General features: G+C 66.8%; 37 protein-coding genes, 1 pseudogene and 1 riboswitch. Of the genes and pseudogenes, 5 read left to right on the forward strand and 33 right to left on the reverse strand.

All coding sequences use genetic code 11. The annotated features are described in order from the left end of the window. On the forward strand, positions 1-194 hold a 194-nt coding region (locus RH857_RS10190), incomplete at its 5' end, for a transposase (protein ID WP_310537870.1). Between the two features lie 709 nt (positions 195-903). Here the strand turns inward: RH857_RS10190 and RH857_RS10195 are convergent. The 7 genes from RH857_RS10195 to RH857_RS10225 all read right to left on the reverse strand — a co-directional run bounded on the left by RH857_RS10195 (position 904) and on the right by RH857_RS10225 (position 8,527). Continuing rightward, positions 904-2,286, reverse strand: a complete 1,383-nt coding sequence (locus RH857_RS10195) for an NtaA/DmoA family FMN-dependent monooxygenase (protein WP_310537871.1) — start codon at positions 2,284-2,286, stop codon at positions 904-906. A 31-nt stretch (positions 2,287-2,317) separates the two neighbouring features. Beyond that, complete coding sequence (add, locus tag RH857_RS10200; RefSeq protein ID WP_310537872.1) at positions 2,318-3,397, reverse strand: adenosine deaminase; 1,080 nt, start codon at positions 3,395-3,397, stop codon at positions 2,318-2,320. Positions 3,398-3,405: 8 nt separating this feature from the next. Next, entirely contained in the window at positions 3,406-4,242 is an 837-nt protein-coding gene (locus RH857_RS10205; RefSeq protein ID WP_310537873.1) for an ABC transporter permease, read from the reverse strand. Beyond that, positions 4,243-5,028, reverse strand: coding sequence for an ABC transporter permease (locus RH857_RS10210; protein ID WP_310537874.1), 786 nt, complete (start codon positions 5,026-5,028; stop codon positions 4,243-4,245). Continuing rightward, a complete protein-coding gene (locus RH857_RS10215; protein WP_310537875.1) occupies positions 5,028-5,915 on the reverse strand; it encodes an ABC transporter ATP-binding protein in 888 nt (295 codons plus the stop codon). The genes RH857_RS10210 and RH857_RS10215 overlap by 1 nt, the downstream gene beginning before the upstream one ends. Positions 5,916-5,925: 10 nt before the next feature. After that, complete coding sequence (locus tag RH857_RS10220; RefSeq protein WP_310537876.1) at positions 5,926-7,011, reverse strand: ABC transporter substrate-binding protein; 1,086 nt, start codon at positions 7,009-7,011, stop codon at positions 5,926-5,928. 94 nt (positions 7,012-7,105) lie between these two features. Then, the gene (locus tag RH857_RS10225) at positions 7,106-8,527 is read right to left on the reverse strand and encodes an amidohydrolase family protein (RefSeq protein ID WP_310537877.1); all 1,422 of its coding nucleotides are present in this window, start codon (positions 8,525-8,527) and stop codon (positions 7,106-7,108) included. Positions 8,528-8,717: 190 nt separating this feature from the next. Here RH857_RS10225 and RH857_RS10230 point away from each other — a divergent pair, with 190 nt between their 5' ends. Then, the gene (locus RH857_RS10230) at positions 8,718-9,866 is read left to right on the forward strand and encodes an XdhC family protein (protein WP_310537878.1); all 1,149 of its coding nucleotides are present in this window, start codon (positions 8,718-8,720) and stop codon (positions 9,864-9,866) included. Further along, positions 9,866-13,789 carry a molybdopterin cofactor-binding domain-containing protein gene (locus tag RH857_RS10235; protein ID WP_310537879.1) on the forward strand — a complete coding sequence of 1,308 codons (3,924 nt, stop codon included), beginning with the start codon at positions 9,866-9,868 and terminating at the stop codon, positions 13,787-13,789. Before RH857_RS10230 ends, RH857_RS10235 begins: the two co-directional genes overlap by 1 nt. Here RH857_RS10235 and RH857_RS10240 read toward each other — a convergent pair. Together RH857_RS10240 and RH857_RS10245 are read right to left on the reverse strand one after the other, a co-directional pair. Continuing rightward, positions 13,774-14,862: an isopenicillin N synthase family dioxygenase gene (locus tag RH857_RS10240; protein ID WP_310537880.1), complete on the reverse strand. Its 1,089-nt coding sequence runs from the start codon at positions 14,860-14,862 to the stop codon at positions 13,774-13,776. The genes RH857_RS10235 and RH857_RS10240 overlap by 16 nt on opposite strands. A 92-nt stretch (positions 14,863-14,954) precedes the next feature. Beyond that, a complete protein-coding gene (locus tag RH857_RS10245; protein ID WP_310537881.1) occupies positions 14,955-15,581 on the reverse strand; it encodes a helix-turn-helix domain-containing protein in 627 nt (208 codons plus the stop codon). A 166-nt stretch (positions 15,582-15,747) separates the two neighbouring features. On the opposite strand from RH857_RS10245, the gene RH857_RS10250 reads away from it, so the two are divergent. Beyond that, the gene (locus RH857_RS10250; protein WP_310537882.1) at positions 15,748-16,329 is read left to right on the forward strand and encodes a TetR/AcrR family transcriptional regulator; all 582 of its coding nucleotides are present in this window, start codon (positions 15,748-15,750) and stop codon (positions 16,327-16,329) included. 91 nt (positions 16,330-16,420) lie between these two features. Here RH857_RS10250 and RH857_RS10255 read toward each other — a convergent pair whose 3' ends face one another. The 21 genes and pseudogenes from RH857_RS10255 to RH857_RS10355 all read right to left on the reverse strand — a co-directional run bounded on the left by RH857_RS10255 (position 16,421) and on the right by RH857_RS10355 (position 38,425). After that, positions 16,421-17,797 (reverse strand): NtaA/DmoA family FMN-dependent monooxygenase, encoded by a 1,377-nt coding sequence (locus RH857_RS10255; RefSeq protein WP_310537883.1) that lies wholly within the window; start codon positions 17,795-17,797, stop codon positions 16,421-16,423. A gap of 31 nt (positions 17,798-17,828) precedes the next feature. Further along, positions 17,829-18,848 (reverse strand): adenosine deaminase, encoded by a 1,020-nt coding sequence (gene add, locus RH857_RS10260; RefSeq protein ID WP_310537884.1) that lies wholly within the window; start codon positions 18,846-18,848, stop codon positions 17,829-17,831. After that, on the reverse strand, positions 18,838-19,947 hold the full coding sequence (locus tag RH857_RS10265) for an ABC transporter substrate-binding protein (RefSeq protein ID WP_310537885.1): 1,110 nt from the start codon (positions 19,945-19,947) through the stop codon (positions 18,838-18,840). Before RH857_RS10265 ends, add (RH857_RS10260) begins: the two co-directional genes overlap by 11 nt. A 69-nt stretch (positions 19,948-20,016) precedes the next feature. Next, the gene (locus RH857_RS10270; RefSeq protein WP_310537886.1) at positions 20,017-20,829 is read right to left on the reverse strand and encodes an ABC transporter permease; all 813 of its coding nucleotides are present in this window, start codon (positions 20,827-20,829) and stop codon (positions 20,017-20,019) included. Then, entirely contained in the window at positions 20,826-21,578 is a 753-nt protein-coding gene (locus RH857_RS10275) for an ABC transporter permease (RefSeq protein ID WP_310537887.1), read from the reverse strand. Before RH857_RS10275 ends, RH857_RS10270 begins: the two co-directional genes overlap by 4 nt. A gap of 17 nt (positions 21,579-21,595) precedes the next feature. After that, positions 21,596-22,417 (reverse strand): ABC transporter ATP-binding protein, encoded by an 822-nt coding sequence (locus RH857_RS10280; RefSeq protein ID WP_310537888.1) that lies wholly within the window; start codon positions 22,415-22,417, stop codon positions 21,596-21,598. Positions 22,418-22,447: 30 nt separating this feature from the next. Beyond that, positions 22,448-23,206 (reverse strand): nucleotidyltransferase family protein, encoded by a 759-nt coding sequence (locus tag RH857_RS10285; RefSeq protein ID WP_310537889.1) that lies wholly within the window; start codon positions 23,204-23,206, stop codon positions 22,448-22,450. 13 nt (positions 23,207-23,219) lie between these two features. Then, positions 23,220-23,540 carry a helix-turn-helix domain-containing protein gene (locus RH857_RS10290; RefSeq protein WP_310537890.1) on the reverse strand — a complete coding sequence of 107 codons (321 nt, stop codon included), beginning with the start codon at positions 23,538-23,540 and terminating at the stop codon, positions 23,220-23,222. Beyond that, complete coding sequence (allB, locus tag RH857_RS10295; RefSeq protein ID WP_310537891.1) at positions 23,537-25,108, reverse strand: allantoinase AllB; 1,572 nt, start codon at positions 25,106-25,108, stop codon at positions 23,537-23,539. The genes RH857_RS10290 and allB overlap by 4 nt, the downstream gene beginning before the upstream one ends. 82 nt (positions 25,109-25,190) lie before the next feature. Beyond that, the gene (gene pucL, locus RH857_RS10300; RefSeq protein ID WP_310537892.1) at positions 25,191-26,120 is read right to left on the reverse strand and encodes a factor-independent urate hydroxylase; all 930 of its coding nucleotides are present in this window, start codon (positions 26,118-26,120) and stop codon (positions 25,191-25,193) included. Positions 26,121-26,267: 147 nt separating this feature from the next. Then, complete coding sequence (gene uraH / locus RH857_RS10305; protein ID WP_310537893.1) at positions 26,268-26,591, reverse strand: hydroxyisourate hydrolase; 324 nt, start codon at positions 26,589-26,591, stop codon at positions 26,268-26,270. 65 nt (positions 26,592-26,656) lie between these two features. Beyond that, the gene (locus tag RH857_RS10310; protein WP_310537894.1) at positions 26,657-27,583 is read right to left on the reverse strand and encodes a MurR/RpiR family transcriptional regulator; all 927 of its coding nucleotides are present in this window, start codon (positions 27,581-27,583) and stop codon (positions 26,657-26,659) included. After that, a complete protein-coding gene (locus tag RH857_RS10315; protein WP_310537895.1) occupies positions 27,576-28,856 on the reverse strand; it encodes an allantoate amidohydrolase in 1,281 nt (426 codons plus the stop codon). Before RH857_RS10315 ends, RH857_RS10310 begins: the two co-directional genes overlap by 8 nt. Next, entirely contained in the window at positions 28,853-30,091 is a 1,239-nt protein-coding gene (pucG, locus tag RH857_RS10320) for a (S)-ureidoglycine--glyoxylate transaminase (RefSeq protein WP_510186607.1), read from the reverse strand. Before pucG ends, RH857_RS10315 begins: the two co-directional genes overlap by 4 nt. A gap of 281 nt (positions 30,092-30,372) precedes the next feature. Further along, positions 30,373-30,867: a 2-oxo-4-hydroxy-4-carboxy-5-ureidoimidazoline decarboxylase gene (gene uraD / locus RH857_RS10325; RefSeq protein WP_310537896.1), complete on the reverse strand. Its 495-nt coding sequence runs from the start codon at positions 30,865-30,867 to the stop codon at positions 30,373-30,375. Beyond that, the gene (locus tag RH857_RS10330; protein ID WP_310537897.1) at positions 30,864-32,165 is read right to left on the reverse strand and encodes an amidase family protein; all 1,302 of its coding nucleotides are present in this window, start codon (positions 32,163-32,165) and stop codon (positions 30,864-30,866) included. The genes uraD and RH857_RS10330 overlap by 4 nt, the downstream gene beginning before the upstream one ends. Then, positions 32,162-33,253 carry an acetamidase/formamidase family protein gene (locus RH857_RS10335; RefSeq protein WP_310537898.1) on the reverse strand — a complete coding sequence of 364 codons (1,092 nt, stop codon included), beginning with the start codon at positions 33,251-33,253 and terminating at the stop codon, positions 32,162-32,164. The genes RH857_RS10330 and RH857_RS10335 overlap by 4 nt, the downstream gene beginning before the upstream one ends. A gap of 19 nt (positions 33,254-33,272) precedes the next feature. Next, on the reverse strand, positions 33,273-34,382 hold the full coding sequence (gene metX, locus RH857_RS10340) for a homoserine O-acetyltransferase MetX (RefSeq protein WP_374761157.1): 1,110 nt from the start codon (positions 34,380-34,382) through the stop codon (positions 33,273-33,275). 52 nt (positions 34,383-34,434) lie between these two features. Beyond that, positions 34,435-35,583 (reverse strand): PLP-dependent transferase, encoded by a 1,149-nt coding sequence (locus RH857_RS10345; protein ID WP_310537899.1) that lies wholly within the window; start codon positions 35,581-35,583, stop codon positions 34,435-34,437. A gap of 19 nt (positions 35,584-35,602) precedes the next feature. Continuing rightward, a riboswitch (SAM riboswitch) is annotated at positions 35,603-35,717 on the reverse strand. Positions 35,718-35,835: 118 nt separating this feature from the next. Beyond that, positions 35,836-36,786 carry a tRNA glutamyl-Q(34) synthetase GluQRS gene (gene gluQRS, locus RH857_RS10350; protein ID WP_310537900.1) on the reverse strand — a complete coding sequence of 317 codons (951 nt, stop codon included), beginning with the start codon at positions 36,784-36,786 and terminating at the stop codon, positions 35,836-35,838. A gap of 255 nt (positions 36,787-37,041) precedes the next feature. Then, positions 37,042-38,425 (reverse strand): annotated as a pseudogene (locus tag RH857_RS10355) (MFS transporter). A 173-nt stretch (positions 38,426-38,598) separates the two neighbouring features. Here RH857_RS10355 and RH857_RS10360 point away from each other — a divergent pair. Continuing rightward, positions 38,599-39,984: an FAD-binding oxidoreductase gene (locus tag RH857_RS10360; RefSeq protein ID WP_374761156.1), complete on the forward strand. Its 1,386-nt coding sequence runs from the start codon at positions 38,599-38,601 to the stop codon at positions 39,982-39,984. Positions 39,985-41,265: 1,281 nt separating this feature from the next. Here RH857_RS10360 and RH857_RS10365 read toward each other — a convergent pair. From RH857_RS10365 to RH857_RS10375, 3 genes are all read right to left on the reverse strand, one after another. After that, positions 41,266-41,517 carry a hypothetical protein gene (locus tag RH857_RS10365; protein WP_310537901.1) on the reverse strand — a complete coding sequence of 84 codons (252 nt, stop codon included), beginning with the start codon at positions 41,515-41,517 and terminating at the stop codon, positions 41,266-41,268. Continuing rightward, positions 41,517-41,786 (reverse strand): hypothetical protein, encoded by a 270-nt coding sequence (locus RH857_RS10370; protein WP_310537902.1) that lies wholly within the window; start codon positions 41,784-41,786, stop codon positions 41,517-41,519. The genes RH857_RS10365 and RH857_RS10370 overlap by 1 nt, the downstream gene beginning before the upstream one ends. A gap of 83 nt (positions 41,787-41,869) precedes the next feature. Then, positions 41,870-42,166, reverse strand: a complete 297-nt coding sequence (locus tag RH857_RS10375) for a RusA family crossover junction endodeoxyribonuclease (protein ID WP_344039947.1) — start codon at positions 42,164-42,166, stop codon at positions 41,870-41,872. Positions 42,167-42,369 lie beyond the last annotated feature (203 nt).

Genomic DNA, 42,369 nt, shown 5'->3' on the forward strand with positions numbered 1-42,369 from the left:
ACCGACGAGCTGCTGACATCCTGGCCTACTTCGACAGGCCGGGCACATCCAACGGACCCACCGAAGCTATCAACGGCAGGCTCGAACACCTCCGCGGCACCGCACTGGGATTCAGGAACCTGACCAACTACATCACCCGAGCCCTACTGGACACCGGAGGATTCAGGCCCCTCCTACACCCTCATCTGCGATGAGCCGGCAAACTGCGACGAACCGTCTCCAGAACGCGGGACACGTCATCCCCAGCACCCGTACGAAAGATCCCGGCAGCTTGCCAGCCCGTCTGCGCGTCAGTCAGTAGTAAAGATGAGAGAAACCTGTCATCCACATGCCCTCCATGATGGGGAATCCAACGTACTGTTAAACACCCCAGAGCGGCGGAGCGTTCGTGGTCCGCAGAGCCGAGGCGTTGCCGAGCAATATCCAGCAACAGCAAGGAATCCCGCCGTCGGCGTCTGGCTGACCTCAAGTAACGGTCGATCGTGGCAGAGGACATTGCAAGCAGCTCATGCTTGACGCCATCGTCATAAACCCCGTCGCGATTTCCCAGGTGCCCATGGGTCTCCAGAGCTTGGAGGTGGTCCTCCATGGAGGCTGCGAGGTGCTTCCCACAGCTTCCACCCGAGCTCTCCCACACTTGGTGCAGCACTCGCAGCGCTTCCGCAGAGTATTTGAGGGAAGACCGTGCCGACCGCGAGACAGCCGTCCTCGCGGCCAAATACTGGAGCAGCTTGACGCGCGCATAGTCCCTGTTCCAGCCCGTCCGGCGTACAACTTCGGTGAGGATCTGGGTCTTCCGCTTCCGACTGGCAACGCGGTAGTCCTGCGCGAGACCGGACATACTACGTTCAACTGCGCTACTAAGCTCTGACGTTTTGGGGCTGTATCCCTCCATCTAACTGCCTACCTGCTTGCACGCAACGCCGCACCCGGGTGAGACTCCGGAAGGCGCGGGGTGGGGGTGCCGGTGAGCATTTCGCGCAGGCTGCCGGAGCGCGGCTGCTGGGGAAGGATTCCTTTGTCCCGCATGCGCGGCATGACCTCGTTGATGAAGTCGCGGTAGCTCTCTGTGCCCCCGAAGGAGTGCTCCACGAGGTAGCCGTCGATGCCGGTAGCTTCGGCGATGTGCTCAAGCTCATCCGCCACCTCGTCCGCGGTGCCCGTGACTTTGAAGCCGCCCATCGTCTCGCGCAGCCCATCGATGACTTCACCGACGGTGCGGCCGTCCTGGTACTGGGCCAGCAGGCTCTGCCCGATCTCGGTGCGCACATCCGCCAGCGTGGTGTCGGGATCAAAGTCCATCAGGTTGACCCCGCTCCAGCCCATGAACAGCGCCGCCATGGCCTCCCGGCTCGGAGCATCCAGCAGCTCCTTGCGCAGCTGCACGGCCTCCTCATGAGTAGGGCCCACCACCGCGGACATGCCGTTGATGATCTTGATGGAATCCCCTGGTCGCCCCTGAGCCTCAGCACGGGCACGCAGGTCCTTCACCAGTGCAGCGGCTTTCTCGACGTCACGCTCCTGGGTGAAGATGCACTCCGCGTACTTGGCCGCAAAGTCCCGCCCCCTGGGGGACGCGCCCGCCTGGAAGAGGGTGGGCGTGCGCTGGACTGAGGGCGCGATCGGAAAGTACCCGTTGAGGCTGTAGAACTCTCCCTCGTGGCTGATCCAGTTGACCTTCTCGGGGTCGTTGAAGACGCCACGCTCCTTATCCATGGGCTGCGGATCGTCGTCGCTCCAGCCGCCCTCCCACTGTTTCAGACACAGCTGCACAAATTCATCGGCTCGGGCGTAGCGCTTGTCGTGCGGGGTGACCTCGCGGTGTCCCAGCAGCCGCACCAGCGCGGTCTGCATGTCTGAGGTCACGATGTTCCACCCGATGCGTCCACCGCTGAGGTGATCCACGGTGCCAAAGTTCCGTGCATTCAGATACGGCTGGCCTGCCGTGGTGGAGGAGGTCACCACAAAACCCAGCCGCTCGGTCACCGCAGCCAGGCCGCTGATGGCGAACAGGGCATCGTGGACCGGGAACTGCACTGCCTCGCGAATCACCACCTCTGGCACCTTGTCCCCCTGATCCATGGGATAGGCCAGATGTTCAGCGAAGAACAGGAAGTCGAATCCGCCCTCATCCAGCTGCTTGGCAAGGTCCTGCCAGAACTGCAGGCTCGCGAACTTCTCCGGCTTGGCCCGCGGATGACGCCAGGAGTTGGCCAGGAAGGTCGGGGCCATCACCTCAAAGGCTCCGAGGACGAGTTCTTTCTTGGGGGTGCTGCTGGTGGGCACGCTGGTGCTCTCTTTCTTGACGGGGTTCAGGTCAGGTCTGGGGCCGGGGCTCGGGACCGCGGAGCGCCTCAATCTCCTCCAGCGCCCGACGCCGGAGCGCGGCTTTGTCGGCCTCCTCCAGCCAGGAGGCCTCCACGGCGTTGAGGGTGAAGGTCCCGAGCTGGTCCAGCCCGAAGCCCAGGGCGTGGGCGAGGGCGCGATAGTCATGCGTGGGATCAGTGCCGAACATCGGCGGGTCATCTGAGTCGATGGCCACCACCAGGCCCGCCTCCACCATCTGCCGGATTCGGCGGTGGCTGCCGTCTCCGGAGCCCGAGTAGCGACCGATGTCCGAGGAGACGGGAGTGCAGATGAAGGGCACACGCTCCTGGACGCACCGGGCCGTGATCTCCGGGTCATCCACGACGTGGTAGCCGTGGTCGATCCGGCTGCAGCCCAGTTCGTCCAGCAGTACCTCGATATGCTGCGGCGGGCCAGTTTCGCTGTGCGCGGTGCGCTGGAGCCCCGCTTCGGCGGCTCGGGCGTAGGCAGGGGCGAACTGCACCGGCGGGCCCTTGACCTCCGCATAGTCCAACCCGATGCCGATGACCTCCTCGGTGCGATGGGCGATGACGGTCTCCACCAGTTCCAGCGCTGCGGCGGGCGTGTCCTCGCGGCACAGGCCCACGACGACGCGGCTGTCGATGCCGGTATCGGTCTGGGCGTCTCTCATACCCGCGGTAATTCCCTCGATCAGGTGGGGATAGGGCACGTTCCCGTGGCCCGGCGGGCTGATCTGGATCTCCCGGTAGAGCACGCGGTGCGCGGCTCCGCCCTCGGTTAGCGACTCGTAGGTGACCCGGTGCAGATCGTCACGGTCACGCACCACAGATCCGACGACGTCAAGCACCCGCAGGAACTCCCCCAGGTCCTCGTAGCTGGCGTGGTCATAGAGGGTCTCTGCGGTATGGCCCGCAAGGTCAACGCCGTGCTTGGCTGCCAGTTCCACCACGGTCTGGGCTTGAATGCTACCCAGCAGGTGACAGTGCAGACTCACCTTGGGCAGCCCGGTGACGATCCGCTCAATCTCTTCCGACGTCGTCGTCGGCCCACTCGTGGTCTCTGTCCTCATGCTGGGCCTCAAGCCTTCTGCGCCATGTCATAGTGGCGCAGCACGAGGTTCTCCACGAGCTGGGCGACCATGTAGATCAGCAGCGAGACCAGGGTGATGACCACAACCAGCGCCCAGACCCGGGTGTTCTGCGAGCGGCTCACCGCGGAGACCACGGCGCTGCCGATGCCCTCGCCCGTCGCCAGCCACTGAGCCAGGAGAGCACCGGTGAAAGCACCGGGCACGGAGATCCGCACCGCAGAGAAGAACGCGGGAAGTGCCGAGGGGAAGGCCACTTTGAGCAGCACGTCCCAGGTGCCCCCGCCGTAAACCGTGACGACGTCCCGGATCTGCGGGGTCACCGAGCGCAGCCCGAAGACGATGGTGACCAGAGCGGGGAAGAGCACCACAATGCCGCCCATGACCGCCACCACCGCGGTGCCGCGCCCTACGGCCAGGATGATGATGGGAGCCAGTGCCACCAGCGGCACGGAGCGAACGATCATGGCCAGGGGCATGATCGCGGCCTCCATCACGCGGCTGAGCACAATGAACACCGCCAGGGCGACGGCGGCAGCCATCCCGGCCACGAACCCCACGGCAGCATCGCGCACCGTGACCATGGACAGGCTCCAGATCTCCGCGCGGGCCTCCGCCGAGCCCTCCTCCCGGAAGAGGTACTCGAAGACGTCCACCGGGCCTTTGCCCACAAAGTCGGAGACGTCAAAGGCCCACAGCAGACCGATCCACAGCACGGTGATGATGCCCAAGATCATCGCCCAGCTGCCCAGGGTCTTAGCCAGCAGCAGGCCCAAGGTGCCGGCCTGGCCGGCGCGGGAGGTTTCCACCACGGGTGCGGCACTCACTCAAGCGCCTCCTTTCGACCAGGGGGTCAGAAGTCTGCCGATCAGTCCGAAGGCCGCGTAGGCGGCACCAGCAACCGCTGCACACAGCAGCCCCAGTGCCCAGGCGCGCTCCACGTCGAGGTTGGTCTGGGCGATCATCAGGGCCAGTCCCACGCCCTGGCGCACTCCCCCGACGTATTCGCCGAGGATGGCGCCCAGCAGCGCCGCCGGAGCCGCGATCTGCAGGGCGTTGAGCACCGAGGGCAGAGCCGCGATAGCACGAACCTTGCGCAGCTGGGTCAGGCGGTTCCCGCCGTAGACGGTGACGACGTCGAGACTGGCCGCGTCCGCGGACTTCAGTCCCAGCAGGGTGCCCACCACGGTGGTGAAGAAGACCGCGAGCACTGCCAGGGCCACGGCCGTGCCGGAGGGTTCTCCGGTGCTAGGAGCACCAATGACGATGAAGAGCACCGGGGCCACCGCCACAATCGGGATGCAGTAGCTGATGACCGCGATCTGGGTGATGAGCCGTTCGGTCCAGGGCAGCACCAGCACCACCGAGGCCAGCAGAATCGCGGCAAGGTTTCCCCAGAAGAAGCCGAGCGCGGCCTCGTGGATCGTCACCGAGAAGTGCGGCCAGTAGAAGGCGAAACCATCCTGCACCAGGGAGCGGATCACCCCGTCGGGACTCGGGATACGCACCTCCGAGAGGAAGGTGAGAGTCCCGATCCACCACAGGGCGACGACGCCGATGAGCCCCAGCGCGCTGTAGAGCGCACCCCTGCGCTTATCGACCCCCGTCTCCATCAGTGTGCACCCCCGGTCTCGGAGGACGGTGACGTGGAAGACTCGCCGTTGCTGCCGAAGAGCAGCTCTGAGGCCCGGTCGTGAAGCGCGTGGAATTCAGGGGTGCGCTGCATATCCGGGGTGCGGGGCCGGGGAAGGTCAACCTCGATCACTTCAGCCACCCGGCCGGGCCGGGCGCTCATCACCGCGACCTTGTCTGAGAGATAGATGGCCTCAGCGATGCCGTGGGTGACCATGAGGGTCGTGGCGGGCTTCTGGGTCCAGATCCGCAGCAGCTCGTCGTTCAAGCGCTGACGCGTCATGTCATCCAGGGCGCCGAAGGGCTCGTCCAGCAGCAGCACAGAGGGCTGGACCACCAGGGCCCGGGCGATGGAGACGCGCTGGCGCATGCCTCCGGAGAGCTGGCCGGGCTTGGCTTTCTCGAATCCCTTGAGCCCCACCAGTTCAATCAGTTCGGCAACGAGCTCGTCGTCGGGCTTGGCGCCGGAGACTTCGAAGGGAAGCCGAATGTTCTTCTCCACCGAGCGCCACGGCAGCAGTGCGGAGTCCTGGAAAGCGATGCCGAGCTCGTTGTCACTGCGCAGCTGTGCGGGGTCTTTGCCGTCCACCAGCGCGGTGCCCGCAGACGCCTGCTCCAGGCCGGCCAGGATGCGCAGCACCGTGGACTTGCCGCAGCCGGAGGGTCCCAGAAGCGAGAGGAACTCGCCGCGCTCGGTGTGCAGGGACACGTCCTGCAGCGCGGTGAGGCTCTTGCCGCGTCCGAGGGCGAAGGTCTTGGTGAGGCCATCGATCCGGATTCCGGTGCCGGAACCCTCGGTGCCCGCGGGCTCCTGAAGGGTTCCGACACCGGCCGGCGTCGCTGCCTGCTGTTCAGCGGGGCTCGACATGTTTAGCTGTTCACACTCCGTCGGGAATCTCGGCCAGCTCGGGGTTCTCCTCCAGGAGCTCCTCGAGCAGGCTCAGGTCAAAGAGGTCTTCAGTGGTGACGTCGACGCCGGCACGAGTCAGGCTGTCCACGGACTCCTGCTGGTGCTCTTCGGAGATGGTGAAGAGGCCGTTCTCCCGCACCTCGTCGGTGAGGACCAGGTCGATCTGGACTTCAGCCTGGCGCAGCTCCTTGTCCATCTCGAGGTCCAGGTGGGCGCCGTACTCCTCCACCGCCAGTCGAGCCCCCTCCTCGGGATCGGTGATGGCGTCCTTCCAGCCGAGGATCTCCGCGGCGAGGAAGTCCTTGATGAGCTCGGGGTTCTCCTCGATCATCTCTTCGGTGGTGATGAAGGCCTCGGCCACGAACGGCAGGCCGTTGGTGCTCAGCAGCAGGTCGGTGGTCTCGTGCCCCAGCAGCTCCACGGTGATGGACTCGTTGATCACGTAGGCGAAGAAGCCATCGACCTCGCCGTCGATCAGTGGGGAGGGGTCGTATTCGACGGGCACCACCGTGACGGTGGACGGATCCACGCCGTTGACCTCCATGAACGCTTCGAAGAGCGCCTCGTTGCCGCCCTGCTGCACACCGATGGTCATCCCCTCGAGGTCCTCGGGGGTCTCGATGTTGGCCTCGTCAGCCAGGGAGAGGATGGTGAAGGGGTTGTGCTGGTACTTGGCCCCCACAATCTTCAGCGGTGCGCCCTCTTCAGCGATGATCTCGCCGGTGGCCACGGCGTTGGAGGTGCCGAATTCAGCCTCTCCCGAGGCGACCATGTTCTCGATGGGGCCGGGTCCGGGGACGAATTCCACGGAGCTGAAGCCGTGGTCGGCGTAGTATCCGTTCTCCTGGGCGAAGAACTCGCCGGCGAACTCCGCATTCTCGATCCAGGACAGGGCGATGCTGATATCCCCGTGGTCGGCGTCGGAGCCCTCGGCATCCCCGCCTCCGCCGTTGCCGCCGTCGTCGTTTCCGCACGCTGTCAGCGCCAGGGCTGCAACGGCGCCGACTCCGGCCAGCTTCATCACAATGCGGCGGGTTTCTTCAGTGCTACTCATGGTGGTTCTCCGTTTCCTCAGTGGTGTCGAGTGGTGGTGCTAGAGGGTTCTCGGGGGGGGTGTCACAGCGGAGTGTCGGTCTGGGATCTATCTGTCATGCGTTCAGCCCCTGGATGGCCGCAGCCGCAGCCGCGTGGCGGGTCAGAACGTCCTCGAGGCCGCTCAGGCGCAGTTCCGAGGCGTCGATCAGCTGGGCTCCGGCCACGAAGCTGTGCCAGGGCCGGGCCGGGCCTGAGCGCAGCCAGCTCTCCACCGGATCGGTCTGGGCGCCTGCCAGCGCCAGCGGCGCGGACTCCCACACGACGACGTCGGCACACGCACCCGGGTTCAGGTGACCCAGTTCGTCGTCCCAGCCGAGGTTTGCGGCCGAGCCGAGAGTGGCCATATTCAGGGCATCACGGGCGGACATGGAAGCGGGGCCGTGCTGGTACCGGCCCAGCAGCAGTGCCCCGCGCGTCTCGAGCCAGAGGTTCGCAGAATCGGAGGATGAGGATCCGTCGCAGCCGATGCCTACGGGCATCCCCAGGGCGCGCAGCGCCTGAGCATCGGCGGTGTCACCGGCAAGGATCATGTTCGAGCTGGGACACTGCGTGGCTGAGACGCCGGCAGCCGCCAGGCGCTGGTTCTCCGCCTGGGAGCCGTAGACGTAGTGCGCCACCCAGGAACGCGAGGTGGCCCACCCACAGTCCTCGAAGTACTCCACCGGGCGGCGTCCGTAGACCTCGAGCGCATAGGTGTCCTCGTCCTTGTCCTCGGCGAGGTGGGTATGCAAGCGCACGTCGAAGCGTTCGGCGAGCTCGGCGGTGGCGCGCATGATGGACTCGGTGACCGAGAACATCGAGCACGGAGCCAACGCGACGCGGGTCATCGCCCCTGGCGCGGGGTCGTGGTAGGTCTCGATGAGGCGCTGGGAATCGGCCAGAATCGTCTCCTCGTCCTGCACCACCTCCTTGGGCGGCAGTCCGCCGTCCTCCACCGAACGGGTCATGGATCCGCGGTTGGCCATGAAACGGAAGCCGATCTCGCCGGTGGCGGCGATCTGGGCGTCGATGAGTCGGGGCTTGGGGTGGACGTACATGTGGTCCGAACTGGTGGTGCACCCGCCCAGGAGCAGCTCAGCAGCGGCTACGTAGGTGGAGAGGTAGACCGATTCCTCATCCAGCGCCGCCCACCGGGGATACAGGGTGGTCAGCCACTGGAAGAGGGTGCCGTTGACCGCAGGGGCGTAGGCCCGGGTCAGGTTCTGGTACATGTGGTGATGGGTATTGATGAGCCCGGGTGTGACGAGCCGCCCGCCAGCGTCGATCACCCGTGCGGCCTCCGGCGGGGTTTGCGCTGAGGTGCCCACCGAATGCACCCGGCCGTGCTGAATGGCCAGCCAGCCGTCCTCGATCTCACGCCCGGCCTGCTGGGCAGCCTCGATGTCGATCAGCCCCTCCGCGCGCTCGCTTGCCGTCGCCGAGCGCGACTCCAGCACGAGATACGCGTGGGTGATGAGCGTATCGACAACCGGCATGGGGCCTCCTGTGCGGCGGGGTCAACAATGAGCTGTTGCGGGTGCCATCACGGTATGGAACGGATGTTTCACCCAGTACGCAGCCTTGTTACGTGCACGTTAAGGAGCATTCTTGTCATCTGCGTGTAACGCGAACCGCTTACGCTGACGGCGACTGCAACGAACGTTTCAGACTGGACGGAGGAGCGACATGCTGGATCGTCTCGCCGCCTACGCGCGCTGCCTCGATGACCCCGAGCGCTGGGCCGTGGCCACCATCGTGGGCATCTCGGGCTCCAGCCCGTCGCCGGTGGGCACCTCCATGGCGGTCTCCGAAGACTTGGAGATCATCGGCTCCCTCAGCGGCGGTTGCGTGGAAGCCGCCGTCGCCGCGCGGTGCCAACAGGCCCTGGAGGACGGCGCCTCCTTCCTCGACGTCTTCGGGCCCGACGGGAAGCGGCTCGGTGAGATCGCGCTGACCTGCGGCGGACGCATCGAGGTGCTTATCCAGCCGCTGCCCGTTCTCGCCGAGGGCATCGAGGGCGGACTTCCCCGGCTCCGCCAGCTGGCGCGGACCGCCGCGGACCGGCGTCGTCCTGAGCTTAGGTGGCGGCGCACCGCCCATACCCTCGGCGAGCAGGACATGCCCGACGGCGCCTGGTTGCAGGAGATTCCCCAGCCCCAGCGTCTGGTCATCGAGGAGTCCCTTCCGCCTGTACCCCGGCTAATCCTCAGCGGGGTGCACGACGTCTCGGTGCACCTGGCGCAGCTGGCGCTAGGCGCGGGCTGGCGCGTGGACATGGTCGACATCCGCCCGGCGTTCGCCACGCCTGCCAGAGTTCCCGAGGGCGTGGAGCTGAGCGTAGGCCATCCCGAAACCGTGGTCACCGAACTCCTGAACGAGCCGGCGGCCAGCTGGACCGCGGCGGTGGTCATGACCCATCACCCTGATCTGGATGTGCCCGTGCTGCATGCCGGGCTCAGCACACCCTCCGATCGGCTGCATCTGCTGGGGGCTATGGGCTCGCGGCGCGCCCAGGCCCGCCGCGATGCTGCACTGGCTGAGCTGGGGCATACCGCGGAGGACCGGGCGCGGATCGTCTCGCCCCTGGGCCTCGACTTGGCCGCCGCCACACCCGCGGAGACCGCCGTGTCCATGTTCGCCGAGCTCATCGCGACCAAGAACGCACCCACCCGGACGGGAGAGCCTGAGGCTACCGCGCCGGGGGCTGGCGAACCCGGCACACCCCTGCGCCTGCTGACGGGACCGATCAGCCGCCGGCCTCGCACGCAGTCGCTGACCGCGGTCCGCCGGATGCCTCAGCACGGGGCGCATCAGAAGAAAGTGAGCCTGCGCTGATGGATATCACCAGCGTCAACGACGTCGTCACCACCTGCGACCCCGCAGCCTTTCGTCCCGGGGACGTCTGGCTGGCCGGCGGCACAGTGCTCTACTCCTACGGGCACGACTTCACCACCGACAGGCCGCAGCGGCTGCTGGATCTTGCCGCCGCTGACTGGGCCCCGCTGACCTGGCACGGCGGTGACGAGCCGCCGGGAACCGGAGCGTCCGCGGTAACGGAGGCATCAGCCTTCCGGGGACTGGAGATCGCTGCGACCTGCACGATTGCCGAGTTCTTCGCCGCCGCGGAGACCCTGCCGGTGCACACCGCCCAGCTCCCGGGCGTGGAGCTCATGCGTCCGGCTGCGGAAGCCTTCGTCGCCTCCTGGAAAGTGTGGAACCTCTCGACTGTGGGTGGGAATGTGGCCACTGCGCTGCCGGCTGGTCCCATGACCTCCTGGCTGAGCGGCATGGACGCCACAGCGCTGATCCTCAGCCCCGACGGCGGCGAGCGCCACGTCCCGGTCGCCGAGCTGGTGACCGGCGTCGGTGCCACTGCTCTGCGGCCGGGAGACCTCATCCGCGCGTTCTTTGTGCCGGAGTCCGCTCTGCAGCGCCCTACGGTCATGGCGCGGGAGTCCCTGACCCGCTACGGACGCTCGGCGGCCCTGCTGCTGGCCTCCCGCACCGCATCGGGTATCCGGCTGACGGTCACCGCCAGCACCATACGCCCGGTCATCCTCCAGCTGCACCCGGAGATCACCTCCCAGGGGGTCAGCGCGGCCCTCCAGGAGGTCATCGCTGACGCCATGTGGGTCGACGACGTCCACGGCGACCCCCGCTGGCGCGAACAGGTCACCCACCGCCTGGCCCGGGAGCTCGTGGCAGAGTGGAGCTGCAGCGCGTCCTCACGCGACGACGATTCTTCGGTCATCGATTCCCCCGTCGAAGACTGCGTGGTCACCGAACCTCCGGTCTTCCCCGCCCCGACGGTCCGCGAGCAGGACAGCCCAGAGGGGCCGGGCAGTGCCGAGCGATCGAACAGCGCAGGGACCCGGAACGACGTCGTCGTCGACGGTGTGACCCATGCCCTGGAGCACGCACCGGGCCAGTGTCTGCGCACCTGGTTGCGCGAGACCGGAGCCCATGCCGTCAAACGCGGCTGCGATGCCGGCGACTGCGGGGCCTGTACTGTCCATATCACTCGCGAGGGCGCATCCGAGCCCACCGCGGTGCACTCCTGCATCACCCCTGCCCAACGGGCCGCGGGCGCGGAGATCACCACACTGCGCGGGCTCAGCCCCGAAGCCACACAGCTCATGACCTCCGGCACCACGGCATCAGAGACTGGGCGCCCCGACCTCGCGACCCTGCGCGAGACACTGCATCCCACTCAGCGTGATTTCCTCGAGGGCCACGGCTTCCAGTGTGGTTTCTGCACCGCCGGCTTCATCATGACCGCCACATCCGGCGGCCCCTACGCCGCCTCGGATCAGGACAAGGCGGCCCCCGGGAAGGTCGGCAGTGAACAGCAGGACCGGCGGTTCAAGGGCAACCTGTGCCGCTGCACCGGCTATTGCTCCATCAAGGACTCCCTGGCTGGCACCGCACGAGTGAGCGCGGACCACTCCCCCGGCGCCAGCCCCATGCCTCCCGCGGGCCCTGCCGTGGTGACGGGCACCGTGGACTACAGCATGGATTCGCCGGTGCTACCCCCACCACATCAGCCTGAGACCGAGGATGATCCCCGCTTTCCACAGGAAGCGCCGCTGCACATGGTGCTGGTGCGCTCGCCCCACGCTCACGCGCGGATCCGCGGCATGGATGCCTCCCGTGCTCTGGCGGCCCCCGGTGTGGTCGCGGTGCTGACACCGCAGGACTCACCTGCGGTGCGCTACTCCAGCGCTCAGCACGAGCTGGTCGGGGATGATCCGGCCGATACACGCCTGCTGGACACCGTGGTGCGGCACCGCGGTCAGCGCGTGGCGGCAGTCATTGCCGAGTCCCGCCGAGAGGCCGCCCGCGCCGCGGAGCTGGTGGAGGTCGACTTCGAGGTGCTGCCCGCAGTCTTTGACCCTGCCGAAGCGCTGGGCCCGCAGGCACCTGTGCTGCACCCTGAAGACGACCTGCCGCGTACCGATGCGTTGGACAGTGTCTACTTCCCACCCCTGGACCCGGCGGGCAATCAGCTGGCCGCCATGGACGCTGAGCAGGGCAATGCGGGAACGGCCCTGGCGTCGTCGTCGCACACCTACCGCGGTGAGTTCAGCACCCACCGCACCTCGCACGTGGCGTTAGAGACCCACGGGTGCATCGGATGGATCGATCACCGGGGCCGCTACACCTTCCGCTCTTCCACGCAGGTGCCCTTCCTGGCCAAGCGCACCCTGCGACGCATCTTCGGAATCAGCGAGGAGGCGCTGCGGGTCTTCGCCCCGCGGGTGGGGGGCGGCTTCGGCTCCAAGCAGGAGGTGCTCACTGAGGACATTGTGCTGCTGGGGCTGCAGGTGCTGGCCTCCCGGGGTATCCGCCGTCCGATCCAGTTGGAGCTGACGCGCAGCGAGGCACTGAGCGCCACCACCACGCGGCATCCCTTCCGGATCACCGTGGAGGTCGGCGCGGACCACGAGGGCACCCTGACCGCACAGTCGCTGCAGGTGCTCTCCGACACCGGGGCCTACGGCAACCACGGACCGGGTGTGATGTTCCATTCCTGCACCGAGTCTATGCAGATGTACTCCGCTCCGCATAAGAAAGTCAACGCCCAGGTGGTCTACACCAATAACCCGCCTTCGGGCGCGTTCCGCGGCTACGGGCTCTCCCAGACCATCTTCGCGGTGGACTCTGCGATGGATGAGCTGGCCCGAACCCTGGGCATGGATCCACTGGAGTTCAAAGCCCGCAACACGGTGAAGTACCAGGAGCCGCTGTTCGGTGCGGAGCACGACGACGTCATCGTCGACTCCCGCGGACTCACCCAGTGCCTGGAGCTGCTGGGGCAGCAGCTGCGCACCGAACCGCTGAGCCCAGTTGAACTGGCCCAGTGCGAGGCCAGGCTTCGGGAGGAGCGGCACGGGATGGCATGCGATTCTCTTGGCGACTGGGCACTCGGGATCGGTACCGCGGTGGCGATGATCGATACGGTGCCGCCCAACGGGCATCACTCCCACGCGAGCATCCGTCCGCTGGGCGAGGGTCGGTTTGAGCTGAAGGTGGGCACCGCGGAGTTCGGCAACGGCACCTCCACGGTACACCGTCAGGTAGTCGCCCAGGTGCTGGGCACCGATGTGGAGAACATCGTGCTGCGCCAGGCGGACACGGCCCTGGTCTCTCACGACACTGGGGCGTTCGCCTCCACCGGCATCACCGTGGCCGTCAAGGCCGCCCACGCGGCGGCGGAGGATCTGCGCGAGAAGCTGGCAGCGCTGGGGCCCGGCGAGGATCCCATGCGCCTGGTGGGCACCGGATCGTGGGGCGGGACCCCGCGGACCGCGGCCTTCAACGTCCAGGGCTTCCGGATCGCGGTGGATCGCCTCAGCGGCACCCTGGTGATCCTGCAGTCCGTGCAGACAGTTGACGCCGGCACGGTGCTCAATGAGGCACAGCTGCGCGGGCAGATCGAGGGTGGGGTGGCGCAGGGCATCGGTGCCGCGCTGTTTGAGGAGACCGTGCTGGACGGACAGGGACGGGTCCTCAGCGATATCCTGCGCAACTACCACATCCCTCAGATGGCCGATGTGCCGCAGACCGAGGTGTACTTTGTGCCCACCACGGATCCGCTGGGTCCCCTGGGGGCACGGTCCATGTCTGAGGCGCCATTCAACCCGGTGGCCCCGGCGCTGGGCAACGCGATCCGGGATGCCGTGGGCATCCGCCTGACCCAGACTCCCTTCAGCAAGGACCGGATCGCGCTGGCCCTGCAGGGTCAGAGCGCGGCCTGAACCCTTGCCTGCTCGCGCACAGCGCTGGTGTTCTTGATTCCGGCCCGGGAGCCGGCGAGCTTGGCCCTGATGTGCTCATGCACGGTGACCGGCTCATAGAGGGGCGCGCTGCTGGCCTCCACGGTGCCCGGCAGGGTCTCGATGACGGCATCAGCATCCCAGTCATGGAAGAAGGCTGCAGACCGACGTCGCTTGATCTGCCCATTCACTACCGGGGGCTTAACGCGGTGCAGGGTAGACATCCACTGGTCATTCGTCACTCTGGCCGCGATGTCTCCGAGGTTGACCAGGAGGGCGTTGTCGGCAGGCATCACATCATGCCAGCGCCCCTGAGTATCCAGGACCTGCAGGCCCTCCACCTGGTCGGCCCACAGCACAGTGACAAAGCCGAAGTCCGTGTGCTCGCCCATGCCGGTGAGTTCGGCGCCGAGTTCGATTTCCCCTGGCGGCAGCGCGTAGTTATTCATCCGCAGCACATTGATGGGGTGCTGACTCTTGGCGCGGAAGAGTTCCTGCTCCACCCCCAGCGCATCGGCAAAGGCGTCCTGAAGGTTCAGCGCCACGCGGCGCGCCTCGGCAAAGTATGCCTCGACCTTCTCCCGGAACCCCTCCGTGACGGGCCACGTGTTCTCGGCGTAATCTCCGGTGGACGGGGTGAAGCCCTCGTAGTCCGAGGCCCCCGCGCCCACGTTGTAGGCCTCGAAGAAGTCGTTCATCCGGCTGACCGGATCCACACCGAGGCTGAAGCTCAGCGATTCGGTCTTCGGCGGGGAGTAGCCCCGGTTCTCCTTGGCCGGCCGTTTGTACTCCTTCTTGGCCTCCAGCGGACCGGCGAAAAAGTCATCCATCGCCTGCATGAGACCCGCAAAACGCTCGGCGGGGATGCCGTGCCCGGTGATCTGAATGAACCCGACGGTCCGGCAAGCATGGTCCAGTGCAGCAGCAGCTTCGGCCTTCTCTTCCGGGGAACCGCCGGTGACATAGGCCGCGATGTCCACGACGGGAACACTGAACGGCGCCTGGTGCGACGATGCGTGATGAAGCGATGCTGGGGTCTGTGATGAGCTATCCATAAGGCGATAATACTGAGCTATCGGAGATAACTGGTTACTATCATGTTGCCGCTTGGTAAAGGATGTCTGCCCGGGCTCATGGTCTGCGTACGTCACCGGTCCGGCGCATGGACTAACAGAATGCGGGCAGGTGTGTCCCCCCTGAGCACCCACACGTTCCGGAAAGCCCCCGGATATTCCAGCGCATCCAAGGGGCCCAGATCCCAGTCCCCCTGCCCCTGGATCCTCACCGTCACCTCGCCCTGAAGCACGTAGACCACTAACATCCCATCGGACTGATACCAATCGCCCATGTCGTCACCGGGGTTGATGGTGTACTCCGAGATTGCCACCGGTGCGCTCGCCCCGGTAAGCACACGCCCCCAGCCCGCATTGGCCGCTTCTGAAACCCGCACCTTCTCCCCACCTCCAGCAGGAATGAGGCGCACAGGCGAGGCCTCCTGACTGACCGGCAGCAGGTCAGCAGCCGAAAGCCCCAGGCCTCCAGCCAGCCGGTACAGGGTCAGCAGGGAGGGCATAGTCCGGCCCTTCTCAATCTGGCTGAGAAACGGCTGGCTGATCCCCGCGGCCTGGGCCAAGGCGCGCATCGACAGCTTCTGACGGGCGCGGGCCTCAGCAATGGCCCGGCCCAGTGCATGGGCGATTCCGGCGTCGTCGTGAATCTCCCCCGCAGAAGTGACTGAAGCGGCATCGGCAGGTACGGCAACGTCAGGTTCCATCTGCCCGAGTATAGGACCGTCTTACGCCACGTGACGCCCGGAGAAGTTCCCTCTCCCCAGCTCTAGGGCCGCTACATAGACTTGTGCCATGGATCACCACGCACCCGTCACGCCAAGAGTTCCGCAGGTCCCTCCACCTGAAACTGGACCGGTAGAGGATCCCACATTGACCAACCGGCCGGCCCGCACCGAGGAAGCCGACCGGCTGATGGGCCTGGTCATCGAGCACATCCTCGCCCACGGCATCCACGACCTCACGCTCAACGGATTAGCCAAGGCCGTCGGCTCCAATAATCGGATGTTGCTCTATTACTTCGAATCCAAGGAGAATCTCATCTCCCAGGCCATCTCGGAGGCATTCCAGGGGCTTCCCACCTTGAATACTCTGCTGCCGCGGCTCTATGAGCAGGGCGACCTGCGCGCTCAGCTGCAGGAGGGCTGGCGCACCCTCCGCGCCGAGGAGAACCGCCAGTACATCATCCTGTTCTTCGAGATGTTCGCCGTCGCAGTGCGCGCACCCCAGCGGCACCACGAATACCTGCAGACCCTGCGGGACTACTGGACCAACGCCATCTGGAGTGCCTTCATCCATCACGGCTGGGAGAGCGAGAACGCCTACTGCGCCACCATGCGTCTGCTCTCCCTGTGGCGCGGACTGCAGTTCCAATGGCTGGCCGGCTTCGACGTGGAGCTGGTGGATGAGGTCCACGACGCCGGGATCGAAACGATCCTGGAAGGCCCCCGCTAGGAGCTCTTCAGGAAATCACCGTCACGAGGAAGGCCCTTAGAGTGACCGAGTCCGAGCTCGGCACCCTAAGGGCCTTCTTGGTGCTAGCGAATCAGACCAGGTGGTGGCCCTGACCCAGACGCGCGCCGGGCTTCTCGGTGATGCGCTCACGCAGCGTCGAGCCTCCGGCCAGTTCCGGGATGCGTCCGCGCTCGCGCAGGATCGGCATCACCAGCTGCCCGAAGGCCTCGGCGTCACGCGGAGCGAAGACAGGCTCAAGGAGGAACCCGTCGAGATCGGTCTCCTCGATCAGCGCTTCGATCTGATCGGCCACCTGTTCACCGCTTCCGGTGACGCGGAACCCGCGAGTGCCCTTGCCCTTGAGATCGTCCAGAATCTCGCGCACCGTCGGCGCCGGAGCGCCGTTCTTGCCCAGGAAGCGTTCGATGTTGCTGGTGCCCATCTGGCCCACCACACCGTCGTTATTCTCCAGCACCTGGTGCAGCGTCTTCTCCGGATCCAGGGCCAGCAGATCAATGCCGGTGTTGCCGGCATAGAGAGTCGCAACGATCTCATCGGTCTGCATCGCGTCGAACTCAGCCTGCAGCTGCCGGGCCTTCTCCTCGGTCTCGGCGACGAAGACCGTGAGTCCGGCCATGATCTTCAGCGCTGAGCCGTCGCGGCCCTGTTCCTCGGCCTTGGCGCGAATATCCGCCACATTGGACGCGGTGTGCGCCGGGGTGGTGCCCTGAACGAAGACGCATTCGGCGTGCTTGGCCGCGAAGGCCCGCCCTTTGGGCGAGGTCCCGGCCTGGAAGATCACCGGGGTGCGCTGCGGGGTCGGCGGGGCGGTGAAGTAACCCTCGGAACGGTAGTGCTCACCCTCGTAGGTCACCTGGTGGATGCCCTCTCGGCGGGCAAAGACGCCGGTCTCTTTATCAGCCACCAGGGCGTCGTCGTCCCAGCTCTTCTCCCAGAAGTGCGCCGCGAGCTCCACGTATTCGGCCGCCATGTCATAGCGCTTGTCGTGGGCGGTCATCTGGGACTGGCCGAGCACCTTGGCCACGGCGTTCTGCGAGGCTCCGGTGACCACGTTCCACCCGATGCGACCGCCGGTGAGCTGGTCCAGGGTGGAGTAGCGGCGGGCCAGCTGGACCGGGTGATCCATTCCGGTGCTGGCGGTCACCACGAAGCCGAGCGTCGAGGTGTGCTGCGCCAGCACCGGAATGATCAGTGACGGGTCGTAGCCTCCGAAGTTGATGCCGTGGCGCACCGCCACCTCGGAGAGGTCCTCGCCGACCATCGGGTAGCCGTACCCGTCGGCGAAGAAGAGGAAGTCGAAGCCTGCCTTCTCGAGGATCTTTGCTGTTCTGATCCAGTGCTGGGGATCAGCGAAGTTGATCTGGTCACTCAGCGGGTGGGCCCAGCTGAAGGTGCCGCCCACCTGGGTGGAAAAGACCTCGAACACTCCAAAGTGCAGCTTCTTCAATGCTTCCTCTCAGTCAGTGATTCTTCACAGGCTAGGCCGGCGACGACGCCAGCCAAGCGTCAATATCTGTGCGCGCCTTGGTCTTAACCGCCTCGGGTGCCAGCGTGCATTCGATCGAGCTGAGGGCACAGGCGGCCAGCTGCTCGTCCGTGAGCCCGATCGTGTGCCGGGCCAGCTCGTACTCCTGGAGGATGTTGGGTCCGAACAGAATCGGGTCATCCGCGTTGATGGAGCAGCGCACCCCGGCTTCGAGCAGGACCTTGATGGGGTGCTGGGAGAGATCCTCCACCACATCGAGCAGCTGGTTCGAGGTCGGACAGATGTCTAAGCAGATCTCGCGCTCCACGAGCTGGGCGACGAGCTGCTCATCGGTCACGGCGGTCACCCCGTGCAGCACCCGGTCGGCTTTCAGCACGTCGATGGCTTCCCAGACGGATTCCGGCCCCACGAGCTCTCCGGCGTGCGGGGTGGACTGCAGACCGGCGGCCTTGGCAATGGCGAAGGGCTCTTCGAACCAGCGGCACGGGTGGTCCCGCTCATCGTTGGCCAGGCCGTAGGAGACCACTCCCTGGCCGGCGCGCTCCGCGGCGATCTCTGCCAGCACCATGGCGTCGGAAACCGGCCCCTGGCGATCGGTGGTGACCATGAGGCCCACGGCCACGCCGTACTTTTCGCCTGCCGCTGCGGCATATCCGCGCATGGCGTCCAGCGCTGCCATCGGCGATCCGTAGGTGTCGACGTAGAACAGCGGGGCCACGCCGGCCTCCAGGTAGACGCACCCGTCATTGGCAGCGTCCTCGGCTGCTTCGAAGAAGAGCCTCTCGAGGTTCTCAGGCTCCCGCAGCACTGCCAGGAGACCCCGGTAGGTTTCGCTGAAGGCGGTGAATCCGGTGAAGGCTCCCACGGTGGGCGGGAGCTCCACCCCCATCTGGTCGGCCAGCTCACGCAGCGTCTCGCTGCGCATGCCAGCTTCCAGATGGAGGTGGAGGTGACCCTTGGGCAGCGCCTTCAGGTCACGGCCCGTGGTGGCCTGTGAGGGCTCACTCGGCATATGCGGCCTCAAGGAAGGTCATGTCGACGACGTCCTCGGGGTTGGGCAGCTCGCCCTCGATCATTTCAGCGATCTCAAAGCCCTCGTAGACCTCGCCGCCCCAGCGCTCGGTGTCGATGTAGAAGAGCTCGTCATCGGCGAGCGGGCCGCGCACGAACGGGATCTGAATCTCGTTCTCGCGGATCTGCTGCTCCAGGTCAAGGTCGAGGTCAGCGCCATAGACATCGACAGCGAGGTTGGCTGCGACTTCCGGGTCCTCTTCATTCTCCAGCCAGCCGCGGGCCGAGGCGCGCAGAAAGCCTTCCATCTCCTCGGACATCTCCTCGAGGGTGTCCCCGTTGGCGTAGATGAGGCAGCCGTACTGGGGCAGGCCCAGGTCGGCGTAGGTGGTCACGACGTAGTCGTCCTCCGTCATGCCGTACTGCTGCTCCAGCATGATGGGCTGGTTGGTGGCGTAGACGGTGAGTGCGTCGCCGTCGCCGTTGACCAGCGGGTCGGCGTCGTAGCCGGCGGAGACGAAGTTGTAGTCGGGTTCCATGCCGGCGGCGCCGAAGACTCCGTCGAGCATGGGCCGGGTGCCCTCCTGACCCAGGATGGTGGCGCCCTGGAGGTCCTCGGCGGACTCCATCGGGTTCTCGGCCAGAGAGAGGATAGCTCCGGGGGTGTCGTAGAACATGGAGCCGATGGCCACGAAGTCCTCACCGTTGACGACGTCCTGCAGCCAGTTCGGCATGGAGGGCTCCACGCCGATGTGTGCCTGTCCGGAGCTGACGTTCTGCATGGTGGAGGCGGCGTTGGGTCCGCCCTGGATCCAGTTGATGTCCAGGCATTCCTCGGCGTAGTAGCCGTTCTGCTCGGCGATGTAGAAGCCGGCCCACTCCACGTTCATGATCCAGCCCAGGGAGACGTCCAGCTGGGTGATCTCATCGCACTCGGCTGCCGCGGCCTGGGCCTCTTCGGTATCGACGCTGACGTTGTCGACGGTGTGACCGCCGCCGTTGTCGTCATCGCCTCCGCAGGCGGTCAGCAGAGCAAGGGAGCCGACGGAGCCTGCTGCAAGCAGCTTTTTCCACAGGCGAGGGTCAGTTGTCTCAGTCATTGAGTTTTCCTCTCATCACAGGTGCGAGTAACGCTCTTCGATTCTTGCAGAGCGGGTGTGAACCAGGGGTTACGTCACGCGGTCGGTGACCCGGCGCTCCAGCCAGCGCGCCGACAGGAAGATGGCCACCGAGAGCACGGTGGCGATCACTGCGGTGCCCCACGCCAGGTCCCACTGCCGGTAACTGCGCGCCTCGGCGAACAGCGCCCCCAGGCCGTTCTGGCCGATGAGGAATTCGGTCAGGATGGCGGCCATCACCGCAATGGGCGCGGTGATGCGCACCGAGATCATGAGGTTGGGCACCGAGTGCAGCAAGCCCAGTCGCAGCAGCAGCTGAGGCTTGCCGGCGCCCATGACCGCGAACAGGTCCCGGCCGGCCGCGGGGATGGAGGACAGCCCGGAAAGCACGAAGACGAAGGAGGGGAAGAACGTGATCACCACGATGGAGACGAACACGGCCTTGTCGTCATAGCCGACCAGCCGGGCGATGATCGGGATCAGGGCGCTGATGGGTACCGACCGCAGGATCAGCGCCGCGGGGGTGACCACACCCGAAAGCGCTGCCGACCACCACACGAGGATGGCGCAGACGGTGCCGACCGCGGTGCCCACCACCAGTCCGCCCAGGGACATCAGGGCGGTGAACAGGGTGTCGGAGGCGTACTGGTCGGGCTGGGTGATCACATCGGAGATCGCGGCCCAGGGACGGGGAGCGATGAGCGCCGAGTAGTCGTTGATCACCACCCACAGGTCCCAGGCGATGAGCACCAGGGCCAGGGGCCACAGGTGCAGGATGTTGATGCCCAGCCAGCTGAGCCATCCGGTGGCTCCGCGGGTCTTGGTCTCCGGGGGTGCGGGAGTGCCGGGTACCGTCGTGCTCATGTGAACCTCCGTGCGGTGCCGCGCTGCACGGCGATGAAGACGAAGTAGGCGATCAGCGCCATGAGTGTCGCGGTCAGCGCCACGGCCCAGAGCTGGGGAACGTTGCCCGAATGGGCGGCGGCCACGATCATCATGCCCAGTCCGCCGCTGGCCCCGAACCACTCACCGATGGTGGCGCCCAGGACCGCGGTGGGGGCGGCCAACACGAGCCCGTCGATGATAGAGGGAGTCGCCTGCGGCAGCTCCAGCCGCAGGAGGCGGCGGAACCGGTTGGCGCCGAAGACGGAGAAGACGTCCTGGTGGGTGCGCGAGGCATTGGCCAGGCCCGATGTGGTAGCCACGAAGACCACGAAGCCCACACCCATCGCGGCCACGACGGCGGGAGCCCCGTCCGCGCCCACAGTGGTCACAAACAGGGGGGCCAGTGCCACCAGGGGCACCGCGTTGACAATGGCGGCGAAGCGGTCGAGTCCCGGGCGCAGAATAGGCACCAGCACAGAGACGGCTCCAGCGAGCACGGCGAGCACCGTGCCCACCACGAGACCCCGTACGGAGGACTCGAGGGTGACCAGGGTGTTGCGCCATAGGATCTGGCGGCGGTTCTCCTCTTCCAAGTAGCCGACGACGTCGACGAGGGAAGGCCAGTGCGTGGAGATGCCCAGACGGGCCACGATTTCCACAAAGGCCAGCAGGAGCAGCACTCCGCCGATCATGTAGCCGGCGTTGGTGAAGCGGCGAGCAGTGGTCATGGTGTGCGCCGGTCCCCTCAGGCCGTCTCAAAGGGGGTGGGCGCGTCCAGCATGGCGGTGAGCGTGTCCACCATGGCGTGGAACTTCTCAGTGCGGGTCACCGTCGTATCGCGCGGGCGCGGCAGATCCACATTCTCGATGTGGTGGATGGTGCCTGGGCGCCCGGTCATCACCACAACGCGGTCGGCAAGAATCAGCGCCTCGTCCACGTCGTGGGTCACCAGCACGGTAGTGATGCGCTCCTGGGCCCAGATACGAGCCAGCTCGGAGTTCATCTTGCGGCGGGTCACAGCATCGAGCGCACCGAAGGGCTCATCCAGCAGCAGCAGGGCGGGGTTCAGCGCCAGGGCGCGGGCGATGGCCACTCGCTGGCGCATGCCCCCGGAGAGCTGCTTGGGCCGGGAGTTCTCAAAGCCCTTCAGGCCCACCAGCTCGATGAGGCTGTTCACGCGGTCGGCGTCGACCTTGCGTCCGGATACTCTGAAGGGCAGAGCAATGTTGGAGTACACGGAGGACCAGGGCAGCAAGGCGTGCTCCTGGAAGGCCACGCCTAGCTGGTGCTTCTTAGCCAGCTGCTTGGGCTCGGAGCCGAAGATCTCCACCTGTCCCTCGCTGGGCTCCTCCAAACCGGCGAGAAGGCGCAGCACGGTGGACTTGCCGCAACCGGAGGGGCCGATGATGGCGACGAACTCGCCCTCGGCGATGTCGACGCCGATGTCCTTAAGCGCTTGGAGCGTCTTGCCGCGGCCGGCGTTGAAGCGCTTCTGAACTCCGGCGAGCGTGACGGCGGATGTGCCGCTCTGCCCTGCCTCGACTGGGGTGGCCACCTGATCAGTCATTGACTTAAAACCTCATCCCGGGCGCGTCAGTCACGACGCCTGCCCTGCAAGTGAACTGGCAAGTTCAGAACTATAGGCTACGGTGATTTCGCCGGTGTAACGACGCAGATCATCAAGGGTATCGACATCGATGATTTGGGCACAATCACTGATGTCAACGGGGGCGACCCGCGCAGCGTTCTCGCGCAGGTAGGCGCGAGCGCCGGAGTCTCCCACCGCCGCTCCGGCGGCTCGAAGAGCATCTTTCACCTCGAAGACTACCGGGTGAGTGGGCGTCTTTTCGATGACTCCGCGAGTGATGGAGGGCTGATCCGGTCCCCTCGCGGAGGCACGGAGGCCCGTCCGGGAGGCGCCCATGTGGGCCTGCAGGACCCGCCGCAGGGCCTGGGAGCTGATGCCGGGCTGATCCGCCAGCAGCACCGCGACCTCCCGTGCGCCCAGGCAGGCGGCCTGCTGCACTCCGGCGCGGAATGAGGCGCTGAGTCCTGTGCTCCACTGCGCGGCGGTCACGATGTGATCCTGCCTCAGCGGCGCGATGCCCCGGCGCGCGGCTTCGATGGCAAGTGCGGCGGATACCTCGTCTGCACGGTGTCCGAGGACCAGCAGCGGGCAGGTGCCGGCCGCGCGCGCGGTCTGCACAGCCCGCAGCGCCAGAGAGCGGCCGCCCACCTGCAGCAGGGCCTTACCGCGAGGATGGCGTGGTGCGGCAATCCCGGCGGCCCGAGCGGAGTCGGCGAGCCTCTTCCCGGCGCCCGCGGCGAGGACAACGGTCACCACCCGGTTGCTCATATCCATCGATAACTTAGGGGCTGAGGGGACCAGCGCCCCGGGAGGCAGCGTCTCCCAGCGCCGCCAGTCGCGGGCCCAGCGCATAGCTGCGATCGTGCAGCTGAGCCACATAGCCGTGGGCGATCATGGTGCGCAGCAGCCGGTGCGCGGTGGCCGCCGGCAGCTGCGTGGCCGCGGCGATCTCGCTCAGCGGCACCGCGCTCTCCCGCGCCGCGAGCACCTCCAGGATCTCGAAGGCGCGGTCTACCGACTGCACGCCGCTGCTGCGCCGGGCTCCTGCGCGCTGGCCGGGACTCGCAGCGGCCTCCGAGGACGTCGGCACCAACGCGCTCACGACCGGCTCACCGGCCCGGCAGCCGCCTTCTGCTCCAGGCCACCCACAGACGCGGCGGCCCCCGGACGCATGATCAGGTCTCCCACGGGCGCCAGGGGCGAGGAGGAGTCCAGTGCTGTGAACAGCTCAGTGCCTGCCAGCACCGAGCCCACCACGGTGCCGCTGATCTCGTGCCCCTCATAGGCGGAGACGGGATTCTTGTGCGCCAGGCCTGACGCGGAGACCACGTGGGCCTCGGCAGGATCGTAGAACAGGAAATCGGCCCGCCGGCCGACGGCGATCTCGCCGCGGTCATCCAGTCCCACCAGCGCGGCGGTTCCCCCGGACATCCAACGGCTGACATCTTCGATCCCGACCCCCCGACGGCGAGCTTCGGAGGCGACGGCGGCGAAGCCGACTTGCAGCCCGGAGATACCTCCCCAGGCCCGACTGAGATCGGGGGCTCCCCGGTACTTCTCCTCCGCTGTGGAGGGCGAGTGGTCAGAGACGATCACATCGATCAGCCCTTCCTGCAGACCCTGCCAGAGCGCATCGCGATTGCCGGCGTCACGGATGGGCGGGCAGCACTTGAACTCAGCCGCACCGTCGGGGATTCTCTCGGCTTCGAAGCACAAGTAGTGGGGGCAGGTCTCCACGGTCAGGGGCAGACCCTCATCCTTGGCCTCCCTGATGAGGTCCAGGGCCGCCGCGGAGGCCAGGTGAAGGATGTGGGTGCGGCAGCCGGTCTCACGCACCGCCTCCAGCAGGCCTCTGATCGCCTCGGTCTCAGCCTCGGGCGGACGGGTCGCCGCCCAGTCGGCGTACCGGGTGACACTGCCGGTCCGAGCCGTGGACTGAGTGGCAGTGTCGATGGTGCGTGCATCTTCGGCGTGGACGATCACCAGACCGTCGAAGCGGGCCACCTCCGTCATAGCCTCACGCAGCTGGGCCGGGTTGACGGGTGGAAACTCCTCGACCCCCGAGTCCAACAGGAAGCACTTGAAACCGAAGACGCCCTCATCCCACAGCGGGGCCAGCTGATCGGTGTTGCCGGGCACAATGCCGCCCCAGAAGCCGATGTCCACGTAGGCCTGCGAACGAGCCACGCTGCGCTTGATCTCCAGGGCCTCTACGGTCACGGTGGAAGGGATCGAGTTCAGGGGCATATCCACCACGGTGGTGACCCCTCCCAGTGCGGCGGCCATGGTCCCGGTGGCGAATCCCTCCCAGGAGGTGCGTCCGGGCTCGTTGATGTGGACGTGGGAGTCCACGACGCCGGGAAGCACCATCATGCGCGGCTTGAGTACCTTGAGGCCGTCTCCGCCGCCGACGTCAGAGGATCGGCACACGGCCGCTCTGTGGGCGGCGGTCCCGGGGGCGATTTTCTCAATGCGGTGGATGATCCCCTCATCGGTGATCTCCAGGTGTGCCGGCTGCAGGACGCCCTCGATGAGGACCTGCTCGGCGATCAGGTGGCGCACACTCATGGGTTCACTGTAGGGATCGGCTGTTTCAGGGATGTTGACACTGTGTTCACCAGCTGTATCGGCTGGTGACACTCCCCCGACGACGTCGTCCGGGCTGCTCATGCTCATGCTCCTCTCGTCACCCCCGTTCCTTGGTGAGGGATGCTCCTCCGGCAGGCACAGGCGCGCGCCGGTGCTGACAGGTCTAGATAAAGTCCCCGATCCAGTCCCAGGCAGCCGGCTTGGGCGCGGCGCCGCGGCGGGTGACCGAAGCGTTCATGAGCCCGTAGGGAAGCACTCCGGCTTCGAAGACCTCGTTGTTGTTCTCCAGTCCGAAGCGCTCGAGGTCCACCACATAGTGGTGGTTATTGGGCATGGCGTAGCGGATGTCCTCGATCTGGGGCAGGGACTCCAGCACGGCCTGACCGGCCGCGTAGAGCGTCTGCTGCAGCGAGAGGGAGTGCACGGTGGCGAACTTCTCGCAGGTGATCCGCTTGATCTGGGCGTAGAGGCTGTCCAGGTCTGCGGTGAGGGGGTCGACGTCGTCAGCGTAGAGCCAGCGGGCGGCGATGTCGGTGGCCATGATCCGGTCCGTGGTCTCGGGCAGGGTGGTGTACTCGTCCCGCGGGTAGCCGTGGAACTCGGCGCCGGTGGACTTCAGCACGGTGAGGTCCTTGAATCCGCCCAGGACATACTCGACGCCGTCAGCAATGGTCACCGCTGCGGTGCGGACCTCCTGCTTGGAGCGGACAAAGGAGTGCTCATGCGGGGCCCCGTCCACGGTGATGCGCTCCCAGGGGTAGGAGTCAGCCGTCCAGCGCCCTCCGCTGACCTCCTCGTAGGCCAGGAAATGCCGGCCCAGGGTCAGCAGGAACGCCTCCGGGGTGGTGATGCCGTGCTTCTTGGCGAAGGCGTAGACGGTGTTCTTCTGAGTGTCGGTGGCGATGACCTTGGAATTATCCCCGGTGAGGAAGGTCCCGGCGAAGTCTCCGCGCAGGAAGGAGGTGACGTTGAGGTCGCGAATCTCATGGACCGGCGTCTCGCGGTTGATCCGCACTACCCGGACCTCGGCTTTGCCGTACTGGTTGGGCCCGAGAACGATCTCGGGATTGGCGGTGCTCTCGGGATGGGTCATGGGATACTCCTTGCTCGTGATGCGTGAGGTGACTCGCATGGAGCATATGAAACTTTTGTTTCAGGAATGCAACGCGCACGGAGGGCTGCAAGTACCGGGGCTCTGGGACCCGGTTGGCCCGCAGAAACGGGGCCGGCTAGGGGCGTGTCAGCTGCCGCGGTAGGTGGAGTAGGCGAAGGGGCTCAGCAGCAGGGGCACGTGGTAGTGCTCGGCCTCCCCCACGGTGAAGGTGAGAATGACCTCGGGGAAGAAGGTCTCCACGCCCCGGGCGGCGAAGTACTCACCGGTGGCGAAGACCAGCTGGTAGGGACCCGGGCTGAGCCTCTGTGGTCCGAGTTCGCCGACGCGTCCGTCGTCGTCGGTGGTGCCGGCGGCCAGCTGTTCACCGGCCGCAGTGCGCAGACTGACCGCCACTCCGGCGGCCGGCAGACCCGTCGAGTTGTCGAGGATATGGGTGGTGAGGTGACTCATCGGCTCTCCAGTTCGTGGGGTCGGGGTGCTGGGTCAGGGTTCGAGCGCCTCAGTACTCGAGCGCTTCAGTGCTCAAGCTCGTCGAGGTCCTCATAGCGGGAGGCGATCGCGGAGATCCGGCGGCGCCCGGCCGAGAGCCCTGCGTTGAGCACCCCATTGGAGATCAGGCTCATCAGCGACATGGGCGCGGCGTAGGAGTCGAAGGCGCCGTCGGCGTCGATGGGGCACTGGATCCAGCAGTCGGCCTCCATGGCGTAGTGCCGGGAGGTGCTGTCGCCGATGATCAGCAGCTTGGCCTCGGATGCGCCCACCGCGCGCACCAACTTTCCGAAAAGGGCAGGCCGACGCCGGAAGCCCACGGCCACGACGACGTCCCCCTCCCCGATCTGCGCCAGCTCCTCCCCGAGGGTCTGGCCGGGCTGGGGAGCTACACGGACGTCGGGGCGGGTGTGCAGCAGCTGCTGATGCAAGTGCAGGGCCACGGGGTAGCTGTTGCGCAGACCCACGATGATCACGCGACGGGCGCCGGCGATGAGATCGACGGCGTGGGCGAGCTTGCCCTCGGCCAGGCCCAGGCTCATGCGGGCGAGGTTCTCCCGCTCATGGGCTTCGTGGCGCTGCACACCGGTGGAAAGCTCTCCCGACTCGTCGGCGCGGTCACCCGAGAGCACGGGTGCCGCAGTGGGCAGCCCGGTGAACCGCAGGGCACGGGCGTGGTCGCGGACCTCTTTGAAGTCCTCAAAGCCAAGCTTGCGGAAGAGCCGGGAGACGGTGGCTTTGGAGACGCCGGATTCGCGGCTGATATCGGCTGCGGAGAAGATCGCCAGATCGCCCAGGTGCTCCAGCAGGAAGTCGGCGATGCGGCGCTCCTGCGGGGGCAGCGACCCGTACCGGGCATCGATCCGGGCGTCGATCCGTTCGCCGGTGACCCTCAGCTCCTCGTCGGGAGTCTCGTCGTCATGGGTCTGCGCCTGTGCCTGCGTCTCACTCATAGGAAGAAACTATCTCCCACACGGCGGCTTCCAGAGCATCTAGGGCATAGGCGACGTCGTCGGTGGTGACATTCTCCTCCGGGTGATGGCTGATCCCGTCGTCGCAGCGGGTGAAGAGCATACCGATCGGGGTCACGGCGGCCATGGCCATGGCGTCGTGCCCGGCAGGGGAGAACAGCCGCAGGGGATCGGGGTCTCCGGTGCGGGCGATGCCGGCGGCGACGGCCTCCATCAGCGACGGGGCGCAGGAGACGGAGGGGGCGCTGTGGATCTCCTCGACGGTGACGCGCAGTCGGCGAGCGACGCAGAACTCCTCGACGGCCATGCGGATAGCCTCCCAGGCGGCGTCGCGGAGGGCGTCGGTCTCGGCGCGCAGGTCCAGGGAGAAATCGGCGCGCCCGGGCACCACGTTGACCGCCCCGGGGTGGGTGCTCATCTGCCCCACCGTGGCGATGGCTCCGTGGGCGCGGCCGATCCGCTCAATGTCGAGGACCGCCTGGCTGGCGCCGATGAGGGCGTCCTGGCGCCGCTCATACGGGGTGCCTCCCGCGTGACGGGCCTCGCCGTGGATGCTGATGGTGAAACGCCGGGCTCCCGCGATGGAGGTGACCACACCCAGGGGACGTTCTGCAGCTTCTAGGTAGGGTCCCTGTTCGATGTGGGCCTCGAGGTAGCCGATGAGCTCCTCGGGGCGCCGGGCAGCGTCACCGATGGCCTCGGGGTCCAGCCCAAATGAGGTGAAGGCCTCGGCCATGGTGATGCCTTCGGCGTCGGTCTTCTGCCACCACTCCGGCTGCCAGGTTCCTGCCATGGCGGCAGAACCCAGGAGGGTGGCGCCGAACCGGGTGCCCTCCTCGTCGGCAAAAGCGGCGAGCTCCACGGCGAAGGGCAACTCGGAGGCGCGGGGGGCCAGACGCGCGGCCACCTCCATTCCCAGCAGCACGCCCAGGATGCCGTCATATTTGCCGGCGTCGGGCACAGTGTCCAGATGGGAGGCGATGATCAGAGCGGGCAGGCCGGGTTCGCGCCCTTCGAGCCGGGCGCACTGGTTTCCGGCGGCGTCCTGCCAGGTGGCCAGTCCGATCTGGGAGAACCATTCGGCGGCCAGCTGGTTGTGCTGGCGGTGCTCGTCGGTGAGGTAGGCACGCAGGATGCCCGCTGGCGCTCCGGTCTCATCGGTCATGGCGGTGATGGCCGCCAGTTGCTCGCACCGGTCCATGACCCGCGCGGCGGCCTGACGGGTCGCCTCACTGGGGGTGTAGCTGTTGCTCACGCGCCGTACACCTCCAGGGCAGCCTGCACTCCGCCCGAGGCGGGAACTGTGACACCACCGGTGCGCAACACCTGCTCGAGGGCCGCGAGGGTCAGCATCACGGCGTCCTTGCGGGCGTTGTAGCCCATGGTGCCGATACGCCAGACCTTTCCGTGCAGCGGCCCGAAGCTGGTGCCGATCTCGATGCCGTAGTCGTTAAGCATGGCGGCCCGGGCTGCGTCGCCGTTGATCCCGTCGGGGATGTGGACGGCGACCACGTTGTTCATCTTGTGGGCAGTATCCCCGAAGAGCGTCAGGCCCAGGCCCTTGAGCCCTTCTGCCATGGCACGGCCGTGCAGTGCGTGGCGGGCCACCGCATTGTCCATTCCTTCTGCCAGGAGCAGCCGGGCGCATTCCCGGGCCCCGTAGAGCATGGAGGTCGCCTCGGTGTGATGGTTCAGCCGTGCGGGCCCCCAGTAGTCGAGGATCTGGCTGAGGTCGAAGTAGTTGGAGGCGATGCGGACGCCCTGGCCGGTGCTGCCGTCGTCGATCCCTTCCTCCACGTGACGGCGGGAACGGATCACGTCCACCGCCTGGTCGCTGAGGGTGATGGGGGCTGAGCCGGAGGGGCCGCCGAGGCACTTCTGCAGGCCGGCGGTTGCGGCGTCGATCCCCCATTCGTCGGCGCGGAAGTCGTTGCCCCCCAGGGAGGCGGTGGCATCGGTGTAGAAGAGCACCCCGTGGGCGGCGCAGAGGGCACCGATCTCCTCCAGGGGCTGGTTCATGGTGGTGGAGGTGTCTCCCTGGACCAGGGCCAGCAGGTGCGGCTTCTCCTCACGGATCGCGGATTCGATCTCGGCAGGCGTGAAGACCTGACCCCATTCCTTCTCCCGCACGACGACGTCGGCACCGATCCGCCCGGCAATCTCCTTCAGCAGATACCCGAAGCGCCCGAAGATGGGGACTAAGACCTTCTGCCCCGGCTCAACCAGGGAGACCAGGGCGGCTTCGATACCGGCGCGGGAGGTGCCGTCGATGAGCAGGGTCTGTTCATTCTGGGTCTTGAAGACGCCGCGGTAGAGCTCCATGACCTCGTTCATGTACCCGGTCATCGCGGGATCGTACTGCCCCACGAGCGCGGCGGACATCGCGCGCAGCACCCGGGGGTCTGCGCTGATGGGCCCGGGGCCCATCAGGAGGCGGTACGGCGGGTTGATCTGGTCGGGGATCTCAGGCTGGGTCTGGTCGAAGCTCACGGAACCCATCCTAACGAAACAAGTGTTTCATGAATGAAACAGCGATGTAGCCGGGGATGTCACCGGTCGCGGCCAACCGGTCCATGTCTTCTCCGGGCTCGGGGGCCGGTAGGCGAGCGCCTGAGACGTGCGCAGTCCGTGGACTTTCGGGGGATATTGCTTCTTAAGGGATCGGAGACGGGGGCGGCGACAGGCGCATGAGCTCATCACGGCTCGCAGTCAAGGGTCTCCCGGCGCTGTTCCCTGAAGGATCTTCAGGTGGCTGGTCTCTGCGCGTTGCCTTAAGCGTTGAGCGCCTCGCGCAGGCGCAGTACCGCGATCTCGGCCAGCTGTTCACGGCGCACGAGGGCCTCCTGCTGCGGGGTGTTCTTCAGACGCTCCTGCAGCAGGTCCATCATCTCCTCGGGGGTACGCCCCTTGGCGCGAATGAGGAAGATGCGGTCGAACTGCGCCTCGTAGGCTTCATTGGCCTTGATCCACGCCTGCCGGGCGTCGTCGTCCTCGCTGAGGCTGCCCTGTTCGGAGCGGGAGGCCTTGGCCTCAGCGCTCTCCCCTCGGACTTTCTCCCCGATGCGCGGGTGGTGGGCCAGAGCGGCGTCGACCTCCTGGTCGGTCCATCCTTCAGCGAGCGTCGCGGCGGTGCTGATCAGCTCCTCCACGGAGGCGTAGGGCCGGCGGGCCAGCAGCCCGGCGCGCCAGGAGGCGATGGGGGCGCAGGTGGTCAGCAGCTCTCCCGCCTCCGCAGTGGCTGCCCCGTTGAACTGATCCAGGTTCATGCGGCACCGCCCTGGGCAGGGGCGTCCTGGGCGGCGTACCGAGCTGCATAGGCGATCAGCGTCTTATCGCTTCCGGCGGGTCCCACCAGGGACAGCCCGGTGGGAACTCCCTGGGCGGTGGTCAGCGGCACGTTGACCACCGGTAGGCCCGCCAGTCCGGCGAGCGAGGTCAGCAGCAGAGTGCGGAAGCGAGCGGCCTCGCTGGCCTCAGAGCCGGGAGCTGCTTCATCCACCAGCGGCGGCAGAGTCGCCACCGACGGCTGGGCCAGGACTCCGTCCCCGACCCAGCCGCGCACGGTCTCGCGGATGGCGGCGGCGGCTTTGCGGGCCTCGACCTCTTCAGCGGCGGTGAACTCGCTGGCAGTCCTGAAGCGGGCAGCGACGTCGGGGGCCATATCGTCCCAGTGCTGGGAGACCCAGGCCCCATGGTTGGTCCAGGCTTCACGGCCCTGAATCAGCTTGAAGACCTGCTGCCAATGGGTCAGCTTCTCCTGGGCGACGGCGGCGATGCGGGTCGCGGGGGCACCGTTGAGCTCCTCGAAGGCGGTGATGCCTCCTTGGACTGCCTCGGCCACCTCATGGTCGGCGAGCTCGAGCAGTCCGTCGACCACGCGCAGCTCCCCGAGCTGGCGTTCCGGCTCCCAGGCCACCGGTCCGCGCGGCACTACGGTGATGGCTCCCGTGGAGCCCATCCCGCCCAACGCGGCGGGGGCCGGGGGCGCGGTCACGGGCTTGCGGACCGGCACGAGCACTTCGGCGACCTCAGCCAGCAGCTGCGGGTCCCGGGTGATCCAGCCGATGGCGTCAAAGCTGTCCGCCAGCGGCATCAGATGGGCCCGCTGGATGAGGTCGTGGGTGGTGCGGATACCCCAGAGGCCTTGATAGGCGGCGGGCACGCGGGTGGAGCCGGCGGTATCGGTGGCCAGACCGATGCTCGCCCTGCCGAGCGAGACCGCAGTGGCCGATCCGGAGGATGAGCCGCCGGGGATCCTCTCCGGCGCGGCCGGGTTCGGCGGGGTCCCGTAGTGGGCGTTGGTGCCGCTGAGGGAGTAGGCGAACTCGTCGGTGGCGGCGATTCCCACCACCTCTGCTCCTGCGTCCAGCAGCGCCTGCACGGCCGGTGCGTGACTCTTCTGCGGCTGCGCCTGCGCCAACCAGGCGGGGCTGCCCGCACCGATGGCATGTCCGGCTACTGCGTAGAGGTCCTTGACCGCCACGGTCTGGCCGTCGAGCGGGCCGCTGCCCGTCGCGGGGACCAGGGGATCTCCTGTCACCCGGAAAATGCTGCTCTCACTCATCGTGGAACCTCCTGAAAGTCTTCAATGCGGACCCGGGCGTGGACACCTTTGACGATGTCCACCACCTGGGAGATGTGGAAGTCGGTTGCTGCGGAGAGATAGGCGTAGGCGTGCTCGGGGTCGCAGCCCCAGCGCGCCTGAATCAGCGCCAGGGCGTTGCGCACGCAGTTCTGCACGGCGATGTCCAGATCCTCATCCATGCCGGTGGGGATCAAGTGTTCTGAGGTCTCGGCAATGGGACCAACCTGCTCGCCGAAGAGCTCCAGCGCGTCTTCACGGGCGACGACGTCGAACCGGACCGTCCCGCGCAGGCTGGCTTCCATTGCAGTCAGCGCGACCTCGCCGTCGCCCTGGGCGAAGTGGGGGTCACCGATGAACGCCAGGGCGCCGGGGACCTGCACCGGAAGGTAGAGGCTGGCGCCCTCCGTCAGCAGCTTGATGTCGATGTTGCCACCGTGGGCGCCCGGGGGCACGGAGTGGGGGCGGACGTCGTCGTCGACGGCGACGCCGATAGTCCCGAAGAAGGGAGCCAGGTCAAAGCGCAGGCTCCGCTCGGCACCGGCTCGCGGGGAGATGCGTCCCTGCGCTACGCCGTCGCGCTCGCTGACTGAGGCGAAGACGGAGACGTTGTGCTCGGCGCGGGGGAACTCCCCGGGAAGGGCTCCCTTGCCGTGCCGGTTGGAGATGACCCCGTAGGGCACGCGCCGCTCGAGCTTCTCGAGGGTGACTTTCAGGAAGTCCCCGGGGCGCGCACCCTCCACATGGATGGGCCCGGTGTTCACGTGGGGACCGTCTGCGGCGGGGTTGCGCACGTAGTCGCTGGCGGCCAGGGCCACCGCGTCGGTGAGGACCTGTTCGGGCTCCACGCCGTGGGAGCCGAAGTAGGCCAGCGGGTTGCGACCCTGGTCCTCGAGGATGCCTTCATGGGAGAGAGTGTCGATGACCACGCTCTCGCCGGAGCTGATCCGCAGCACGGGTGCGTCCTTGCGGCTGGGCAGCCGGCCCCAGAGGACGTTGCCAAGCTCTGCGGGCAGGTAATGCTCGGTGTTTTCGGGCAGGTGCTGACCCGGTTGAAGGATCCGTTCCATACTGCCCACCCTATAGGCGCTAGAGGCCGAGCGTGGCGCGCATGGCATCGCCGAGCTGTTCGGCGGAGGTGAGGAACCCGTCGTGTCCGATGGGAGAGGAGATGATGTGCACGCCGTGGTCTCCAGGGACGGCGTCGGCGATCTGCTGGGACTGTGCCGGGTAGTAGAGCCGGTCGGTGTCCACCGCCGCGAGGAACGGGGTGGCGGTGACGCTGGCCAGGGCGGCCTCCACTCCCCCACGGTCGCGTCCGACGTCGTGGCTCATGAGCGCCTCGGTCAGGGTGATGTAGGCATTGGGGTCAAACCGGCGGACCAGCTTGGACGCCTGGTGGTCCAGGTAGGACTCGACCTGGTAGCGCCCCTGCCGGCGCGCCGCTGAGCCGAAGGGGTTTTCCCCCGCCTGGGCGTCGCGCCCGAAGCGCACCTGCAGCTCGTCCTCGGTGCGGTAGGTGATGTGGGCGATGCGCCGGGCCAGGCCGAGTCCGGCTTGGGGGCCGGATCCCGGGTAGTAGTCCCCGCCCCGGTACGCCGGGTCGTTCTCCACGGCGAGCACCTGGGCCTGGCCGAAGGCGATCTGTTCCGCGGTGGCCGCGGCTCCGCAGGCAAAGACTGCCACGCCGCGGACGAAGTCCGGGTAGGTTGCGGCCCATTCCAGGGCGCGCGCGCCGCCCATGGACCCGCCGATGACGGTGTGGAAGCCGGCGATGCCTAGGTGCCGGGCAAGCCGGTGCTCCAGGTGCACGGAGTCACGGATTGTCACAAAGGGGAACCGGGAACCCCACGGGATCCCCTCCGGGTCGAGCGAGGCTGGACCGGTGGAGCCGTAGCAACCGCCCACCATGGCGGGAGCGATGACGAACCACTTCTGGGTGTCGATGGGCCGGCCGGGTCCCAGCAGACCCTCCCACCAGCCGATGCTGGGGTCGGCCTCGCTGCTGGCCACATGGGAGTCCCCGGTCAGGGCATGGGCCACCAGCACGGCATTGTCCCCGGCGGCATTGAGCTGACCCCAGGTCTCATAGGCCAGGGTTACCTCCGGCAGGTACCCGCCGGTTTCAAAGGTGTACTCCCCCAGCTGCACGGTCTTCAAGGCACCGGCGGGCCGGGTTCCGAAGTCGTTGGGGATCAGCTCCTCGGGGGCTGCCGGCCGCTGCCGTGTGGTGGTCTCGCTCAGCACCCGATCACCTTAAGCCCCGGCCCGGCACGGCGGGCTCGTGGTCCTGTGCGGGAGATTCATACGGCGTCACATTGGCGGCGGCCGTGGCTCCGGGCAGACCCGCGAGGGCCTGATCGAGGGCAGCCAGGAATTCCTCCACCGGCTCGTCACCGACCACCACGCGCACGAGCCCGGGCCGCGCCCCCGCCTCGCGCTGCTGGTCCTCGCCCAGGTGGGCGTGGGTGCTGCTGGCAGGATGCGTGACGCGGTGCCCGGCGTGGGTAAACCGTGAGAGCAGGTCGACGACGGCGAGCGCGGCTGCCGACTGGGCGGCGGGTTCCCGCTGGGCCCGGACCTCGAAGGAGACCAGGGGGCCGGAGCCTCGGCGCAGGTAGATGCCGGCGCGCTCGTAGCAGGGGCTGGAGGCCAGACCCGAGTAGTAAGTCCGGTGCACGCCGCGGCTGGCGCCGCCCTGGTGTGCGGAGAGGCGCGCCGCGAGGCGGGCAGCGTTCTCTGTCTGGCGGGTCAGGCGGACGGCGAGGTGCTGCAGGCCGGCGAGAATCCGGGCGGCGGTGTCTTCTCCCAGTGGCTGGCCTACCTCAGGGGTCTCGCGGGCTGCGGGCTCCACGGTACCCGCGTCGATGAGCAGCCCGGCCTCCTCGGGGACGCCGGCCAGCAGGTGGGCCGAGGTGTGAACCACCAGGTCCGCCCCCAAGTCCAGGGGGCGCAGCAGTGCCGGGGTGGCGGCCGTGGAATCAATGATCAGGGCCGCATCGTGCTCGTGGGCCACGGCGGCGATCTCCTCGAAGTCCAGCACATCTCCGCGGGGATCCGCGATGGACTCGGCGATCAGGGCCACGGTGGACTCCCCCAGCTGGGCGCGCCAGGATTCGGCGTCGTCGGGATCCTCCACGACGTCGACGCTGACCTGGAATTGGGGCAGCCGCTGGGTGAACAGCCCGGTGTGGGCGCCAAACAGGGAGGGGGCGACCACCACGTGGGCGCCAGGCTCCGCCACGTGCAGGACCGCCAGCAGCAGGGCGTCCTCACCGCGGCTGAGCGCCTGGGCGCGGGCACCGCCTTCGAGGGCGGCGATGGTGGTCTCGAGCTGCCAGGCGGCGCCGACAGGCTGGGCAGGGATGGACTGGTGCGGGGTGTGGGTGTGCTCCGACATTGGAGAAAACTCCTGGTGTAACTCGCGCTTGCCCGGCGGCGTCTTCCGCGGGCCAGGTCCTCACCCGGGGCACCCCACCGCGGTAGGAGGGTTGCCGGCCAGCAAACCGGGGTTTAACGCTGGCACTCTTGACCTAAAAACGAGTGTGCCGTGTGACACGGCGGATGGCAAGTCGCGTTCCACCAGGTGAGCGGCTCGGCCGGCACCGGCTGAGGCCGGAATCTCGGCGCTGGGCGTTTCAGCCGCCGGGGCTCACGATGGATCGGTGTAGGCTCCTCCGGCGTCGGAAGTCTCTCCGGCGTCGAAGATCCACGGCTCACTCGGCAGCGCCTGCGGATCGAAGTCCTTCACCACCTCATCCAAGGGTCCGGGCGGCAGCCCCAGGGACAGAAGCAAACGGTCTCGCACCGCCTCTGCGGTGACGCCCTGGCTGTTGAGCTGCTCAAGGGTGACCGCGCCATCGCGCTTGGCCAGGCGCTTGCCCTCGGCATTGAGCACCAGCGGCACGTGCGCGTAGCTGACCTCCTGCTGGGCCTCTGGCCCGTAGAGCAGCCCGCGCAGATACGCCTGTCGCGGCGCGGAGGAGGCCAGGTCATCCCCGCGGACCGCCTGGTCCACGCCGGTGAGGTGATCATCGACGACGACGGCAAGGTTGTAGGCCGCTGCCCCGTCGTTGCGGACCAGTACCAAGTCATCCACGGTGCCGGTGATCTGCCCTAGCAGCTGGTCCCTGACGCTGAGCTCATGGGCCCCCGCGGCGTCTTCGGACACCCGCAGGCGCAGTGCTGGGGGCCGCTGATGGCGTCGTCGTGCCCGCTCATCCTCACTGAGGTTCCGGCAGGTGCCGGGGTAGGCCCCGGGCGGAGCGTGCGGGGCCCGGTCGGCCTCCTGGATCTCGCGCCGGGTGCAGAAGCACTCGTAGACCAGGCCCTGGACACTCAGGTGCGTAACGGCGTCGTCGTAGATCTCCTTGCGCTGGGACTGATGCAGGACCTCTCCGGAGAAGGTGATCCCCAGGGCCTCGAGGTCGCGTCGCTGGCGGTCGGCTGAGCCGGGCACCGTGCGTCCGGCGTCGAGATCTTCGTAGCGCAGCAGTAGGGGCCGGTCGGTGGAGGCGGCGAAGAGCCAGGCCAGCAATGCGGTGCGCAGGTTGCCCAGGTGCAGATCCCCCGAGGGACTAGGGGCGTAGCGGCCGGCAGACATGGTCTTCACCCTATCGGCAGGCTGTTGAGCGCGCAGAGGCTCACCGCGCGAAGACCTGTACACGGTACGCCCGACGACGACGCCCTCCTCGCTCGGCGAATCACACACCAGTTCGCGGATTCGCACCCCCCTTACGCAGCGCCCAGCGTGCATAAAGGGGGTGCGAATTCGTACGAATCGGCGGCGCGCCCCGGGCGCAGACACGAGAGCCCGATGACGGGCACCGGCGGGTGGCCCAGGCTGGACGAATACCGGCTAGACGAGCTCGGGCTTGCGGGCTGCGGCGTCGTCGTCCGGGGTGGTGTCGCCCTCGTGGCGCGTCTCGTTGAGGTCGATGCCCTGCAGGGACTTCGGCACCATAGAGACGGCGATGAGCGAGATGAGGGAGAGTCCCGAGAGGTAAAGGCCGATCATCCAACCCTGGCCGGTGGCGTTGTAGATGGCCTGGGCGATGGTCGCGGCGAAGGCGCCGCCCATGATGGAGCCGAACGCGTAGCCGATGGAGACCCCGGAGAAGCGCACGTTGGCGGGGAACATCTCTGCATAGAGGGCGGACTGCGGTCCGTAGGAGGGGCCCAGGCCGATGGTCAGCACGAACACGGCCAGCGCGAAGAGCGCCAGGGAGCCGGTGTCGATGAGGAACCACATCGGGATGCACCACACGATGAGGATCACAAAGCCGATCTGGTAGGTCAGCACGCGCCCGATGCGGTCGGAGATCCAGCCGCCCAGGTAGGTGAAGATGAACCAGCCCACGCTGCCCACCAGGGCGGCGATGAGGGTGGCGGTGCCGTCCATGCCCACAGCGTTGGTGGCGTAGGAGGCGAAGAACACGATGATCATGTAGCCGGCGGCGTTGTTGGCGGCGAAGATCAGCGCGGTGAGGAAGACGCTCTTCTTATGGGTGGTCAGCAGCACCTTCAGGGGCGCGGAGGATTCCTTCTTGCGCTGCTTCATCTCGGAGAAGACCGGGGACTCCTCCACGCGGCGGCGGATGAGGTAGGCGACCACAATCAGCACAAAGGAGAAGAGGAAGGGCAGGCGCCAGCCCCACTCCAGGAACTGCTCCTCGGTGAGGATCGCGCGCAGGCCGAACATGGAGGTGGCGGCCATGAACATGCCGATCGGTACGCCGATCTGGGGGTACATGCCGAACAGGCCGCGCTTGTGGCGGGGTGCGTGCTCCACGGCGAGCAGGGCGGCACCGCCCCATTCGCCGCCGGCGGAGAGGCCCTGGAGGATGCGCAGCACAATGAGCAGCAGCGGTGCGGCCAGGCCCCAGGCGGCAGGTGGGCAGCAGGCCGATGGCCACGGTGGCCCCGCCCATGCCGAGCAGGGTCAGCACCAGCACCAGTTTGCGGCCGTAGCGGTCGCCCAGCCAGCCCGCCAGGATGGCGCCCAGGGGCCGGAAGAGGAAGCTGATGCCGATGGTCGCAAACGAGATCAGCTGGGTCAGCGCGGGGTTCTCGGCCGCCAGCGGGTCAAAGTAGAGGGCGGCGAACACAAAGCCTGCCGCCTGGGCGTAGATGAAGAAGTCGTACCACTCGATGGTGGTGCCCACGAGGGTCCCGGCCAGGACCTTCTTCTCTTCACGGGTCTTCTTGTGGCCCTCGGCGCTGAGGTAAGCCTGCTGGCTCATGTGGCGTGTGTCCCCTTGGTGAGTGTGCGTGTGATGCGCGGCCGCGCGCAAGCCGCTACATCATAGGGGTTTGGAGGGGTCCGCTCACAATGTGCGGGCGGGTTTGTCTCACTGTGAGGACGCGGTGGCCGCACCAGGGCACGCACGACGACGCCGGAAATAGACTGTTCCCCATGGCTTCTTCTGATTTTCTGGGCGCCCTTGAGGATGCCTTCGACGCTTCCGCTGTCTCTATGGCTGAAGCTGACCTGCGGATTCATGCGGTGGACCAGGGCCCGCTCGAGCACTGGGAGACTCAGCTGCCCCTGGCGGTGGTCTTCGCCGAGTCGGTAGAGGACGTTCAGAAGCTGGTACGCCTGGCGGGCGAGCACGGCGTGGCCGTGGTGACGCGTGCGGCCGGCACCAGCGTCTCCGGCGGGGCGAACGCCGTGACTGGCTCGGTGGTGCTGAACCTGACGCGGATGAATCGGATTCTGCAGGTGCGCCCGGAGGATGAGGTCGCCGTCGTCGAGCCCGGGGTGATCAATGCGGAGCTGAACGCGGCGGTCGCGGAGCACGGGCTGATGTACGCGCCGGATCCCGCCAGCTACCGGACCTCGACCATCGGTGGGAACGTGGCCACTAATGCCGGTGGTCTGCGCTGCGCCAAGTACGGGGTGACCCGGGATTCGGTGCTGGCGCTGGATGTGGTGCTGGCCGACGGCACGCTGATCCGCACGGGCTCCGCCACGTTCAAGGGGGTGGCCGGCTATGACCTGACGAGCCTGTTTGTGGGCTCGGAGGGGACGCTGGGCATCATCGTGGGCATTACGGTGCGGCTGCGGTACCTGAGTCCGAAGGTAGAGACGATCGCGGCGTTCTTCGATGACCTGCCCACTGCCGCACAGGGCGTGCTGGAGATCGGTAGGGCGCGTGTGCAGCCGGCGATTATGGAGCTGCTGGACCGCGGGACCATGCAGGCTCTGGATGGGGCGCACGGGTCAGATCTGGCCCAGCGTGGGGCGGCGTTGCTGCTGCTACAGACCGACGGGTACGGCGCCCAGATTGAGGCCGAGATGATCCGTGAGGTCCTGGTGAAGCTTGGGGGCCGGGTCAGCGCGCCCGGGGATGAGGAGTCCAACCGCCTGGTGAACCTGCGCCGGCATGCCCGCGGGGACGGGATCGTCAACGAGGCCCGGGTGGGCGAGGACGTGGCTGTGCCGCGCTCGCAACTGGTGAAGTATGTGGAGGCTCTGGAGGGCTTGGCCGCCGAGCACCGAGTGGATCTGAAGGTGGTGGCTCATGCCGGTGACGGCAATCTGCACCCGACGTTCTCGGTGAGTTCCGACGACGGCGTGATCCCGGCCGAGGCGATGGAGCGCTTGCAGGCGGCGCTGGACGGGTCGGTGCGCGTGGCCCTGGATATGGGCGGCACCATCACGGGCGAGCACGGTATCGGCACCTACAAGCTGCGTTGGCTGGGCTGGGAGCAGAACGACGACGTCATCGCCCTGCAGCGCCAGATTAAGCAGGCCTTCGATCCGAACAACCTGCTGAACCCGAACCGGGCGATTCTGTAGGTCATCGATGAGAAATTCTCGCAACATCGAGGACCGACGCGTAGGGCGTGCTTTCGCTCACGACAACGATCTCCCTGATCAGCCAGCTATGTTGGAGCTCTCCGCCCAAGGAGCCGAAGTAACCCTGCCCTACTTCTTGGAGGACGAGGCTGGGACCGACCCCCAGTACGCACGTACTCGCGGTGGATCCGAGAAAATGAAAACTAAAGCCCCGCCGCATGACGGGGCCTTGTGTTTTCGGTGTTTGGTTATGGTCCCCATGTGACGCGGACTGCGGCGTTCGGGGTCTCTGGGCGGCGCGCAGGTGTCAGGTGTCCACCAGCGTGGGCGGATGGGCCAGCCGGAGTCTTCGGTGATGCTCCCGAGGGCGTTTTCCCATTCGGTTGGGATGGTGACTATCCGGTGGGCGCGGATGTGGTTGGCCCTTGCATCCGGCGTGGAGTTCTGAGATTGGTGTCCATCCGTGCCAGGGGTCGCGTCCGGTGGGGATGATGTGCGGGTCAGGCGGTGTGGGCACGGAGTCTCCTCGTTGGCGAGGGTGTAGTCGTCCTGGCCGGGTGCTTGGTTGAATCCGAGTGCGAGGGGCTCGCGTGATACTTCGGTAGGTCTCCGTGAATGGGCGGATGGCTTTGCCTGCTTCTTCCCAGGTGGCGACGGGGAAGAGCTCGGCGTACTTGGCCTCTCTGATCTGGTCGAGGGTGGGAGCTGGTGCGCTTTCTTCACGGCGCGATCTCAAGCGTCGGGGAGAGTAAGCCTGTTGTAGGACCGGGCTCGTCGTCCGGATGGGGTTCGCACCTCCCAGAAGCAGTCGTTGCGGGTGACAGTGTAGCGGTTGTTCATTCGTCGTCCTTGTGTCCGATTTCGATCAGGGCGTTCTTGGCCGGTTCGTGCATTCCAAGCAGGGTGACCAGGGGGACTTCGTTGAAGCCGGGGTATTTGAGGCCGACTTTTGGTTACCCGTGCTCGCTGATTTCGTAGGCGATGACGATTTCGCCCATGGGGAGGTTCTGTGAGCTCATCGGTGGTTGCTCCTGGTGGTTGCGCCGGCGATGAGGAGGATGGCCCCGAGTGTGGCGAGTGCGATGGCGAGTGCGCCGGCCCGGTCGGGGCTGAATGCTCAGACGATGCCGCTGATGATGGCGGCAATAATGCTGAGCACTCCGAGGTCGCTGGTGGTTGGGTGCGGTTTGCGGTTGGGGTTCTGCGGTTCCATGTGGGTCCCTTTCGTGGGCACGAGAAAGGCCCCCGGTAACCACCGGGGGCCTTGGCTTCAGATGCGGTTTAGAAGTCTGGGTTCCAGTCCTCTAGCTTCTCTGGGAGTTTCTCTGGGATGCGGTTGAACTGGGATGTGTAGTCACCTGTGACTACGACATCGTGTGGTTCTGTCCATCCCTGGTCTGATCTCCAGATGACGCTCTGGAGGATGGTGGGGGCGCCGGGATCCTCAACGCCGCGGGGGTTCTTGATGTGCTTGCATTGGAATTTCATGCCCGCGTGTCGTACGGGGTGGTAGTCCTGGGGGTTGATGGGCATTAGGCGGCTCCCTCATCGAGGATGCGCACCCGTTCCACGTGCTGAAGGTTGATGAACTGGCGGAGGCGCCCCTCTGCGTCGTCCAGGCGGATGAACTTCTGACTCTCAAGCAGCCTGTGGAGATCCTTGTGGTCAAGTTGGTCAATGTAGCCGCTTACCTCATATGTTTCAGCGAACTTCTCGAGCAGGCCCTCCATAGCGCCGGGGCCAGAGCTCGATCCTTGGGGCCGGCCGGTGAGGGTCAGCTCGATGCGGGTCTTGTCGCTCACGTTTAGCTCCTTGTCGGGTTGAGTGGCGGCGCTGGTGCGCCTGTGCCCAGCCTAGTGAAGGGGGAGGACAAGCTTGTCGGCACTCACCCCAGTGGCCTGATCCGGATGAGCGCCCCGGGTTGTTCACCTGGCTGGACGTACCGCTTCCGGGGTGGCGGGTCGAAGGTCACCACAACACTGTCGTCGTGCAGGATGCCGTCGTTGAGGCGCTGCTTGCGCTTGGTACTCGGGATCTTCGCCAGCGTGCAGCTGAGTCCGTCGAGGGTGGAGCGCATGAGCTTGTCGAGGTCGGGCGGGATGATGTGCGCCTGGTCGAGGCAGGCGCGTTTGATTACCTCGGCGTTGCGTCCGGTGCCGTAGTGGGTTTTGGGGCGTGGCATCCAGAACTCTGCGTGGACGCTGACCGCTCCGGTGAGTGGGGCGTGCCATGGGTAGAGGTGTCATTTCAGGGAGTTATTGATGGCTGCGCGCCAAGGCTTTACCCTGCTGCTGGATTCGATCATGCGCCCTCGGCCTACGTGGGTTTTTGTGTCGCGCGTCAGACTTAGTGGCAGGGCCGTTATGTAGGTCCTGAAGGAGAGTC

It is taken from the genome of Nesterenkonia flava, assembly GCF_031432335.1.
Taxonomy (GTDB): Bacteria; Actinomycetota; Actinomycetes; order Actinomycetales; family Micrococcaceae; genus Nesterenkonia; species Nesterenkonia flava.

Bases quoted from the DNA above. Each gene is read 5' to 3' on its own strand.
- add (WP_310537872.1), bottom strand. From the start codon at position 3,397: ATGAGGACAGAGACCACGAGTGGGCCGACGACGACGTCGGAAGAGATT.
- RH857_RS10210 (WP_310537874.1), bottom strand. From the start codon at position 5,028: ATGGAGACGGGGGTCGATAAGCGCAGGGGTGCGCTCTACAGCGCGCTG.
- RH857_RS10215 (WP_310537875.1), bottom strand. From the start codon at position 5,915: ATGTCGAGCCCCGCTGAACAGCAGGCAGCGACGCCGGCCGGTGTCGGA.
- RH857_RS10220 (WP_310537876.1), bottom strand. From the start codon at position 7,011: ATGAGTAGCACTGAAGAAACCCGCCGCATTGTGATGAAGCTGGCCGGA.
- RH857_RS10225 (WP_310537877.1), bottom strand. From the start codon at position 8,527: ATGCCGGTTGTCGATACGCTCATCACCCACGCGTATCTCGTGCTGGAG.
- RH857_RS10230 (WP_310537878.1), top strand. From the start codon at position 8,718: ATGCTGGATCGTCTCGCCGCCTACGCGCGCTGCCTCGATGACCCCGAG.
- RH857_RS10235 (WP_310537879.1), top strand. From the start codon at position 9,866: ATGGATATCACCAGCGTCAACGACGTCGTCACCACCTGCGACCCCGCA.
- RH857_RS10240 (WP_310537880.1), bottom strand. From the start codon at position 14,862: ATGGATAGCTCATCACAGACCCCAGCATCGCTTCATCACGCATCGTCG.
- RH857_RS10245 (WP_310537881.1), bottom strand. From the start codon at position 15,581: ATGGAACCTGACGTTGCCGTACCTGCCGATGCCGCTTCAGTCACTTCT.
- add (WP_310537884.1), bottom strand. From the start codon at position 18,848: ATGCCGAGTGAGCCCTCACAGGCCACCACGGGCCGTGACCTGAAGGCG.
- RH857_RS10265 (WP_310537885.1), bottom strand. From the start codon at position 19,947: ATGACTGAGACAACTGACCCTCGCCTGTGGAAAAAGCTGCTTGCAGCA.
- RH857_RS10270 (WP_310537886.1), bottom strand. From the start codon at position 20,829: ATGAGCACGACGGTACCCGGCACTCCCGCACCCCCGGAGACCAAGACC.
- RH857_RS10275 (WP_310537887.1), bottom strand. From the start codon at position 21,578: ATGACCACTGCTCGCCGCTTCACCAACGCCGGCTACATGATCGGCGGA.
- RH857_RS10280 (WP_310537888.1), bottom strand. From the start codon at position 22,417: ATGACTGATCAGGTGGCCACCCCAGTCGAGGCAGGGCAGAGCGGCACA.
- RH857_RS10285 (WP_310537889.1), bottom strand. From the start codon at position 23,206: ATGAGCAACCGGGTGGTGACCGTTGTCCTCGCCGCGGGCGCCGGGAAG.
- allB (WP_310537891.1), bottom strand. From the start codon at position 25,108: ATGAGCAGCCCGGACGACGTCGTCGGGGGAGTGTCACCAGCCGATACA.
- pucL (WP_310537892.1), bottom strand. From the start codon at position 26,120: ATGACCCATCCCGAGAGCACCGCCAATCCCGAGATCGTTCTCGGGCCC.
- uraH (WP_310537893.1), bottom strand. From the start codon at position 26,591: ATGAGTCACCTCACCACCCATATCCTCGACAACTCGACGGGTCTGCCG.
- RH857_RS10310 (WP_310537894.1), bottom strand. From the start codon at position 27,583: ATGAGTGAGACGCAGGCACAGGCGCAGACCCATGACGACGAGACTCCC.
- uraD (WP_310537896.1), bottom strand. From the start codon at position 30,867: ATGAACCTGGATCAGTTCAACGGGGCAGCCACTGCGGAGGCGGGAGAG.
- RH857_RS10330 (WP_310537897.1), bottom strand. From the start codon at position 32,165: ATGAGTGAGAGCAGCATTTTCCGGGTGACAGGAGATCCCCTGGTCCCC.
- RH857_RS10335 (WP_310537898.1), bottom strand. From the start codon at position 33,253: ATGGAACGGATCCTTCAACCGGGTCAGCACCTGCCCGAAAACACCGAG.
- RH857_RS10345 (WP_310537899.1), bottom strand. From the start codon at position 35,583: ATGTCGGAGCACACCCACACCCCGCACCAGTCCATCCCTGCCCAGCCT.
- gluQRS (WP_310537900.1), bottom strand. From the start codon at position 36,786: ATGTCTGCCGGCCGCTACGCCCCTAGTCCCTCGGGGGATCTGCACCTG.
- RH857_RS10360 (WP_374761156.1), top strand. From the start codon at position 38,599: ATGGCTTCTTCTGATTTTCTGGGCGCCCTTGAGGATGCCTTCGACGCT.
- RH857_RS10365 (WP_310537901.1), bottom strand. From the start codon at position 41,517: ATGCCCATCAACCCCCAGGACTACCACCCCGTACGACACGCGGGCATG.
- RH857_RS10375 (WP_344039947.1), bottom strand. From the start codon at position 42,166: ATGCCACGCCCCAAAACCCACTACGGCACCGGACGCAACGCCGAGGTA.